56 protein-coding genes and 1 pseudogene (1 of these 57 running past the window's edge) are annotated in these 55370 nt (G+C 73.2%); 26 read left to right on the top strand and 31 right to left on the bottom strand.

Going from position 1 to position 55370, the window contains the following annotated elements; translation table 11 throughout:
- The 5 genes from Q0817_RS03845 to Q0817_RS03825 form a co-directional block, all read right to left on the bottom strand.
- Window positions 1-443 carry the start of a universal stress protein gene (locus tag Q0817_RS03845; protein ID WP_298584593.1) on the bottom strand. It extends 451 nt beyond the left edge of the window, so 443 of the gene's 894 nt are visible here — the first part of the coding sequence; it begins with the start codon at window positions 441-443; the stop codon falls past the left edge of the window.
- A 52-nt stretch (window positions 444-495) separates the two neighbouring features.
- A complete protein-coding gene (locus Q0817_RS03840) occupies window positions 496-1488 on the bottom strand; it encodes a universal stress protein (protein WP_298584591.1) in 993 nt (330 codons plus the stop codon).
- Window positions 1489-1539: 51 nt separating this feature from the next.
- A complete protein-coding gene (locus tag Q0817_RS03835) occupies window positions 1540-2892 on the bottom strand; it encodes an MATE family efflux transporter (RefSeq protein ID WP_298584589.1) in 1353 nt (450 codons plus the stop codon).
- Window positions 2893-2967: 75 nt separating this feature from the next.
- Window positions 2968-4425, bottom strand: coding sequence for a benzaldehyde dehydrogenase (locus tag Q0817_RS03830; RefSeq protein ID WP_298584587.1), 1458 nt, complete (start codon window positions 4423-4425; stop codon window positions 2968-2970).
- A gap of 130 nt (window positions 4426-4555) precedes the next feature.
- Window positions 4556-4930 carry an RNA-binding S4 domain-containing protein gene (locus tag Q0817_RS03825; RefSeq protein ID WP_298584585.1) on the bottom strand — a complete coding sequence of 125 codons (375 nt, stop codon included), beginning with the start codon at window positions 4928-4930 and terminating at the stop codon, window positions 4556-4558.
- A gap of 257 nt (window positions 4931-5187) precedes the next feature.
- On the opposite strand from Q0817_RS03825, the gene Q0817_RS03820 reads away from it, so the two are divergent.
- Window positions 5188-6027, top strand: a complete 840-nt coding sequence (locus Q0817_RS03820) for a transporter substrate-binding domain-containing protein (RefSeq protein WP_298584583.1) — start codon at window positions 5188-5190, stop codon at window positions 6025-6027.
- 152 nt (window positions 6028-6179) lie between these two features.
- Window positions 6180-8159 (top strand): M13 family metallopeptidase, encoded by a 1980-nt coding sequence (locus Q0817_RS03815; RefSeq protein ID WP_298584581.1) that lies wholly within the window; start codon window positions 6180-6182, stop codon window positions 8157-8159.
- A 103-nt stretch (window positions 8160-8262) separates the two neighbouring features.
- Here Q0817_RS03815 and Q0817_RS03810 read toward each other — a convergent pair whose 3' ends face one another.
- From Q0817_RS03810 to Q0817_RS03785, 6 genes are all read right to left on the bottom strand, one after another.
- Entirely contained in the window at window positions 8263-9969 is a 1707-nt protein-coding gene (locus Q0817_RS03810) for an amidase (RefSeq protein ID WP_298584937.1), read from the bottom strand.
- Window positions 9970-10055: 86 nt separating this feature from the next.
- Window positions 10056-11153, bottom strand: a complete 1098-nt coding sequence (locus Q0817_RS03805; RefSeq protein ID WP_298584579.1) for an agmatine/peptidylarginine deiminase — start codon at window positions 11151-11153, stop codon at window positions 10056-10058.
- Window positions 11154-11260: 107 nt separating this feature from the next.
- Window positions 11261-12787 (bottom strand): APC family permease, encoded by a 1527-nt coding sequence (locus Q0817_RS03800; protein ID WP_298584577.1) that lies wholly within the window; start codon window positions 12785-12787, stop codon window positions 11261-11263.
- Entirely contained in the window at window positions 12784-13680 is an 897-nt protein-coding gene (locus tag Q0817_RS03795) for a universal stress protein (RefSeq protein ID WP_298584575.1), read from the bottom strand. The genes Q0817_RS03800 and Q0817_RS03795 overlap by 4 nt, the downstream gene beginning before the upstream one ends.
- Window positions 13677-15128, bottom strand: coding sequence for an NAD(P)/FAD-dependent oxidoreductase (locus tag Q0817_RS03790; protein ID WP_298584573.1), 1452 nt, complete (start codon window positions 15126-15128; stop codon window positions 13677-13679). Before Q0817_RS03790 ends, Q0817_RS03795 begins: the two co-directional genes overlap by 4 nt.
- Window positions 15129-15229: 101 nt before the next feature.
- A complete protein-coding gene (locus Q0817_RS03785; protein WP_298584572.1) occupies window positions 15230-15955 on the bottom strand; it encodes a hypothetical protein in 726 nt (241 codons plus the stop codon).
- Window positions 15956-16098: 143 nt separating this feature from the next.
- On the opposite strand from Q0817_RS03785, the gene Q0817_RS03780 reads away from it, so the two are divergent.
- On the top strand, window positions 16099-16800 hold the full coding sequence (locus Q0817_RS03780) for a TetR/AcrR family transcriptional regulator (RefSeq protein WP_298584568.1): 702 nt from the start codon (window positions 16099-16101) through the stop codon (window positions 16798-16800).
- Between the two features lie 54 nt (window positions 16801-16854).
- Here the strand turns inward: Q0817_RS03780 and Q0817_RS03775 are convergent, their stop codons facing one another.
- The 3 genes from Q0817_RS03775 to Q0817_RS03765 form a co-directional block, all read right to left on the bottom strand.
- Window positions 16855-18288 carry an aminobutyraldehyde dehydrogenase gene (locus tag Q0817_RS03775; RefSeq protein ID WP_298584567.1) on the bottom strand — a complete coding sequence of 478 codons (1434 nt, stop codon included), beginning with the start codon at window positions 18286-18288 and terminating at the stop codon, window positions 16855-16857.
- 195 nt (window positions 18289-18483) lie between these two features.
- Window positions 18484-18711: a sulfurtransferase TusA family protein gene (locus Q0817_RS03770; protein ID WP_298584565.1), complete on the bottom strand. Its 228-nt coding sequence runs from the start codon at window positions 18709-18711 to the stop codon at window positions 18484-18486.
- A gap of 35 nt (window positions 18712-18746) precedes the next feature.
- Window positions 18747-19802, bottom strand: a complete 1056-nt coding sequence (locus Q0817_RS03765; protein ID WP_298584564.1) for a YeeE/YedE family protein — start codon at window positions 19800-19802, stop codon at window positions 18747-18749.
- 129 nt (window positions 19803-19931) lie between these two features.
- Here Q0817_RS03765 and Q0817_RS03760 point away from each other — a divergent pair, with 129 nt between their 5' ends.
- On the top strand, window positions 19932-20429 hold the full coding sequence (locus tag Q0817_RS03760; protein WP_298584563.1) for a DUF427 domain-containing protein: 498 nt from the start codon (window positions 19932-19934) through the stop codon (window positions 20427-20429).
- 7 nt (window positions 20430-20436) lie between these two features.
- The gene (locus Q0817_RS03755; protein WP_298584562.1) at window positions 20437-21390 is read left to right on the top strand and encodes a hypothetical protein; all 954 of its coding nucleotides are present in this window, start codon (window positions 20437-20439) and stop codon (window positions 21388-21390) included.
- A 179-nt stretch (window positions 21391-21569) separates the two neighbouring features.
- Here Q0817_RS03755 and Q0817_RS03750 read toward each other — a convergent pair whose 3' ends face one another.
- The 3 genes from Q0817_RS03750 to Q0817_RS03740 are packed head-to-tail and all read right to left on the bottom strand — an operon-like array spanning window position 21570 to window position 25068.
- The gene (locus Q0817_RS03750; protein ID WP_298584560.1) at window positions 21570-22895 is read right to left on the bottom strand and encodes an MFS transporter; all 1326 of its coding nucleotides are present in this window, start codon (window positions 22893-22895) and stop codon (window positions 21570-21572) included.
- Window positions 22896-22938: 43 nt separating this feature from the next.
- Complete coding sequence (locus tag Q0817_RS03745; protein ID WP_298584558.1) at window positions 22939-23943, bottom strand: PDR/VanB family oxidoreductase; 1005 nt, start codon at window positions 23941-23943, stop codon at window positions 22939-22941.
- Between the two features lie 9 nt (window positions 23944-23952).
- A complete protein-coding gene (locus tag Q0817_RS03740; RefSeq protein ID WP_298584556.1) occupies window positions 23953-25068 on the bottom strand; it encodes an aromatic ring-hydroxylating dioxygenase subunit alpha in 1116 nt (371 codons plus the stop codon).
- A gap of 176 nt (window positions 25069-25244) precedes the next feature.
- Here Q0817_RS03740 and Q0817_RS03735 point away from each other — a divergent pair, with 176 nt between their 5' ends.
- The 5 genes from Q0817_RS03735 to Q0817_RS03715 all read left to right on the top strand — a co-directional run bounded on the left by Q0817_RS03735 (window position 25245) and on the right by Q0817_RS03715 (window position 28984).
- Entirely contained in the window at window positions 25245-25850 is a 606-nt protein-coding gene (locus Q0817_RS03735; protein ID WP_298584554.1) for a PadR family transcriptional regulator, read from the top strand.
- A 177-nt stretch (window positions 25851-26027) separates the two neighbouring features.
- Window positions 26028-26984: a hypothetical protein gene (locus tag Q0817_RS03730; RefSeq protein ID WP_298584552.1), complete on the top strand. Its 957-nt coding sequence runs from the start codon at window positions 26028-26030 to the stop codon at window positions 26982-26984.
- Between the two features lie 83 nt (window positions 26985-27067).
- Complete coding sequence (locus Q0817_RS03725) at window positions 27068-28120, top strand: zinc-dependent alcohol dehydrogenase family protein (RefSeq protein ID WP_298584550.1); 1053 nt, start codon at window positions 27068-27070, stop codon at window positions 28118-28120.
- Between the two features lie 45 nt (window positions 28121-28165).
- Complete coding sequence (locus Q0817_RS03720) at window positions 28166-28669, top strand: hypothetical protein (RefSeq protein WP_298584548.1); 504 nt, start codon at window positions 28166-28168, stop codon at window positions 28667-28669.
- A gap of 126 nt (window positions 28670-28795) precedes the next feature.
- Complete coding sequence (locus Q0817_RS03715) at window positions 28796-28984, top strand: CsbD family protein (protein ID WP_298584545.1); 189 nt, start codon at window positions 28796-28798, stop codon at window positions 28982-28984.
- Between the two features lie 249 nt (window positions 28985-29233).
- Here the strand turns inward: Q0817_RS03715 and Q0817_RS03710 are convergent, their stop codons facing one another.
- From Q0817_RS03710 to Q0817_RS03695, 4 genes are all read right to left on the bottom strand, one after another.
- Complete coding sequence (locus tag Q0817_RS03710; RefSeq protein ID WP_298584542.1) at window positions 29234-29623, bottom strand: CBS domain-containing protein; 390 nt, start codon at window positions 29621-29623, stop codon at window positions 29234-29236.
- 46 nt (window positions 29624-29669) lie between these two features.
- Window positions 29670-30026 carry a P-II family nitrogen regulator gene (locus tag Q0817_RS03705; RefSeq protein WP_298584540.1) on the bottom strand — a complete coding sequence of 119 codons (357 nt, stop codon included), beginning with the start codon at window positions 30024-30026 and terminating at the stop codon, window positions 29670-29672.
- Window positions 30023-31504 carry a DUF1538 domain-containing protein gene (locus Q0817_RS03700; protein ID WP_298584538.1) on the bottom strand — a complete coding sequence of 494 codons (1482 nt, stop codon included), beginning with the start codon at window positions 31502-31504 and terminating at the stop codon, window positions 30023-30025. The genes Q0817_RS03705 and Q0817_RS03700 overlap by 4 nt, the downstream gene beginning before the upstream one ends.
- An 80-nt stretch (window positions 31505-31584) precedes the next feature.
- Window positions 31585-32616 (bottom strand): DUF368 domain-containing protein, encoded by a 1032-nt coding sequence (locus Q0817_RS03695; RefSeq protein ID WP_298584536.1) that lies wholly within the window; start codon window positions 32614-32616, stop codon window positions 31585-31587.
- A 181-nt stretch (window positions 32617-32797) separates the two neighbouring features.
- Between Q0817_RS03695 and Q0817_RS03690 the strand changes: the two genes are divergently transcribed.
- From Q0817_RS03690 to Q0817_RS03650, 9 genes are all read left to right on the top strand, one after another.
- The gene (locus Q0817_RS03690) at window positions 32798-34240 is read left to right on the top strand and encodes a sodium/glutamate symporter (protein WP_298584534.1); all 1443 of its coding nucleotides are present in this window, start codon (window positions 32798-32800) and stop codon (window positions 34238-34240) included.
- Between the two features lie 6 nt (window positions 34241-34246).
- Window positions 34247-35005 carry a dienelactone hydrolase family protein gene (locus Q0817_RS03685; RefSeq protein WP_298584532.1) on the top strand — a complete coding sequence of 253 codons (759 nt, stop codon included), beginning with the start codon at window positions 34247-34249 and terminating at the stop codon, window positions 35003-35005.
- A 271-nt stretch (window positions 35006-35276) separates the two neighbouring features.
- Window positions 35277-35498, top strand: a complete 222-nt coding sequence (locus Q0817_RS03680; protein WP_298584530.1) for a hypothetical protein — start codon at window positions 35277-35279, stop codon at window positions 35496-35498.
- Between the two features lie 130 nt (window positions 35499-35628).
- The gene (locus Q0817_RS03675; protein ID WP_298584528.1) at window positions 35629-36501 is read left to right on the top strand and encodes an N-acetylglucosamine kinase; all 873 of its coding nucleotides are present in this window, start codon (window positions 35629-35631) and stop codon (window positions 36499-36501) included.
- Between the two features lie 33 nt (window positions 36502-36534).
- Window positions 36535-37449 (top strand): DMT family transporter, encoded by a 915-nt coding sequence (locus Q0817_RS03670; protein ID WP_298584527.1) that lies wholly within the window; start codon window positions 36535-36537, stop codon window positions 37447-37449.
- A gap of 45 nt (window positions 37450-37494) precedes the next feature.
- Window positions 37495-37701, top strand: coding sequence for a hypothetical protein (locus Q0817_RS03665; RefSeq protein WP_298584525.1), 207 nt, complete (start codon window positions 37495-37497; stop codon window positions 37699-37701).
- A 54-nt stretch (window positions 37702-37755) separates the two neighbouring features.
- Window positions 37756-38895 carry an FAD-binding oxidoreductase gene (locus Q0817_RS03660; protein ID WP_298584523.1) on the top strand — a complete coding sequence of 380 codons (1140 nt, stop codon included), beginning with the start codon at window positions 37756-37758 and terminating at the stop codon, window positions 38893-38895.
- Between the two features lie 85 nt (window positions 38896-38980).
- On the top strand, window positions 38981-40009 hold the full coding sequence (locus Q0817_RS03655) for an ion channel (RefSeq protein WP_298584521.1): 1029 nt from the start codon (window positions 38981-38983) through the stop codon (window positions 40007-40009).
- A gap of 227 nt (window positions 40010-40236) precedes the next feature.
- Window positions 40237-41022, top strand: a complete 786-nt coding sequence (locus Q0817_RS03650; RefSeq protein ID WP_298584519.1) for a VOC family protein — start codon at window positions 40237-40239, stop codon at window positions 41020-41022.
- 18 nt (window positions 41023-41040) lie between these two features.
- Here Q0817_RS03650 and Q0817_RS03645 read toward each other — a convergent pair whose 3' ends face one another.
- Complete coding sequence (locus Q0817_RS03645; RefSeq protein ID WP_298584518.1) at window positions 41041-41853, bottom strand: hypothetical protein; 813 nt, start codon at window positions 41851-41853, stop codon at window positions 41041-41043.
- Window positions 41854-41981: 128 nt separating this feature from the next.
- On the opposite strand from Q0817_RS03645, the gene Q0817_RS20055 reads away from it, so the two are divergent.
- The 3 genes and pseudogenes from Q0817_RS20055 to Q0817_RS03630 form a co-directional block, all read left to right on the top strand.
- Window positions 41982-42113 carry a hypothetical protein gene (locus tag Q0817_RS20055; protein ID WP_366139856.1) on the top strand — a complete coding sequence of 44 codons (132 nt, stop codon included), beginning with the start codon at window positions 41982-41984 and terminating at the stop codon, window positions 42111-42113.
- Between the two features lie 701 nt (window positions 42114-42814).
- Window positions 42815-43771, top strand: coding sequence for an ABC transporter ATP-binding protein (locus tag Q0817_RS03635; protein ID WP_298584516.1), 957 nt, complete (start codon window positions 42815-42817; stop codon window positions 43769-43771).
- Window positions 43768-44388, top strand: a pseudogene (locus Q0817_RS03630) (ABC transporter permease subunit); the annotation flags it as partial. The gene Q0817_RS03635 and the pseudogene Q0817_RS03630, both read left to right, overlap by 4 nt.
- Here the strand turns inward: Q0817_RS03630 and Q0817_RS20050 are convergent.
- From Q0817_RS20050 to Q0817_RS03615, 3 genes are all read right to left on the bottom strand, one after another.
- Window positions 44382-44699 (bottom strand): maleylpyruvate isomerase N-terminal domain-containing protein, encoded by a 318-nt coding sequence (locus tag Q0817_RS20050; protein ID WP_366139858.1) that lies wholly within the window; start codon window positions 44697-44699, stop codon window positions 44382-44384. The pseudogene Q0817_RS03630 and the gene Q0817_RS20050 overlap by 7 nt on opposite strands.
- A gap of 189 nt (window positions 44700-44888) precedes the next feature.
- Window positions 44889-45071 (bottom strand): PspC domain-containing protein, encoded by a 183-nt coding sequence (locus Q0817_RS03620; RefSeq protein ID WP_298584511.1) that lies wholly within the window; start codon window positions 45069-45071, stop codon window positions 44889-44891.
- 108 nt (window positions 45072-45179) lie between these two features.
- Window positions 45180-45665: a pyridoxamine 5'-phosphate oxidase family protein gene (locus Q0817_RS03615; RefSeq protein ID WP_298584509.1), complete on the bottom strand. Its 486-nt coding sequence runs from the start codon at window positions 45663-45665 to the stop codon at window positions 45180-45182.
- A 167-nt stretch (window positions 45666-45832) separates the two neighbouring features.
- Between Q0817_RS03615 and Q0817_RS03610 the strand changes: the two genes are divergently transcribed.
- Window positions 45833-46441, top strand: coding sequence for a flavodoxin family protein (locus tag Q0817_RS03610; protein WP_298584507.1), 609 nt, complete (start codon window positions 45833-45835; stop codon window positions 46439-46441).
- Between the two features lie 24 nt (window positions 46442-46465).
- Here Q0817_RS03610 and Q0817_RS03605 read toward each other — a convergent pair whose 3' ends face one another.
- The 3 genes from Q0817_RS03605 to Q0817_RS03595 form a co-directional block, all read right to left on the bottom strand.
- Entirely contained in the window at window positions 46466-47053 is a 588-nt protein-coding gene (locus tag Q0817_RS03605; RefSeq protein ID WP_298584506.1) for a hypothetical protein, read from the bottom strand.
- Window positions 47050-48069 carry an arsenic resistance protein gene (locus tag Q0817_RS03600; protein WP_298584504.1) on the bottom strand — a complete coding sequence of 340 codons (1020 nt, stop codon included), beginning with the start codon at window positions 48067-48069 and terminating at the stop codon, window positions 47050-47052. Before Q0817_RS03600 ends, Q0817_RS03605 begins: the two co-directional genes overlap by 4 nt.
- A gap of 75 nt (window positions 48070-48144) precedes the next feature.
- Complete coding sequence (locus tag Q0817_RS03595; protein ID WP_298584502.1) at window positions 48145-48630, bottom strand: Lrp/AsnC family transcriptional regulator; 486 nt, start codon at window positions 48628-48630, stop codon at window positions 48145-48147.
- Window positions 48631-48800: 170 nt separating this feature from the next.
- Between Q0817_RS03595 and Q0817_RS03590 the strand changes: the two genes are divergently transcribed.
- The gene (locus tag Q0817_RS03590; protein WP_366139857.1) at window positions 48801-50054 is read left to right on the top strand and encodes an MFS transporter; all 1254 of its coding nucleotides are present in this window, start codon (window positions 48801-48803) and stop codon (window positions 50052-50054) included.
- A gap of 141 nt (window positions 50055-50195) precedes the next feature.
- Here the strand turns inward: Q0817_RS03590 and Q0817_RS03585 are convergent, their stop codons facing one another.
- On the bottom strand, window positions 50196-50765 hold the full coding sequence (locus Q0817_RS03585) for a DapH/DapD/GlmU-related protein (RefSeq protein WP_298584498.1): 570 nt from the start codon (window positions 50763-50765) through the stop codon (window positions 50196-50198).
- A gap of 119 nt (window positions 50766-50884) precedes the next feature.
- Window positions 50885-51760, bottom strand: a complete 876-nt coding sequence (locus Q0817_RS03580) for a helix-turn-helix domain-containing protein (RefSeq protein WP_298584497.1) — start codon at window positions 51758-51760, stop codon at window positions 50885-50887.
- Window positions 51761-51933: 173 nt separating this feature from the next.
- Between Q0817_RS03580 and Q0817_RS03575 the strand changes: the two genes are divergently transcribed.
- Complete coding sequence (locus tag Q0817_RS03575; RefSeq protein WP_298584495.1) at window positions 51934-52956, top strand: zinc-dependent alcohol dehydrogenase family protein; 1023 nt, start codon at window positions 51934-51936, stop codon at window positions 52954-52956.
- A 393-nt stretch (window positions 52957-53349) separates the two neighbouring features.
- Window positions 53350-54225 (top strand): serine hydrolase domain-containing protein, encoded by an 876-nt coding sequence (locus tag Q0817_RS03570; RefSeq protein WP_366139855.1) that lies wholly within the window; start codon window positions 53350-53352, stop codon window positions 54223-54225.
- Window positions 54226-54386: 161 nt separating this feature from the next.
- Here the strand turns inward: Q0817_RS03570 and Q0817_RS03565 are convergent, their stop codons facing one another.
- On the bottom strand, window positions 54387-54863 hold the full coding sequence (locus Q0817_RS03565; RefSeq protein WP_298584494.1) for a DUF4386 domain-containing protein: 477 nt from the start codon (window positions 54861-54863) through the stop codon (window positions 54387-54389).
- Between the last annotated feature and the right edge of the window lie 507 nt (window positions 54864-55370).

Genomic DNA, 55370 nt, shown 5'->3' with positions numbered 1-55370 from the left:
GCGCCACGGGCGGCCCTCTCCTGGGGGTCCCAGCGGTCCGGGAGCACGATCACGGGGCACTTCGCGTGCGCGGACACCGCGGCCGTGACGGATCCGAGGCGACCGCGCACCCCGCGGCGGCCGCGGCGCCCGAGCACCAGGGCCGCGGCGTGCTCCGACTCGTGCACGAGCACCCCGGCGGCGTCACCGCGCTCGACCACCGCGAACGCCGTGACGCCGGCGTCCCGGGCCCGGGCGACGGCGGTGCCGGCGATCTTGTCCGCCTCCTCCTCGATCGCCTCCAGGAACGGCCCGTAGAGACTGGGGTCCACGGCGACGGGCCGCCCCATGGAGACCACCACCTTGAGCTCGCCCTCGCGGGCGCCGGCCTCCCGGATCGCCCAGTCGAGGGCGCGCTCGCTGTTCTCGGAGCCGTCGTATCCGACGACGATCTGTTCCGCCATGTGCTGCTGCTCCCTGAGGTCGCCGTGGGGGTGGGGTGCCGGGAAGGCGTGCTCAGGAGCGGTGCGCGGGCACCACCATGACCGAGCCGGTGGCGTTCTCCAGCACCGCCTGGGACACCGAGCCGAGCAGCAGCCCCCGGAAGCCGCCGATGCCGCGGGAGCCCACCACGACCAGGTCCGCGGAGTGGGTGGCGTTCATCAGGATGCGGGCCGGGCGGCCCACGAAGATGTGGTGCTCCACCGTCAGCTCGGGGTGCTGCGCGGCGATCTCGTCCGAGATCTGGGTGAGCTTCTGGTCGGCCTCGTGGAAGTACCGGGCCTGATTGAACTCGTCCTGGAACCAGGACGGCGTGCCGGACAGGGCGCCGTTCACGGAGACCAGCGCCAGGGCCTTGCCGTGCTCCTGGGCGTACGCCACGGCCTTCCCCAGCGCCGGGCTGCGCGAGCCGAGGGCGTCCAGGCCCACGACCACCCGGCCGGTGAAGTCGATCTCGTCCGCCTTGACCGGCCCCTCGGCCTCCAGCGCGAAGTCGCCCGCGCTGCCGCCGCGCCGTTCGGTGTGCCGTTCGGTGTGCCGGCTCTCCGCGGCCTCGGGGACGATGATGACCGGGCATTTGGCGTGCGCCGCGACCGCCGCGGACACGGAGCCCAGCCGGCCGCGCAGCGCACCGCCGCGGCCGCGCTTGCCCATGACCACGAGGGCGGCCTCGCCCGACTGCTCCACGACGGCCTTGGCGGCGTCCCCGGCCGCCTCCACGACCTCGACGGGCAGCCCCGCCTGCTCCACGGTCTGCCGGGCCTCCGCCAGGTGGTCGGCGTTCTCCTTCATGACGGCCTCGGTGAACCGCATCTCGAGCCCGGGGTCCCCGACCCCGATGACCGGGTAGGCGCCCAGCAGGCGCACCGTCAGGTCCTGGGCCCGGGCCTCGTCGAGGGCTCGCTCGAGCGCGTGCCGGGCCTGGTCGGAGCCGTCGATGCCGACGAGCACCACGTTGTGCCCGGAGTCGGCGGTGGACTGGTTCTCTGCGCGGGAATCACTGTTCATGTCTGCATCGTAGGTGATCCGCCCCACATCCCTCGGGTGCGCTCCCGCTTGTTACCGAGCGTTCCGGAGCAGCCAGGAGTCGCCGCGGGCGCGCAGCCCCAGGGTCAGGGCGCGGGCCCCCAGGTAGCCGCCGGCGTAGGCGGCCCACAGCCACACGAACCCACCGGTCCCCGCCCCGGCGAGGAGCGCGACGAGCACCAGCAGCGGGGCGTAGACCGCGAGGTTGAGCACCCCCGCCACCGCGAGGTAGCGGGCGTCCCCGGCCCCGATGAGCACGCCGTCCAGGACGAACACGTAGGCCGCCAGCGGCTGGCCGACCGCCACCACCAGCAGGGCCGCCGCGAACAGGGCCTGCACCGCGGGATCGGGGCTGAGCAGGAAGCCCAGGCGCGTGCCGACCAAGGCCACGACGAGGCCCGTCACCACGCCGAAGCCGAGCCCCCACAGGACCAGCCGGTTCATCAGGGCCCGGATCGCCCGGCGCTGCGCGGGGTCCTCGACGTCCCGCGCCCCCATGTCCCGGCCCAGCAGCGCCTGCGCGGCGATCGCGAGGGCGTCGAGGGCGAACGCCAGGAAGTTGAACACCGTCATCACGAGCTGGTGCGCCGCGAGGTTCTGGGCGCCCTGCCCTGTGACCACCAGGACGGTCGCGAGGATGGCCACCCGCAGGGAGACGGTGCGGAGCATCAGCCAGGAGCCCACGGTGAGGTGCGAGCGCAGCCGCGGCCACGTGGTCGCGGGCCCCACGCCGTGCTCGCGGGCGAGCCGGCGGAGGATCCGCAGGTACGCCAGCGCCATGGCCCACTGCACGGCGCTCGTGCCGATCGCCGCGCCGGCCACCCCCAGGCCGGCGCCGTGGACGAGCAGGAGGTTGAGCCCCGCGTTGGCCGCGGCCCCGATCCCCGCGATGAGCAGGGGGGTCCTGGTGTCCTGGAGCCCGCGCAGCACCCCGGTGGCCGCGAGCACCAGGAGCATGGCGGTCAGCCCGGGCAGGGACCAGTGCAGGTAGACGACGCCGTGCTCCAGCACCTCGCCGCGCGCGCCCATCAGCGCCAGCAACGGTCGGCCCGCCGCCCAGCCCGCGGCGGACAGGAGCAGGCCGAGCCCCGCGGCCACCCACAGTCCGTCCCGCCCCACCGCCACGGCCTCCTGCAGCCGGCCGGCGCCGAGGTGCCGGGCGACCGCCGGGGTGGTGCTGTAGGCGAGGAAGACCATGAGCCCCACGACCGTCTGCAGGACGGCCGCGGCCACGCCCACGCCGGCGAGCTGAGGAGTGCCGAGGTGGCCGACGATCGCGGAGTCCGCCAGCAGGAACAGCGGCTCGGCCACGAGCGCCCCGAAGGCGGGCACGGCCAGGGCCAGAATCTGCCGGTTGAGGCCGCGGGGGCGGGAGGTCGTGGTCACCGGTCCAGGCTACCGACGACCTCCCGCCCCCGCGGCGCACCACCGGACGGGGTGGTGCCCGTCAGGGGGCGGTGCTCAGAACGGGTAGTGCGGGACGTCCGGGCTGATCGTGATCCACTGCGTCTCGGTGAACGCGTCGATGTTGGCGGTCGGCCCGCCGAAGCGGGAGCCGGTGCCCGAGGCGCCCGTGCCGCCGAAGGGGGCGTTGGCCTCGTCGGCGACCGTCATCTCGTTGATGTGGATCTTGCCGGAGCGGATCCGGTCGGCGATCTTCATGGCCTCGCCGACCTCCCCGATGATGGACACCGAGAGGCCGTACTCGGAGGCGTTGGCGAACTCCACGGCCTCCTCGGCGCTGCTGACCTTCATCACGGGTGCCACCGGCCCGAAGATCTCGTCCTTCCACGCCGTCATCTCGTGGGTGAGGTCGGCGAGCACGGTGGGCCGGTAGAACAGCCCGTCGTGGGAGCCGCCGGCGACCACCCGGGCGCCGGCGATGGCGGTCTCCTGCACGATCGCGTCGATGGACTTGAGCTGGCGCTCGTCGATGATCGGGCCCAGGTGCACGGGTCCCGCGGAGGGGTCCCCGACCACCAGCGCCTCCGCCTTCGCCGCGAGCTTGTCCACGTACTCGTCGTGCAGGTCCTCGTGCACCAGGTGGCGCCCGGTGGTCATGCAGATCTGGCCCTGGTGGAAGAAGGAGCCCATCGCCCCGACCCCGGCGGCCAGGTCCACGTCGGCACCCGGCAGGACGATGACCACGTTGTTGCCGCCGAGCTCCAGGTGGGCGCGCTTGAGGTGCTGCGCCGCGGCCGCGCCCACGTGCCGTCCCGCCGCCGTGGACCCGGTGAAGGACACGATGTCCACCTGCGGGGCCTCGACCGTGGCGGCGCCGACGTCACCGCCGCCGGGCAGCAGCTGCAGGACGCCGGGCGGCAGCCCGGCCTCCTCGAACACGCGCATGATGAGCGCGCCACCGGTGACCGAGGTGCGGGGGTCCGGCTTGAGCAGCACCGCGTTGCCCAGGGCCAGGGCGGGTGCCACCGAGCGGATCGAGAGGATCAGCGGGAAGTTGAACGGCGAGATCACCGAGACCACCCCGGCCGGCACCCGGCGGGACAGCGACCAGTGCGGGGCGTCGGAGGGCAGGTACTCCCCGTGCGGGTGGGTCGGCAGCGCGGAGGACTCGTAGCACTCCGCGGCCGCGACCGAGGCCTCCAGCCCGGCCTTGGGCTGGATCGCCCCGGTCTCCCGGACCACCCAGTCCATGACCTCCTCGGCGTGCTCCTCGAACAGGAGGCCGGCGCGGCGCAGCACCGCGGCGCGCTCGGAGGGCTTCAGCGCCGCCCACTCCTTCTGGGCCGCCGCGGCCTTCTCCGCCGCCTCGTACACGTCCTCGGGGGACGCGAAGCCGATCTGCCCCAGCGTCTCGTCCGTCGACGGGTTTTTGACGTCCTCGGTGCCGCCGCGGCCTTCGCGCCACCCGTTGACGTAGATCTTTCCGGTCCACTCCGATGTGTCCAGCAGTGCCATGGGTCGAACTCCTCGGGTTCCGGCCGCGGGTCGGACCACCGGACGGCGGGGTGACCCACGGCACACGTGCAGTGGGGATTATTCTGCGCCTTCCTGGGAGCGCGCCCGGAGCGGGGCGCGCCGGGCGTCCTCAGAGGCCCCGGAGGCGGTCCATCTCCCGGCGGTCCTTCTTGGTGGGCCGGCCCGTGCCCCGGTCCCGCCGCGGGACGGCCGCGTGCAGCGCGGGGGGCGGGGGCGGGCTGTGGTCGACGTAGGCCTTCGCTGCCACGGGCGCCCCGACCCGCTTGGTCAGCAGCTGCACCACCTCGAGGACCTGCTCGTGGCCGGGGCGCCGCACGGCGACCCGCTGGCCGGGCCGCACCGGCTGGGCGGCCTTGACCGAGGTGCCGTCGATCTTCACGTGGCCGGCACGGCACGCGGCCGTGGCGGCGGATCGGGTCTTGAACACGCGGACCGCCCACAGCCACACGTCCACGCGCACGCTCGCCGGCGCCGCCGCCGTCATCGCCGCCCCTCCGGGGCCGGGAAGTCGTCCGTCCGAGTCATGGGCCCATTGTGCCGAAGATTGCGGAGGCGGGAGGACGCGGCCCCGGAGCCGCGTGGGCGGCAGTGGGGACAGCCGATGTGCTACCGACCAGTGGTGCGCAACACAACGGCAACCCCGGACGCCCTACACTGAGGCTCATTCAGCAGTGGGTCCCGCCCGGCACTGCGCCGCGCCGGGCGCGAGGACCGACCACCTCCCGACAGAAGGACAGATCCATGAAGAGCAGGTTCCACGGGGCAGCGACCCTGTCCGTGCTGGCCGTCTCCGCGCTGACCCTGAGCGCGTGCACGAGCACCGGAGGGGGCGAGGAGGCCGCCGGCGAGGGCGAGCTGAACCTGATCAGCCCGGGGACCCTCACGGTCTGCTCGGACATCCCCTACGCCCCCTTCGAGTACGTCGAGGACGGCGAGACCGTGGGCTTCGACATCGACCTGGTCAACCGGATCGCCGAGGACCTCGGCGTGGAGTCGAACGTCATCACCACGCCCTTCGAGGCCATCGAGACCGGCTCCGCGCTGGACACCGACCAGTGCGACCTCGCCGCGTCCGGCATGACCATCAACGAGGAGCGCGAGTCGGTGATGGACTTCTCCGACCCCTACCTCGAGGACAACCTCGCCCTGCTGGTCGCGCCCGACTCCGGCATCGGATCCGTGGCGGACATCGAGGGCCAGCGCGTGGGCGCGCAGCAGGCCACGACCGGCGAGGACTACGCCCGGGAGAACGGCGCGGACGTCGTCCAGTACGAGACCTCGTCGCTGATGATCCAGGGGCTCAACACCGATGACGTCAAGGCCGTGCTCGGCAACATCTCCGTGACCGGCCCCGCCATCGCGGACAACCCCGAGCTGGAGCTGGTCGAGGAGATCGAGACCGGCGAGCAGCTCGGCCTGGCCGTGAAGACGGGCAACACGGCCCTGCTGGAGCGGGTGAACGAGTCGCTGGCCACCATGGAGGAGGACGGCACCCTCGACCAGCTCAAGGCCGAGTGGCTGGGCACCGCGGACTCCGAGGGCGCGGACTCCTCGGCGAGCCCGGAGCCGGCCGCGAGCTGACCCACCGAGCACCCGCCGGGCGGGTGTGACGAGCACCACGGACGCCGTGGCCCGCGCGAGGCGGGCCACGGCGCCGTCGTCCGTAGGCTGGAGCCGGGCGGACCCCGCCGCCCCGCGCCTTCCGCCCCGCCACGACGACAGGGGAAGCTCCCGTGACCACCGCCTCCGGCCTCGAGCTTCAGCACGTCCACCCCGGCGTCCGCCCGCAGGACGACCTGTACCGCCACGTCAACGGCGGCTGGATCGAGGCGCACGAGCTGCCGGAGGACCGCGCGTTCGACGGCGCCTCCGCGATCCTCACCGACCTGAACACGCAGCGGGTCCACGAGATCGTGCAGGGGGCCCCGGCCGGGTCGCGGATGGGCACGCTGTACCGCTCGTTCCTCGACGAGGAGGAGATCGAGCGCCGCGGGAGGGCCGCCCTGGCCCCGGATCTCGCGGTGCTCGACGCCGCCCGGGGGAAGGAGGGGCTCGCCCGCGCCTCGGCGGCCCTGCACCGCACCGGTGTGGACGGGCCGCTGTCCTTCTTCGTGGAGAACGACTCCCGGGACTCGTCCCGCTACTCGTTCTTCCTGCGCCAGGACGGGCTGTCCCTGCCCACGGACAGCTACTACACGGACCCGCTGCACGAGCGGCTGCGCACGGCGTTCACGGCCCACGTCGCGGCGATGCTCGAGCTGGCGGGCCTGCCCGGGCGCTGGGGCGTGCCGGCCGGGGACGCCGCGGCGGCCGTGCTCGCCATGGAGACGCAGCTCGCCGCCGCCCACTGGGACACCGTCTCCGCGCGCGACGTCGAGGAGATGTACAACCCCGTGGACCTGCCCGGTCTGGAGGCCATGGCGCCCGGATTCCCGTGGGCGGCGTGGTTCGAGGGCACCGCCCCGGAGCACGGTGCGGGGATCGTCGACCGGGTCATCGTGCGCCAGCCGTCCTTCGTGGCGCAGCTGGGCCGGCTGTGGCAGGAGTGGCCGGAGGAGCAGATCCGGATCTGGCAGTCGTGGCGGATCGTCTCCAAGCGCGCCCCGTTCCTGCCCCGGCCGTTCGTCGAGGAGAACTTCCGGTTCTACAGCACCGCCCTGTCCGGGATCACCCGCCCCCGCGAGCGGTGGAAGCGGGCCGAGTTCCTCGTCACCCGGGTCCTGGGCGACGACGTGGCGCGCGAGTACGTGGCCCGCTGGTTCCCGCCGGCGCACAAGGCCCGGGTGGAGCAGCTCGTGGAGCACCTCCTGGCCGCGTACCGGGAGCGGATCTCCCGGCTGGAGTGGATGTCGAGGGCCACCCGGGCCCGCGCCCTGGAGAAGCTGTCCACGTTCTCGGTCAAGGTCGGCTACCCCGAGACCTGGCGGGACTACTCCTCGCTGCGGCTGGATCCCGCGGACCTGCTCGGCAACGTCCGGGCGGGGCTGGCGCTGGAGCACGACCGCAGCGTCGGGAAGATGGGCACGCCCGTGGACCGCGGCGAGTGGTTCCTCTACCCTCACTGGGTCAACGCCTACTTCCACCCCGTGCTCAACGAGGTGGTCTTCCCCGCGGGGATCCTGCAGCCGCCCTTCTTCGACATCGACGCCGACGACGCCGTGTGCTACGGCGCGATCGGCTCCGTGATCGGCCACGAGATCGGCCACGGCTTCGACGACCAGGGCGCGAAGTACGACGCCCGGGGCCACCTGGAGAACTGGTGGACCGACGAGGACCGCGCGGAGTTCGCCCGGCGCACCGCCGCGCTCGTGGCGCAGTACGACGGCTGCACGCCGCGCGGGCTGGACCCGGACCGCCACCACGTCAGCGGGGCCTTCACGGTGGGCGAGAACCTCGGGGACCTCGGCGGGCTGGAGATCGCCCTGGTGGCCTACCGGATGTCCCTGGCCGAGCGGGGCCTGGACCAGGACGGCGCGCCGGAGCTCGACGGGCTGACCGGCGCGGAACGCTTCTTCTACGCCTACGCGGCGCTGTGGCGCTCGACCGCCCGGGAGCAGGAGCTGGTCAACCGGCTGGCCACCGACCCGCACGCCCCGGACGAGTTCCGCTGCAACAGGGTGGTGCAGAACATGTTCGCGTTCCACGACACCTTCGGCACCCGCCCCGGGGACGGCCTGTGGCTGCCCCCGGAGGACCGCGTGAACATCTGGTGACCCGCAGGTCCCCTTCCCGCGGGACGGCACGTGCCGGCGACCGAGCACGCCCCGGTCGCCGACACGCGTGACCTCGCCGACCGGTCCGGGGACGGGTGCCGGGTCAGCCGGTCAGCGGCGGCGTGCGCGGCGGCACGGTGCGGCGCTCACCGGTGGCCTCGAAGGCCGCGGCGAGCCGCAGGAGCGCGGTGTCGTCGTAGGCCCGCCCGGCGAGCGTCAGCCCGACGGGCATGCCGGTGTCGGCCATCGTGCCCATCGGCACGGTGACGGTGGGGATGCCGAGGTGCCGGGGCACGAGATTGCCGTTGGCGACCCACACGCCGTTGCGCCAGGCCGGCTCCGCGGAGGCCGGGTTCACGTCGGCGTCGGCGGGCCCGACGTCGGCGACGGCCGGGAACACGACCGCGTCGAGGCCGAGCCCGTCCATCCACTGCTCCAGGTCGAGGCGGCGGGTCTCCTCCAGCCCGCGCAGCCCCTCCGCCAGGTGCGGGATCCCGGTCAGGGCCGGGACGCCGTGCTCCCGCACGAATCCGGGGTAGTCGGCGATGTCGTCGTCGAACCCGTCGTACCGGTCGGGCAGGGCGCCGGCCGGGTGCGGGAAGATCGTGGCCCCGTCCACGTCGGCGAGCCGGTGCAGGGCGGGATCGCCGTTGGCCTCGAGGAAGTCGTGCCACGCCCAGGCCGAGAGGTCCAGGATCTCCCGGTGCAGGTACTCCGGGCTCACCAGGCCCCGGGTCGCGATCGTGGGCGCGCCCGGCCGGTCGCCCTCGTAGTTGCTCACCACCGGGAGGTCGACCTCGACCACCTCGGCGCCGGCGGCCTCGAGGTCGCGGCGCGCGGCCTCCCAGAGGGCGATCACGGAGGGACGGGTCTCGATCCGCCGGCCGGTGGGGCCGCCGATCCCCGGGGCGTCGGCGGTGCCGGCCTCGGGATCGGCGTTGACGTACATCCGCGGCACCCCGAGCCGGACCCCGGCCAGGACGTCCGCGGCTCGCTCGGGATCCGGGACGGCCAGCGCAGGGTAGGAGGCGGGCCGCACCGAGGACGCCGCGGGGATCTCGATCCAGGGCTGCACCCGCCAGAAGTCGCCGCGGGGCTCGGGGTCGTCGGCGACCACCACGTCGAGCACCTCGAACAGGTCGGCCATCGTGCGGGTGTGCGGGACGACGACGTCCATCGTGGGCACGAGCGGCCAGTTGCCGCGCACCGAGATCACCCCGCGCGAGGGCGTGTAGGCGCACAGCGCGTTGTTGGAGGCCGGGGCGCGGCCCGAGGACCAGGTCTCCTCCGCGAGGCCGAACGCGGCGAAGCTCGCCGCCGTGGCCGTCCCGGAGCCGTTGGAGGAGCCCGAGCCGAAGGCCGCGGTGAGGTACTCGCCGTTGTACGGGCTCTCGGCCCGGCCGTGGACGCCGCGCTGCATGCCCCCGTTGGCCATCGGGGGCATGGTGGTCAGCCCGATCAGCACCGCGCCCCCCGCGCGCAGCCGTTCGATCGTGAAGGCGTCGTGCTGGGCCACCAGGTGCTCGAACGCGGGCGAGCCGGCCGCCACGGTGAGCCCGCGGACCCGGTAGGAGTCCTTGGCGGTGTACGGGATCCCGTCCAGCGGCCCGAGGGTCGCCCCCCGGGCCCGGCGGGCGTCGGAGGCGCGGGCCTCCTCCAGCGCCGCGGGGTTGTCCACGGCGACGGCGTTGAGCTCCGGCCCGCCGCGGTCGTAGGCCTCGATGCGCCGGAGGTAGGCGGTGACCAGCTCCTCGCTGGTCGTCCGACCGGACTCCAGGGCGGCGCGCAGCTGCCCGATGCCCGCCTCCACGACGTCGACCCCGTGACCGCTGCCCGGATCGACGACGGCGCCGGGCCTGCTGCCGGGCGTGCCGTCCGGTCCGCTGCCGAACGCGTTCACCGCCGGCCCTCCTGCTCCGTCGCGGCGCGGCGGGCGGCCGGCTGCTGCTGGGTGATGCAGTGGATGCCGCCGCCGAAGGCGAAGATGTCCCGGGCGTCGACCAGTTCGACCGTCCGGCCGGGATAGGCCTCCGCGAGGATCCCGGCGGCGACGGCGTCGTGGGGGTCGCCGAAGGCGCACAGCACGACCACGCCGTTGGCGACGTAGTGGTTGATGTAGGACCAGTCCACGAACCCGTCGCCGTCGTCGAGCACGGTGGGGGCGGGGACGTCGATCACGCGCAGCCGGCGCCCGCGGGCGTCGGTGGCGGCCTCGAGCACCGCACGGATCTGCCGGGACACCTCGAAGTCGGGGTGGCGGGGGTCGTCCTGCCGGTGCACCAGGACGGTCCCCGGTCCGGCGAAGGCGGCGACGATGTCCACGTGGCCGCGGGTGCCGAACTCGTCGTAGTCCCGGGTGAGACCGCGGGGCAGCCAGACGGCCCGGGTGGTGCCGAGGCGGGCGTGGATCTCGGCCTCGACCTGCTCCTTGGTGGCCCCAGGGTTGCGGCCGGGGTCCAGCTGGACGGTCTCGGTCAGCAGGACGGCGCCCTCCCCGTCCACGTGGAAGCCGCCTCCTTCGTTGACCAGGGTGCTGTGCCGCAGGTCCGCGCCCGCCTGCTCGGCCACGAAGCGGCCGAGGTGTTCGTCGTGGCCCCACGCGGCCCACTCCTGGGCGCCCCAGCCGTTGAACACCCAGTCCACGGCGACCAGGTCCCCGGCGGGGCCGTGGGCGAAGGTGGGCCCGGAGTCGCGCAGCCAGGCGTCGTCGAGCGGGGCCTCCACCACGTCGACGCCCTCCCCCAGCGCGGTGCGGGCGGCCTCCGCGTCGGCGGGGGCCGCCACCACGGTGACGGGCTCGTAGCGGGCGATCGTGCGGGCCACGGCCGCCCAGGCGCGCCGCGCGCGGGCGAGGGTCTCGCTGCCGGCGGGACCGAAGGTCGCGTTGGGGGTCGGGAAGGCCATCCAGGTGCGGTCGTGGGGATCCCACTCCGCGGGCATCACGGTGGTCGTGCCGGCGGTCGTGCCGGTCGTGGTCTCAGGAGCAGGGTGCATGGTCGGTGGTCCTCGGGATGCTGGGGAGGTGCTGTGGGGCTGCTGCGCGGGGCCGTGGCCCGGGGATGCGCCCCGGGCCACGGGTCCGTTCTCGTGGTCCGGCCCCCTCAGTCGAGGACCGGCAGCTCGGTGGTCTCGAAGCGCTCCCGGAAGAAGGCGGGGTTGCGCCGGTACTGGACGAGCATCACGGCGACCCCGAGCAGGAGCATGCCGACGCCGAGGACGAACACGAGCCCCACTCCGCCGATCGCGGACCCGGAGCCGTACTCCGGGTCCATGGAGTCGTAGGACGTCTGGACGAAGAAGACCAGCAGCAGGATCCCGCCGAGCAGCGGGGCCAGGAACTTCGTCAGGAAGCTCCTCGTGGTGCGGAAGGCCTCGCGGCGGAAGTACCAGACGCAGGCCAGGGCGGTGACGCCGTAGTAGAAGCAGACCATCATCCCCAGGGTGGTGATCGTGTCCCACAGGACGTTCTCGGAGACCACTCGCATCACGGCGTAGAAGACCGAGGCGATGACGGCCGCCGCGATCGTGGCGTAGCCCGGGGACTGGAAGCGCGAGGTGATCCGGGCGTACTTCGCCGGCAGCGCCCCGTAGTGGCCCATGGCGAGCATGGTGCGCGCCGGGGAGATCATCGTGGACTGCAGCGACGCCGCGGAGGAGGACAGCACGGCGAGGGACATGAGGATCGCGAACGGGCCCATCACCGGTCCGGCCAGTGCCGCGAAGACGTTCTCCTGGATCTCCTCGTTGCCCAGGCCGAGCTCGGCGCCGCCCGTGCCGGAGTAGGACAGCACGGCGAGCGAGACGGCCATGTAGAGGGCCACGATGACGAGGATGGTCGCGATGGCCGAGCGGCCGGGACCGGTGGCGGAGTCCTTGCTCTCCTCGTTGAGGGTGAGCACCACGTCCCAGCCCCAGTAGATGAACACGGACAGGGACACGCCCGCGGCGAACGCGGAGAAGGACTCCACGCCGAAGGGGTTGAACCACTCGGCGCGCACGGCGAGGCCCTCGAAGGCGGTGCCGCCGCCCACGTGGCCGAAGGCCGCGGCGGCGAACCACAGCAGGACGAGCAGCTGGAAGACCACGAGGACGTACTGCACCACCTTGGTGGCCTCCATGCCGCGGTAGGAGATCCACGCCGCGAGCGCCACGAACGCCAGGCAGGTGGCCACGTTGAGGGGGACGTTGCGGGTGAGCTCCGCGATGGCGTCGTTGCCGGTGATCTGGGCGAGGGCCAGGTAGAAGAAATCCACGGCGATGCCGGCCAGGTTGGAGAGCACCAGGATGGTGGCGGCGAGCAGACCCCAGCTGCCCATCCACCCGATCCACGGGCCGAAGGCCTTCGACACCCATGTGAAGGTGGTGCCGGAGTCGGGCATGGCCCGGTTGAGCTGCCGGTACCCCATGGCCACGAGCAGCATGGGGACGAAGCCGACGAGCAGGATCGCCGGGAGGTGGGTCCCCACCGCGGCGGCGGTGGGCCCGAGCGCCCCGGAGAGGGTGTAGGCGGGCGCGATCGTGGACACGCCGATGACCACGGAGCCGAGGAGGCCCACCGAGCCCTTGCTGAGCCCTTTCTCGTGGCGCGTGCCCTGCTGGTCGACGAGCGGTGCGGTGCCGGTGCTCATGACGCGGTCTCCTTCTCGGTCTGGGCCTGATCGGCGTCCGGGGCGGGCCGGGGCACGACGACCATCGGCACGGGGATGTGCTTGAGCAGCCGTGCTGCGGTGCTGCCCAGGAAGATCTGCCGCCCCTGGGCCAGGCGGGACGAGCCGATGAGCAGGAGTCCGCCGGGGGCCCAGTCGACGCCCTGCGCGGCCTTCTTGAGGGTCCTCCCGGCGGCGACCCGCACGCTCACGGGCCGGGTGCGGCGGGCCTCGTCCGCCGCGGCCTCGAGGTGCTCCTCGACGCGCCGGCGGACCTGCTCGGCCGTGCCCGGGTCCGCGGCCTCTCCCTCGAGGAAGGAGATGAGCTCGAGCTCGAGACCGGAGTGCTCGACCGCCCGGACGGCCTCCCGGATGACCTGGTGCGCGCCGGGGCGGGTGCCCACGGCGACGGACAGCCGGGTGAGCGGGACGTCCCCGGCGTACCGGCGCGGGGCGAGGGCCACGGGGACGGGGGAGCTGTGCAGCAGGGCGTCGACCACGGGCCCGGCCGAGAAGCGTCCTGCCCCGCTGCCGGCGCCCACCACGATCAGCTGCGCGCCGAGCTCCTCGGCGGCCCGGGCGAGGCCCGCGGCCGCGGAGCCGTCCTCCCGCAGGTGCGTGCGGGCGACGACGTCCTCCGGCACCAGCTGCTGCGCCTCCCCCAGCCAGGTGCGGGCCTGGTGCCGCACGACCGGGGCGATGTCCCCGACCGGCGGATAGACCTGCTGGTAGGGGCTGTCCGCGCGCAGCACGAGCACGATCTCCAGCTCGGCCCCGAAGGCCCGGGCCATCGCCGCCGCGAGCCGGACGGCGTCCTTGCTGGGCCGGTCCCCGTTGTAGCCGACGACGTAGCGTCCCGGCCGGTCGCCGTTCACCGTCCGGCTCCCTGCATCGCCGCGACGGGAGAGGTGCCGGCGCCGAGGATCTCGGCGGCGGCGAGCCGGCCCTGGCGCAGGGCGCCGTCGACGTGCTGGTAGCCCTCGGCGGCGAGGTCGGAGCAGGCCCAGCGGATCGGGCCCACGGGGGTGCGCTGGTGGGCGCCGTAGCGGTGCAGCCCGCCGAGGTCGTAGCTGGCGGCGTAGGCGCCGCGGGTCCACTCCTCGGAGCCGAAGTCCGACTCGTAGTAGACCACGGGGTGCAGGGCCTCCTCCCCCAGGTAGCGGGAGAGGGACTCGAGGACCAGCCGGCGACGCTCCTCGGCGGGCAGGCCGAAGAGCTCGTCGGCCTTCTCGTCCGAGACGAAGCCGACCAGGGTGCCGCGGGGGTCCCCGTGGTTGGTGTTGTCGTAGACCTCCTGGGACAGCTCGTGGGCCCCGAAGCCGGTGCCGGAGAGACCCTTGGCGCGCCAGAAGGGCGTCTCGTAGACGGCGTGCACCTTGATCACGAGGCCCAGCGACTGGTGCTGGTGCATCTGGTGCTGCAGCCGCGGCAGGGGCGGCTCGAAGGAGATCCGGGAGTAGAGGTTGGGCGGGACGGCCACGACCACGTCCTTCGCCCGCACGGTGAGCCGGTCGGACCAGACGGTCACGGGGGTGCCGGGGACGTGCTCGGCGTAGGTCTCGCCGTCGCCGGCCCAGCGGATCGTGCGCACCGGGGTGTCCAGGAAGACGACGTCCTCCCCGAGCTGGGCCGCCACGGCCTCCGAGACGGACTGCATGCCGCCGACCACGCGCCGGTCGAGGATGAAGTCCTCGTCCACGAGGTTCGAGAAGGACCCCGCGGAGGCGGCCATGAGCACGGCCTGCAGCGCGGAGAACGCGTGTGCGGGCTTGGTGAGCATCCCGCCGGCCACGAAGATCCCGATGTTGTTGCAGGCGGCCTCGTCGTCGGAGTGCTGCCGCAGCCACGCGGAGAAGGAGATGGTGTCCAGCTCCCGGGCCGCCGGGTGCGCCCACGGCTCGGTGGCGCCGATCTCCGCCACGAGCCCGTCCAGGAGCGCGACGAGCTTCTCCATCTCGGCGATCGTGGACTCCCCCGCCGGGAACATGGAGCCGGTGTAGGTGTGGCGGGTGCCGTCCGGGGCCAGGTAGACGGACTCGCCCTCGCGGTAGCGCCGGAAGGTCTCCAGGCCGAGCTCGTCGACGAGGGCGAGCAGCTCGGTCTGGTCCGGGGAGATCCACTGCCCGCCGATCTCCAGGAACGCGCCGTCCACGGTCCTCGACCAGGTCCGCCCGCCCACGCGGTCGCGGGCCTCGAGGACGGCGACGGACCTCCCGGCGGCGGCGAGCGTGCGGGCCGCCATGAGTCCGGCGGGGCCGGCCCCGACGACGACGACGTCGCGCTCGAGCGCCGTCCGGCTGCCCAGGGTGCGTTGATCGGTCACTGTGCTCTCCTTCACGCTAAAATGAACTTGATTCATTAAGCGCGCGGGCACAGCGGTCCGTCAAGACCCGCGACAAAGAATTCACACGGCGGCGGGACCGCCTACTTCTTGGTCCGGCGGCTCCCGGCGTGCCAGTCCTCCTCGACCCCGGGCCCATCCGGGGCGACGCCGAGGCCCCGCAGCCGCGGCTGCTCCCGGAGGCTGCGCTTGAGCTCGGCGAAGCCGGGGAAGCGGGCGAGGGCCACCACGTGGTCCCACAGCTCCACCGCGTCCTCCTCGGCGGGCAGGCGGCTGATGACGGGACCGAAGAAGGCCACGCCCTCCGGCGGCTCGAAGTGGATGATGGGGGTCCCGACGTCCCGGCCGGTGAGCGCCAGGGCCTCCTCCGTCTCCGCCCGGACCACCGCGTCCCACGAGCGGTCCTCGAGGGCGTCGGCGAGCTCGGCCGGGAGCCCCGTGGCGGTGAGCACCGGCTCGAGGAAGGCACGGGTCCCGCGGTGGCCCGGCCCCTCGGCGACGGGCACGGGATCGGCGTCGAAGATCCGGGCCCCGAGGCCCTCGTACAGCCGCCCGACCGCGTCGCGCCCGTGCTCCGCCCGGGTCCGCGCGGCCACGCGCAGCAGGCGCAGGCCCGCCGTGTGGGACTCCTCGTACTCCTGCGGGAACCACGTGTCGTAGTCCACGTGCTCGTTGAGCAGGCGCAGGGAGATGAACCGCCAGTCCACCCGGTACTCCCGGCGGGCCGTCACCGTGCGGACCCACGAGCTGGTCAGCCACGCGAAGGGGCACGTCGGATCGAAGTAGAAGTGGATGTCGGCGCTCTTCACCGGGCACACGCTAGGAGCCGGCGGGGCGGCGGTCAAGGACCCGGTCGCCGGGCCGCCGCCCTAGACTCGGAGGTGACCGCCCGACCCCGCGGCCCGGATCGCCCGGCCCGGACCCGCAGTACCGATCACAGGAGGATCTGCTCATGGCTCCCGCCGGCACCACTCCGCGCAGACGCGGGCGCCCGAGCAAGCCCGTGCTCTCCGAGGATCGGATCACCAAGGCCGCGATCAAGATCGTGGCCACCCGGGGCTACCAGCACCTGACGATGACGGAGCTGGCGCGGGAGCTGAAGGTCTCCACCTCGGCCCTGTACAACCACACGCCGTCGAAGCGCGATGTGCTCATCCGGGTCCAGGACGCGATCAACCAGGGGATCGACCGCTCCGCCTTCGGCGACCTCCCGTGGGACCAGGCCCTCGAGCGCTGGGCTCGGTCCTACCGGGACTGCTACGCCCAGCACACGGCCATGATCCCGATCATGGCGGTGCTGCCTGTCGCCGACTCCCCGCACACCCTGCAGATGTACGAGACCGTGGCCTCCGGCCTCGCGGACGCGGGGTGGGAGCGGGCCGGCATCGCGGACGTCATCGTCTCGATCGAGTCCCTGGTCTTCGGCGCCGCCTTCGACGCCACGGCGCCCGCCGACATCTTCGACCCCGGGGAGCGCTCGGACCTCGCCCCGGTGTTCGCCGACGCCGTGCGGGCACGGCCGGCGGACGCCGCCGCAGCGGCGGACGAGTCCTTCGAGGTGGCCCTCACCGCCATGCTGGACGGCTTCCGGCTGCGCCTGGCGACCGCACAGGAGCGGGCCGCCGCACAGGACCGGGCCGCCGGACGGGACTGAGCCGCCGGAGGCGGCCGAGCGACCCGAGGGGCGGGCCGGCTGGCCGTGGCCGGCTCAGGCGTCCAGGGCGTGCATGACGTGCTTGACCTGGGTGTACTCCTCGACCGAGTAGAGCGAGAGGTCCTTGCCGTAGCCGGAGTTCTTGAACCCGCCGTGCGGCATCTCGGAGATCAGCATGACGTGGGTGTTGACCCACACGCACCCGAACTCGAGCTCGCGGGAGACCCGCATGGCCGTGCCGTGGTCGGTGGTCCACACGCTCGAGGCCAGGGCGTAGTCGACGTCGTTGGCGAGCTCGAGCGCCTCCTCCTCCGTGGCGAAGGGCTGCACGGTGAGCACGGGACCGAAGGTCTCCTCCTGGACGAGGGCGTCGTCCTGGCGCACGCCGGTCACCACGGTGGGCTCGAAGAAGTAGCCGGGGGCGCCCTCCACCGGCTTCCCGCCGGTGACCACGCTGGCGTGCTCGGGGAGGTCGGCGAGTTTGCGGCAGACGTCCTCGAAGTGGCGGGCGTTGTTGAGCGGGCCGTAGAAGTTCTTGGACTCGTCCGCATCGCCCGTCACGATGTCCCGGGCGGCCGCGGCGAGCAGGCGCACGAACTCGTCGTGGGCGCTGTCCTGGACGAGGACGCGCGTCACCGCGGTGCAGTCCTGGCCGGCGTTGAAGGTGCCGAACTCCACGAGCGCCTTCGCGGCGGCGGGCAGGTCGGCGTCCGCGAAGACGACGGCGGGCGCCTTCCCGCCGAGCTCGAGGTGGCCTCGGGTGAGGTTCTGCGCGGCGGCGAGGGCCACGGCGCGGCCGGCGCGCACGGATCCGGTGATGGAGACCATGGCCGGGGTCCGGTGCCCGGTCATCAGGGCACCCGTGGAGCCGTCCCCCAGCAGGACGTTGACCACGCCGGCGGGGAAGATCCCGTCGACGAGCCGGGCCAGGACCAGGGTGGACTCCGGGGTGGTGTCCGAGGGCTTGAGGACCACGGTGTTGCCGGCGGCCAGGGCCGGGCCCAGCTTCCAGATCGCCATGAGCAGCGGGTAGTTCCAGGGCGTCACCTGCGCCACGACGCCGACCGGCTCGCGCCGCACGTAGGAGGTGTGCCCGCCCAGGTACTCCGCGGCGGCCTTGCCCTCGAGGGTCCGGGCGGCGCCGGCGAAGAAGCGGAGGTTGTCGGCGCCGGTGGCGACCTCCTCGTCGGCGATCATCTGCCGCGGCTGGCCGGTGTTGCGGTGCTGGGCGTCGACGAGCTCGGAGCTGTGCGCCTCGAGCGCGTCCGCGAGCCGGAGCAGCAGGAGCTGGCGCTCGCCCGGGGTGGTGCGCTTCCAGGCCGTGAACGCCTTCCGGGCGGCGGCGAAGGCCCGGTCCACATCCGTGGCGTCCGAGACCGGGGAGACGGCGACCGTCGTGCCGGTGGTGGGGTCGACGACGTCGATCCGGCCGGTGCCGTGGGCCTCGACGAAGGCGCCGTCGACGTAGTTCTGCAGGACGTCGCTCATGGTGGTTCCTCTCTGGGGACGAGAACGCGGTGCCTGCCACTCTAAATGATCGGTGTTCATTTTAGTAGGGTCCGGTGTGACCCGCGGCACGGCCCCGGCGGACGGCGCCGGACCGGGGCCGTCGACGACGACGGACCCCCGTGGCCGAGGGTGCTCGGCCGCGGGGGTCCGCCGCTGCGTGGGGCCTGCGGGAGGTCAGGCCTTCTGCACGGTGATCGACCACTCGGCCGCACCGCGCTTGCTGAACTCCGTCACCGGGTAGCCGTTCTCGGCCGCCCAGCGCGGAATGGCCTCGGTGCCCTGCGTGCAGTCGAAGTTGATGACGAGCTCGTCGCCGGCGGGCATCTCGGCCATCGCGGCCTTCGCCTCGACCACGGGGAACGGGCAGACGAGACCGTCGGTCTCGAGGACGTGCTGTGCCATGAGCGGTGCCTCCTGGGGCTGGGGGTCGGTGCGGATCAGACGCCGGCCGGGACGCGGCCCGGGGCGGCGGACTTCTTGCGGGGGGCGATGAAGATCTTGGCGGCCGCCCCCGTGCCGAGGATCATGACGGCGAAGCTGACCCAGCCCTGCCACTCGAACGCGGCGGTGGCGACCAGGGCGTTGCCGATGGTGCAGCCCCCGGCCCACGCCGCGCCGATGCCCATGAGGGCGCCGCCGCCGATGGAGCGCACGATCGTCTGCGCGTCGGGGACGCGGAGCTTGAACTCGCCCGAGCCCTTGGCGGCGATGAACGAGCCGATCAGGATGCCGAGGACCAGGAACACGCCCCAGTCGACGAGCTCGACGTCGCCCGTGGTCAGGTAGCTCGCGATGTTGGCGGACGGGGTGGTGATGCCGAGACCGGACTCGCGGCCGGTGGCCCAGCTGGCGGGCCAGGCGATGATCGCGATGACGCCGATGACCAGCGCGGTCGCGAACGGGTTCCACGCCTTCTCGAACAGCAGGTGGTTCAGGCCGGTCTTCTCCGGCGGGAGGGTCGCGAACCTCGCCCGCGGCTTGGTGAGGTGGTGGCGGGCCCACACGCCGGCGATGCCGACGAGGACCAGCACGAGCACCCACGGGGAGACACCGAGGGTCTCGTGGATCGACCCCTGGGTCCCGACCGTGACGCCCCGCACGGCCTCGGTGGTCCCGGCCAGCGGGCCGTACTTGGAGACGGCCGCGAACAGGGCGTAGAAGATGAGCGCGAACCAGGAGCCGACGAGCCCCTCGGACGTGCGGTAGTAGGTTCCGGTGGCGCAGCCGCCGGCGAGCACGATGCCGAAGCCGAAGACGAAGCCGCCGACGATCGTGGCCAGCCACGGGAAGGCCGAGGCCTCGAGGGTGATGACACCGAGGGCGTTCAGCACCCAGATGCCGACCGCCTGGACGGCGATGGCCACGAAGAAGGCGGACAGCCACCACGTGTTCTTCGCGATCCAGACGTCGCGGAACGCGCCGGTGACGCAGAAGCGGCCGCGCTGGAGGACGAATCCGAGGGCGGCACCGATGAGAAGTCCTGTAGTGAGCACCGCAGAACGCTATCCGCCCCGCGGCGGGCGCTCCAGCGCACTGTCACCCGCCGTAGCATTGTGGTGCAGGACACACCTCCGTCCGGGCTCCCGCACCGGACCCCGGACCGGCCTTCGGAGGGCGAGCAGATGAGACGACCCCGGCCCGACGCTCCCGGCCCCGGCCAGGAGTCCGTGTGGGACTACCCGAGACCGCCCCGGACGGAGCCCAGCCAGGAGCACGTGGAGGTGTGGCTGGGCGGCGAGCGCATCGCCTCGACCACGGCTGCGCTGCGGGTGCTCGAGACCAGCCACCCGCCCACCTACTACCTTCCCCGCGAGGCCTTCGCCGACGGCAGCCTCGTCCCGTGCGAGGGGAGCTCGTGGTGCGAGTGGAAGGGCGCGGCGGCGTACTTCGACGTGCGGGGCGGGGAGCGCACCGTCCCCCGGGCGGCCTGGACCTACCCCTCCCCCGCGCCGGGCTTCGAGTCCCTGCGCGGGCACGTGGCCCTGATGCCCGCGCTGATGGACCGCTGCCTCGTCGCCGGGGAGCGGGTGCGCCCGCAGGAGGGCGGGTCCTACGGGGGCTGGATCACCTCGCGGGTGGCCGGCCCGTTCAAAGGCGCCCCCGGCAGCCGGGGCTGGTGAGCCCGCGATGCCCCGCGCCCCGTGGTCCGCGCTCGTGCTGACCGCCCTGCTCCTGACCACCGCGTGCGCGCAGCGGGATCCCGCCGGGGCGGCCCCCACGACCCCGGAGGCACCGACGAGCCCGGGGGCACCGACGGCCCCGAGCACGCCGACGGCCCCGGCGGTGCCGGCGGAGGGGCTGGTGATCGAGGTGGCCCACACCGGGGGCTTCACCACTCCGGAGCTGCTGGCGTCCCGGCTGCCCGTGGTCAGCGTCCACGCCGACGGCCGGGTCATCACCCAGGGCCCGCAGATCGCGGTCTTCCCGCCCCCGGCCCTGCCCGCTCTGCAGGTGCAGCAGGTCGACGAGGACGCCGTTGCCGTGCTGATCGAGCGCGCGCTCCGCGCGGGGGTCGGCGAGTCCACGGACCTCGGCAGCCCGCCGGTGGCCGATCTGCCCTCGACGCGCTTCACCGTGCGCACCCAGGACGAGACCTATGTGCGGGAGGTGTACGCCCTGGGCGCCGAAACGCCTCCCGGTCCGCCGGGCGGGGACCGGCCCGGGGACGTGGACGACACCCTGACGCCGGGGCAGCGGGCCGCACGGGCCGAGCTGCAGGCCCTCGTCCAAGAGCTGAGCGACCCGGCCTCGGTGCTGCCGGAGGACGCCGTCGGGGAGTACGAGGCCTACGTCCCGGAGCGGGTCGCCGGTGTGGTCACCGAGTGGCGGGATCCGCGGAACGGCCCGGAGCCCCGTCCCGTGCCGTGGCCGGGACCGCCGCTGCCCGGGGAACCGCTCGAGCCGCGCCTGGGGCTCAGCTGCGTGCTGGCCACGGGCGAACAGGCCCGCGCCGTCCTGGACGCTGCGGGGGCGGCCGACACGCTGACGCCCTGGGTGGCCGAGGACGGCGAGCGCTGGTCGGTCCTCCTCCGCCCGCTGCTGCCCCACGAGGAGGACTGCACGGACCTCGCAGGGTGGTGAGCGCGCCCGGCCGCGCGCCGTCCGGCTCCCGACCGCGGGCGTCCCCGCCCGGGATCGGCCCGGCGTGAACAACCGGGAACGCCCGGCGGGGACGCTGCGGCCGGGCGCCGTCGCCAGGGTGCCGCCGCCGGAGCGGCGGCGCCCGACCGCGGCCCGGCGACGTTTGGCGCCGTTCCGCGTCAGCCGGTCGAGGAGGACGGGGTGCGCGGCCGCCCCGGTCGCTCGGCGGCCGGTTCGGCCGCCTCCGCGTAGGGGCGCAGCCGGATGAGGGCCAGGGCCGCGAGAGCGACGACCACCGCCACCCCCACGTAGAGCTGCGTGGGGGTCCAGCCGGTGTCCAGCAGCGCGCCGACCGCGATGGGAGCCAGGATCGCCCCGGCCCGCCCCACCCCGATGCCCCAGCCCACGCCGGTGGTCCGGATCCCGGGCTCGTAGGTCATGGGCGCCACTGTGTAGAGGCCGGCGATGCAGCCGTTGATGAGCATGCCGACCACCACGCCGGATGAGAACGCCAGCAGCGGCACCGACGTGGTGGTGATGAACAGGACGAGGGTCACCGCGGAGAGCACGGTGAAGGACATCAGGGTCAGCCGCTCGTCCCACCGGGTGGTCAGCACCCCGTAGAGCAGGGAGCCGAAGGTGCCGCCCATCGTGAGCATGAGACCGCCGATGATGCCCTGCTGCTCGGTCATCCCGGTCTCCACGAGGAGCCGGGGCGTCCAGGAGTTGGCGAAGTAGAAGCCGAACATGATGACGAAGAAGGCGGTCCACAGCAGGAGGGTCGCGGTGCGGTAGCGGCCGCTGAGCAGCATGCCGACGCTGCTCCGCCGACCGTCCGCGCCGGCCGGGGCGGGGCCGAGCTCCACCTCGCCGTCGAGGCGGATGCGCCGGGCGATGCGGTTCAGCTTCTGCACGGCGCCCGCCGGCCGCCGGGTGCGGAGGTAGTCGACGGACTCGGGCAGCACGGCCACCACGAGGGCGATCGCCACGAGGGTGAGCAAGCCTCCGGTGAGGAACACGGAGCGCCAGCCGAAGGCCGGGATCAGCTGGGTCGCGCCCATGCCGCCGAGGGTGGCGCCCACGCCGTAGCCCGCGGTGAAGATGCTCACGGCCATGCCGCGGCGGCGGGCGCTGGCGTACTCGCTGGTGATCACCGTGGCGGAGGCGAGGATGCCGCCCACGCCCAGGCCGGTGACGACCCGCCACAGCCCGAGCTCGAGCACGCTCCCGGCCGTGGTGGACAGGAACAGCCCGAGGGCGTTGACGGCGAGGGCCACGACGAGGATCTTCCGCCGGCCGTACCGGTCCGCGAAGGGCCCCAGCACGAGGGAGCCCGCGGCCATGCCGATGAGCCCGGCGCTGAGCAGCCAGCCCAGCTGGGAGCCGGAGAGCCCGAACTCCTCGGTAACGGACGTGGCCGTGAACGCCATGGCGAGGACGTCGTAGCCGTCGAGGGCGTTGAGGAACGTGGTCACCGCGATGATGAGCCACTGGTACGACGACATCCTGGATGCGTCGATCTGGTGTCGGATGTCCATGGGAGGCCTCTCAGGGGACGTCGATGGTCAGGACGGCGGCCGGGCGCTCGCCGGGGACGGTCTCCGGCGCGGCGGAGACCGCCCGCGAGACGCAGCAGCACATGGACGTGCCGGTCTCCTTCTGCCGGTCCGAGTAGAACACGTCGCGGTGGTCGATCCGCCCGGCCAGACCGAGGACCTTGACCTGGCAGAGCCCGCACTCGCCCTTGCGGCAGTCGGACATCATGTCGAGGCCCTCCCGCTCGAGGGCCTCGAGCAGGGACTCGTCGGAGCCGACGACGGTCTCGGCGCCCAGCCGCGGCACGCGGACCACGAACGGCTCGGCGTCGAACCAGCCGCTGTTGCCGAAGGTCTCGTAGCGCAGGCTGGTGCGGTCGAGCCCCCGCTCGGCCCAGGCGCGGCGCACCGCGTCCATGAGCCGGATCGGGCCGCACATGTAGAGCTCGGCGCTCTCCGGCACACCGGCCACGAGGGCCGGGACGTCGAGCGAGCCGCCCTCGTCGTCGACGTGCGCCTCGAGCCGGTCCCCGTGCAGGGCCGCCAGGTCGTCGAGGTAGGCCATCGCGGCGCGGGAGCGCGCGACGTAGACGAGGCGGTAGTCCGCTCCGAGCCGGCGCAGCAGGGCGGCCATCCCGGCGACGGCCGTGATGCCGATGCCGCCGGCCAGCAGGACGTAGGACGGGGCCCCGACGCGCAGCGGGAAGTTCTGCAGCGGCTGGGTGATCTCGAGGACCTGCCCGGGCTCGAGTCCGTGCATGAACACGGACCCGCCGCGGGAGGTGGGGGTGCGGAAGACGCTGAGGGCGAGCTGCGTGCCGTCGTCGGCGGCGTCGACCACCGAGTAGGAGCGCACCTGCGGCTCGCCGTGGACGAGGACGCGGACGTCCACGTGCTCGCCGGGCCGCACGGGCCGGGGCTGCTCGGGACGCAGGACGACGCGCCGGATGCCGGCGGCGACGTCCTCGGCGGCGACGACGGCGGCGTTCTGCCAGATCTCGTGCTGGGAATCGGCCACGGTCGCCCCTCAGGCCCCGGCGGGAGCGGTCGGGGAGGCGGCGGGGCGGCCCTCCGCCTCGAGCGCCCGCTCGAGGAGCCGGCGCACCCACATCCCGCCCATGTCGATGTTGAGGTTGTAGAACTCGTGCTCGGGGTTGGCGTCGATGGCCGCCTGCTGGGCCTGCAGCATGGCCTCGTCCTCGCCGAAGACCCCGTGCACGCCGTTGCGCAGTTGGGTGGTGATGAGCTGGCTCTCCAGGCGGTAGTTGCGCATGAAGGCCCAGAAGTAGTGGCAGGAGCGGTCCGTCTCCGGGGTGATCGTGTTCATCACGTAGCCGTTGACCCCGCGGGAGCGGTCCCCCTCCGGTGCCCCGGTGCCGGCCTCGGCGACGCCGACGTCGATGCAGATGGTGGAGGGGAAGATGTAGTGGATGATCTGCCAGCGGTCCACCTTGCCCTCGAAGCCGGGGAACCGGTCCCGCATGTTCTTGAGCCAGAAGGGCGGGGCGTCGATGTTGCGCATCCAGCGGGTCACGGTCACGGAGTTCTCGTCGTGGGTGGTCTCGAACTCCGACTCGGACAGCTCCTCCTGGCCGATGCTGGAGGAGTGCACGAACTCCTCGTGGGTGAGGTCCATGAGGTTGTCCAGGACGAGCTGGTAGTTGCAGGGGGCGTGGATGGTCTCGCCGTCGCCGGCCCACTCGGGGCTGTCCATCTGGTGCATGTCGGGCAGCAGGGCGGGGTCCGCCCGCGTGGGGTCGCCGAGCCAGACCCACACGTAGCGGTGGCGCTCGAGCACCGGGTAGGAGGGCACCGTGGCGGAGGGGTTCAGCGTCTCCTGGGCGGGCATCGAGGTGCACCGCCCCGCGGCGTTGTAGCGCAGCCCGTGGTACGGGCACTGGATTTCGTCGCGGCCCACCAGCTTCCCCTGGGACAGCGGGGCGAGCCGGTGCCAGCAGGCGTCCGCCAGCGCCACGGGGCGCCCGTCCTCGGTGCGGTACAGGGCCAGCGGGCGGCCCGCCACGGTGCGGGACAGGATGCCCTTGGCGGTGATCTCGTGGTCCCACCCGGCCACGTACCAGGCGTCGAGCGGGTGGGACAGGAGCTTGGCGGTGGAGGTGGTCTTCGTGGCGGCGACGGTCATGGCGCGGTCCTCTGCTGGGCGGTCCGGGGCGAGCACGGCCACTCACTATCTTGATAGTTAGTTGGTGGCGCAGCACACACAATACCTATGTCCATAGTGAGTGACAAGGGTCACGGGGCGCTCCTCCCGGCTAGGCTCAGCAGGACGACGCCCTGCTTCGACGGAAGGAACCGCCCGTGAGCCTCCGCTCGGCCCTGCTGGCACTGCTCTCTTCGGGGCCGCTGACGGGCTACGACGTGGTCAAGCAGTTCAGCACCTCCGTGGGCCACGTCTGGCACGCCCCGGACTCGCAGATCTACCCGGAGCTGCGCAAGATGCACGCGGAGGGGCTGCTCGCGAGCCGGCCCGTCCCGTGGGGCTCGCGCGGGGCCACCAAGACGGAGTACTCGATCACGCCCGAGGGCGAGCGCGCCCTGCGGCAGTGGCAGGACCAGCCGTTCGGCTACGTCCGGGAGCGGGACCCCGCCCACCTCCGGGCCGCCTATTTCGAGTGGGCGTCCCCCGGGGCCGCGGCCGCGCAGCTGCGGGCCCACATCGAGCACTACCGGGACCAGCGCGCGCAGGCCCTCCAGCAGATCAGGGCGCTCCAGGACCGCACGAGCCCCACGCTGGCACGCCGGCTGGCGGCCAACCCTGAGGACCAGTGGGAGCGGATCACCCGGTTCAAGGTCTTCGCCTACGAGGGTCAGGTGGCCCGCGCCGAGCAGGAGATCGCCTGGGCGGAGCGCGGCCTGCGGCTGCTAGAGGAACTGGGCGAGCTCGGCGAGCCCGGCACCCCCTGACGCCCGGCGGACGACCCCGGCGCACCCGGGACGTGCCCGGGGTGCGCCCGGGTGTGCCGGGGGCGTCCGGGTCGCTCCGTGACGCGCCCCGCGCCGCGTCCGGCGCCGCTCCCGCCCGGCGCACCGGCCGGTGCGTAGGCTGGCCGGACCCCCCTGCCTCCGGCCCCAGGACAGACCATGACCCGCTCGTCGCTGCCCCTCCCTCTCGTCCCGGCCCTGTGCGCCGCGCTCCTCCTGACCGGCTGCGCCCAGGGCGCCGACCCGGGCGCGGCGGCGACACCGGCGGCGAGCGCATCGTCGTCGGCCGCCCCGTCACCGACCCCCACGCCCGAGGAGCCCGCGGAGCTGATCGGCGGGGGCACCGAGGTGTTCCCCGACCGGCGGATGGTGGCCCTCTACGGCCGCCCCGGGACGCCGGCCCTGGGCGTGCTCGGCGAGCAGGGCCCCGAGGAGTCGGCCGTCCGGGCGAAGGAGCTCGCCACCCAGTACGAGCCCTTCAGCGAGGTGCCGGTGGTGCCCGCGTTCGAGATCATCGCGACCACGGCGTCCGCGGGGCCCGGCGAGGACGGGGACTACTCCGAGGAGCTCCCGGTCGAGGAGCTGCGTCCCTACGTGGAGGCCGCGGCGGAGCAGGACGTCTACGTGGTGCTGGACCTCCAGCCCGGCCGGCAGGACTTCCTGAGCCAGGCGCAGCAGTACCAGGAGCTGCTCGAACTGCCCAACGTGGGCCTGGCCCTGGACCCGGAGTGGCGCCTGGCCCCGGGCCAGGTGCACATGGTGCAGATCGGTTCGGTGGACGCGGCCGAGATCAACGCGACCACGGCGTGGCTCGCCGAGCTGACCCGGGAGAACGACCTGCCGCAGAAGGTGGTGGTCCTGCACCAGTTCGCGGAGTCGATGATCACGAACCGCCACCTCGTGGACGCCTCCCGCCCGGAGCTCGCGCTCGTCCTGCACGCCGACGGCCACGGCACCCCCGAGCTGAAGAGGGGGACGTGGGAGCGGCTGCAGCAGGGCCTGCCGGAGGGGATCCGGATGGCGTGGAAGAACTTCTACGACGAGGACACCCCGACCTTCACGCCCGAGGAGACGTCCGCAATCGAGCCGCAGCCCTGGTTCGTCTCTTACCAGTAACCCCTCGGCCGGCGGTGCCTCCCTGCCTACGATGAGCAGGAGCGGCTCGGCAGCCCGCCGGACCGCCGACCGAGGAGGACCCCATGAAGGCACTCGTCTACCACGGACCGGGCAGCAAGGCGTGGGAGGACGCCCCGGACCCGACCCTCCAGGACCCCACCGACGTCATCGCGAAGGTCGACACGACCACCATCTGCGGCACCGACCTGCACATCCTCAAGGGGGACGTCCCGGCCGTCACGGACGGCCGGATCCTCGGCCACGAGGCGGTGGGCACGATCACCGAGGTCGGGGACGCCGTGACCGGGCTCCAGCCCGGCGACCGGATCATCATCCCGGCCGTCACCAACTGCGGGAAGTGCTCCTACTGCAGGAACAACCAGCCCTCCCACTGCCAGACCCTGGGCGGGGTCGGCTGGGTGTTCGGGCACCTCATCGACGGGACGCAGGCCGAGTACGTGCGCGTGCCGTTCGCGGAGACCTCCGTGCACAAGGTCCCCGAGGGACTCGACGACGAGGACGTGCTGTTCCTGACCGACGCCCTGCCCACGGGATTCGAGATCGGGATCCTCAACGGCAACACGAAGCCCGGCGACACGGTCGCGATCGTGGGCGCGGGGCCGGTGGGCCTGGGCGCGGTCATGACGGCCAACCTCTGCGGCGCCGGACGGGTCATCACCGTTGACCTCGACGAGAACCGGATGGACAAGGCGCTCGAGCTCGGGGCCACGGACAAGGTCAACGCCGGGGACCCGGACGCCGTCGAGCGGATCAAGGCCCTGTCCCCGGACGGCCTCGGCGTGGACGTGGCCATCGAGGCCGTGGGCGTGCCCGAGACCTTCCGGACCTGCCTGGACGTGGTCCGGCCCTACGGCACCGTGGCCAACGCCGGCGTGCACGGCAAGCCGGTGGAGCTGCCCCTGGACCGGATGTGGATCTCCAACGTCCGCATCAACATGGGACTCGTGGACTGCCGCACCGTGGGCAACCTGCTGAACATGGTCCGCTCCGGCCGGCTGGACGCGAAGGCGATGGCCACCCACCGCTTCACCATGTCCCAGATGGAGGAGGCCTACGAGCTGTTCGGCAACGCCGCGCAGCACCAGGCGGTGAAGGTGGTCATCACGGCCGACTGAGCAGCCGCGGCCCGGCCGCGGCCAGACGCTTGCTAGCGTGTGGCCGTGCGGACCGACAGACTCCAGAACCCCCGGCAGCGGAAGACCATCGACCGGCTCGCCCGGTGGCTCGTCCGCGCCCACGGGGCCGAGCCGGGCTGGGACGCGCTCGTGCTGGACGTCCTGAGCGTGGGCCGGGACCTGCGCCTGCAGGTGCGGGAGGTCCGCGGCGACCACACGGTCCGCCGCCCCGTGGACGCCGGGGGCCTGCGCAACGCCCCGCGGCGGCTGGCCCGGGCGCTCCAGGACGACTACGTCGATCTCGTCGACGGGTCGTGGCTGTCCGCCACGCTGATCGTCACCGTGGCCGAGCGGCGCTGGCAGCGCCCCGGCGTGGAGCTGGTGCTCAACTACGACGACGACCCCGCCCTCCCGGCGCACGCCCCGCACCCGGTCGCCGCGGAGGACTGGCGGCGGCACCTCGGTCACTACCGGCGGATGGACCGCCGGATCCCGGACTGGCTGCGGGAACGCCTGGTCCGGGCCGGGCTCGACGTCCCGGAGCGCTGAGCGCGCGCTGTTCGCCGCGCTGTTCGCCCTGGGGGGAACCACCACCCCCCAGCGCCCCTGCTATTCCCTCAGCATGCTGACAGGTCTAGTCTGGTAGCACCTGTTCACCGACCGGAGGGAGAGCCCATGGGACTCGGAGACAAGATCAGCAACGCCGCGGAGAAGGCGGGCGGCACCGCTAAGGAAAAGGTCGGCGACGCCACCGACAACCGCGACCTCCAGGCCGAGGGCCAGGCGGACAAGATGTCCGGCAGCGCCAAGCAGGCCGGCGAGAACGTCAAGGACGCGGGCAAGAACTTCAAGGACGGAATGTAGCAGCACGGTTCAGCCGTCGAACCACACGGAGGGCCCCGGTGTCGCAGTCGACGCCGGGGCCCTTCGCCGTGCCCCGCCTCTCGTCCACGAGGAGTCCCGTTCCGCCTCCTGCCACCGCGAGGAGTCCCGTTCCGTCGGATTGCACTGCTCGGACCGACAGAACCAGACCCGTCAGCGCACGGGACGGCCGCCCGCCGCCTTCGAGGCCCTCGAGGCCCTCGAGGCCGGAGATGCCGCGGGCGGGGCGGGTCAGGTGAGGTCGCTGATGAGCCGCGCCAGGATGTCGTTCATCGCCAGCAGTCCGATGAGCTCGTTGCCCTGCACCACCACCAGGCGGTTGAGGTGGAAGCGGGTCATCAGCGCCGCGGCCTGGTTCACGGAGAGGTCCTCCCCGACGGTGACCACCGGCTTGACGGCGGCGTCGTAGACGTTGAGGAGGTCCACGTCCCCCTCCTCCGCCACGATGGCGTGCAGCAGCTCGCTGTAGCTGAGCAGCCCGTAGCCGTCGTGGGGGTGCTGCGGCTCCACCACCAGGCTCTTGACCTGGCGGGTGCGCATGGTCGACAGCGCCTCCCGCAGGGTGCTGTAGGGGGAGATGGTGATGACGTCGCGCACCATGACGTCCTTGACGGTCAGCACGGGGGTCCTCCTGGAGATCTCGAACGGGACTCGAACGGGGGTCGGCTCAGGCGCCCTCACGGCGCATGTGCTCCTCGAACCGGGCGACCTGCTGCATGTCGATGCCGGTGAGGTGGTCGATGGGCACGGAGAAGGCGATGCCGCGGGAGCCGCCGTCGTCGTCGTCGATCAGGATGTCGTGCAGCACCTTGAGGATCGGGGTGGCCAGGTGCGTGCCCACGACCATCAGGAGCACGGTCTGGGACCCTTCGAACGTCAGGCCGAAGAACGTGCGCTTGGCCTCGCCCCCGATGCCCTTGCCCGGGAGGATGGTCACGCCCGTGGCCCCGGCGCGCTGGGCCTGCTCGATGACGGTGTCCTCGAGGTCGTCGGGGGCGATGACCACCACGGCGGTGAACTTCATGTCGGCTCCTTCTGCAGGCGGGGGATCCTCTCCAGGATCATGGCGTACCCGAGCACGGAGATGATCGGGAAGATGGAGGCGAAGGCGATCAGGCCGAAGCCGTCGATCAGCACGTCCCGGCCCTCGATCGCGCCCGCGAGCCCGATGCCCAGGGCGGTCACGAGGGGCACGGTGACCTCCGAGGTGGTGACGCCCCCGAGGTCGAAGGCGAGGGCCACGATGTACTTCGGCGCCAGCAGGACCAGGACGAGGACCACGGCGTAGGCCGCCATGATCACGTAGTGCAACGGTGCTCCCACGAGGATGCGGTACACGCCCAGGGTGATGCCGACCGCCACGCCGACGGCCACGACGAGCCGGATGGTGGAGCCGCTGATCCTGCCCGGCGAGGCCGCCTCCGCCTGCTCGCCGATGGCCACGAGGGCCGGCTCGGCCATGGTCGTGGCGAAGCCGATGAGCAGGGCGAAGAGCAGGATGAGGGCGGGCGCGCCACGCGCGATCAGCTGCTCCGCCATCATCGTCCCGAGCGGGAAGAGCCCGATCTTGAGCCCGACGACGAACGCGTAGAGCCCCACGAGGACCATCACGAAGCCCACGGCGACGCGCAGCGGGTGGGACAGGCGGCGGCGCAGCACGACGTACTGGAAGAACAGGACCACGAGCACCATGGGCAGGACGTCCCGGATCATCTGCGCGAGTCCCAGGACGTGCTCCAGGACCGGGTGCACCGGGGCGTCCCCGGACGCGTCGGCGCCGACGGGCGCGGCGTCGCCGACGGTGTAGACCCAGATGCCGTAGAGCTGCACGCCGATCATGGGCACCATGACGCACAGGGCCACGAGGCCGAACCCGTCCGTGAGCGCGCTGCGGCCCCGGATCGAGTTGGCCAGGCCGATCCCGATCGCGGCGATGAGGGGGACGGTGACGATGTTCGTGGTGACGCCGCCGGAGTCGTAGGCGAGCCCGACGATCTCCGGGGGTGAGACGTACGTGACGACGAGCACGAGCGCGTAGCCGGGGATCAGCAGCTTCTGCACGGCCCAGCCCCGGAGGATGCGCAGGATCCCGAGGACGAGCACCGCGCCCACGGACACGGCGACGACGAGGCGCAGCGTGAGGGCGTCGACGCGCCCCTCGCTCACGAGCTCGGCCTGCGCGGCCACGGCGATCAGCGCGGGCTCGGCGATCGAGGCGGCGAAGCCGATGGCGAAGCCGAACGGCAGCAGCAGGCCCAGGGCGCCGCGGCGGGCGAACTGGTTGGCCAGGTTCTTGCCCACGGGGAAGACGCTCAGGTCCAGCCCGTGCAGGAACAGGGCGATGCCGGCGCCCACGATCAGCAGTCCGGCGACGAGCTGCAGGGGCCGGTCCGGGGCCTCCCGGAACACGGCCAGCTGGAACACCACGACCACCACCACGATGGGCAGCAGACTCCGCAGGGCCTTCAGGAACTCCCGGGAGAAGTGGGTGAGGTGCTCCATGGGCGCTGCCGGACCTCCTCCGAGGGGATCCGCGGACGGGCGTCTCTCCGACCAGTCTCCCGCGTGGCGCCCGCGGCCGTCTACCGGGTGCTGTCGGTGGCCTCGTCGGCAACCTCGTCGCCGGACTCGACGCCGGCGAGCTCCTCCTGGGACCCGTGCCCGGTCCGCGCCCGGGTGCGGGCGTCGACGGCCAGCAGGGCGAGGACGACGACGCAGCCGGCCGCGGCCGCGAGCAGCTGGACCCACCAGTCCCCCTCGGGGGAGAGCAGCGTGCGGTCCTCGAGCTGCCAGGGCCACAGGGTGCGCAGGGCGCCGAGCATGAGGCCGGTGAGCGCCAGCATGGTGACCCGGTGGTGGTGGTCGAGGAGCCACTGCAGACCCTTGACGATGACCACCATGCCCAGGCCGGCGCCCAGGAAGAACAGGGACAGGTAGCCGAGGTCGAGCTCGTCGACGGCCCGCAGCGTCGGCTGGTAGAGCCCGATCGTCAGCAGCAGGAAGGAGCCGGAGAGCCCGGGCAGCAGCAGCGCGGACACCGCGACCATGGCCGCGAGCACGACGAGCAGCGGCGCGGGCGCGACCGTGGTGGGCGGGATGGACACGAGCACGAACGCGAGCGCCGCCGCGAGCGCCACCACGACCGCGTCCCGGGCGCGCAGGGCCCCGCCCGCCAGGCGCAGGGGCACCCCGATGGAGGCCAGGACCATGCCGAAGAACAGCGCCCGCATGGTGACCGGGTACTCCTCGACGAGGTGGCTCATGGGACCGGCCACGGTGAGCAGGGCCGCGACCATGCCGATCACCACGGGCACCACGATCCGCCAGTGCACCCGGGCCAGGTGGTGCCGCACCCCGGCGGCGCGGTCCGGTCCGAGGAGGGCCCGCTTGCCGGCGGACACCACGTGACCGGCGGAGTTGATGAGCTCGTCGTAGATGCCGACCACGAGGGCAACGGTGCCGCCGCTGACCCCGGGGACGGTCTCGACCACGCCGATGAGCGCTCCGCGCACCACGTTGCCCGGGATGCTGCGGCGGACCTCCCCGCCGGCGGCGGCGGTCGTGGTGGTGACCGTCGGTGTCGACGGACGGTCCGGGGGCGACGAGGGTGTCACGGGTGCTCCTGGGCGGTGGAAGAGGGCGGACGGGAGAGGGCGTGTGGAAGGGCGCGGGGAAGAATGGGGACCCCTGCCAGGGTACCGGGGCGCACGCCCGGCGCAGCGGCTCCTGGTGTGCCGTCGACCACTCGTGCATAGACTGGCCCGACCGCACGCGCCTTCGACCCAGGAGTCCGCCATGAGTCCCGACCACGTCGGTTTCGCCCTGATCCTGTTGGCAGCACTGTTCCTCGTGGGGAAGTGGTTGCGGGTCAGGGTGCGGTGGATCCAGAAGATCTTCCTGCCCAGCTCCATCATCGCGGGCTTCCTCGCCCTGCTGGCCGGCCCCCAGGTCCTGGGCCGTCTCGGCGAGGCCGCCGGCGTCGGCTGGCTCGCGGACGGGGGCGTCTTCACCCCGGAGATCCTCGAGGTGTGGTCCACGCTCCCCAGCCTGCTCATCAGCGTGGTCTTCGCGACGCTCTTCCTCGGGGCGTCCATCCCCGGTCCCCGCCGCGTCGCCCGGCTGGCCGGGCCGCAGCTGTCGGTGGGTCTCGCCTTCGGCTCCGGCCAGTACGTCGTCGGCCTGCTCCTGGTGATCGCGGTCCTCGGTCCCCTGTTCGGGATCTCCCCCATGGCCGGCGCCCTCATCGAGATCGGCTTCGAGGGCGGCCACGGCACGGCGGCCGGGATGCGCCCCGTGATGGAGGAGCTGGGCTTCGAGGACGGCGCGGACCTGGCCCTGGGCATGGCCACGATCGGCCTGGTGGGCGGCATCGTCATCGGGATCGCCGTCATCAACTGGGGCGTGCGCACCGGGCGCACCAAGGTGCTCAAGGGCAACGTGGAGCAGTCCGTCGAGGAGCAGAAGGGGCTCTACCGCCGGGACGAGAACATCCCCGCGGCCATGATGACCTCCCGGCCGGCCTCGATCGAGCCGCTCACCCTGCACGTGGCCGTCGTGGGGATCGCCATCCTCATCGGCTACCTCATGCTCTCGGCCCTGCAGTGGGTCGAGCAGGCGCTGTGGGCGGACACCGTGGAGCTGCTCGCGTTCGTGCCCCTCTTCCCGCTCGCCATGCTGGGCGGGGTGGTGGTGCAGCTGGTCATGGACTGGCGGGGCATCGGCCACCTGCTGGACCACCAGATGATGCTGCGCATCCAGGGCCTCGCCCTCGACTTCCTGATCCTCGCCGCGATCGCGACGCTGTCCCTCACCGCGATCGCCGCGAACTGGGAGGTCTTCCTGGTCCTGTCCGTCGCCGGCGTCGTCTTCTGCACCGGCTTCCTGCTCCTGTTCGTGCCCAAGGTCATCCCCGACTACTGGCTCGAGCGCGGCATCGCGGACTTCGGCCAGTCCATGGGCGTGACCGCCACCGGCCTCATCCTCATGCGCATCGCCGACCCGCACGACGAGAGCCCCGCGATGGAGGCCTTCGGCTACAAGCAGCTGTTCTTCGAGCCGTTCTTCGGCGGCGGGCTGATCACCGCCGCGTCGGTGCCGCTGATCTACCAGTTCGGCCCGTGGCCCCTGTTCATCGCCATGTCGGTGCTGTTCGTGGTCGCCCTGGTCGGCGGCATGTCCTACCGCCGCCGGCTCGTGGCGGCCGGATCCGCCGACGCCGTCCACGCCCGGCAGGCCTGAGCGGTCATGAGCGACGTCGTCGTCGCCACCGAGCACGGGGAGATGCCCGTCCACGTGGCGGTGCCCGACGGTCCGGGGCCCTGGCCGGGCGTGGTGCTCGTGCACGACTTCACCGGCATGAGCCAGGACCTGCGCCACCAGGCGGACTGGCTGGCCGGCGAGGGGTTCCTCGCGGCCGCACCGGACCTCTTCCACTGGGGCGGCCGGCTGCGCTGCCTGCGCACGATCATGAAGGACATCGGCGCCCGCCGGGGACGCACGTTCGACGACGTCGAGGCGGCCCGGTCCTGGCTCGCGGCGCGTCCCGACTGCACCGGCCGGATCGGGGTGATCGGCTTCTGCATGGGCGGCGGCTACGCGCTCGCGCTGGCCGCGGAGCACGGGTTCTCGGCTGCGAGCACGAACTACGGCGGGTGCCCCGAGGGCGCCGAGCAGTGGCTCCCGAGCGCCTGCCCGATCGTCGGCAGCTACGGCGGGGCGGACACCACGCCCCTGGGCGGGGACGCCGGCCGCCGCCTGGAGGGCATCCTCACGGAGATCGGGGTGGAGCACGACATCAAGATCTACCCCGGCGTGGGCCACGGGTTCATGAACGACCACGACCCCGAGGACCTCTCCCCGATGCTGCGGGTCCTCGGCCGGTTCAGCCGCACCGCCTACGACGATCCCGCCACCCAGGACGCCCGCCGGCGGATCGCCGCGTTCTTCGACCGGCACCTGCGGGAGCCGGCCGGCCCGGACGCCCCGCAGGACTCCGCCGGCTGAGCGTCCGGAGCGCCGGGGGCGCGCGACACGGATGACGACGTGCGACGACGAATTCGTGACGTGGCGATGTTCACGCCCCGGGCAGGGACGGCCGTCACAGATCGACGCCCGCCGCGGCCGAGGACAACCGGTCCAGGTTGCGGAGCGGATGGGGGTGTGACGAAGGTCAAGACGGCCGGGCCGTTTGTCAAATCGGAGCGGCCGCGCAGGTCGCCCCGGACAGTGCACCATGGAGGAGTACACAGACAAAAACCTGATGGGAGGTGGCGACATGACCGCTGCTGAGAAGTGGATGACCGACCTGAGCCGGATCCAGCCCGGTGACCGGCTCGAGATCTGGGACGAGTTCTACGAGAGCTGCATCGGCACCGTGGGGCAGGTCTCGCACCCCCTGGGGGTCCTGTGGATCCTCGAGGCCGGCACCGGGGTCCGCCGGCTGTTCTCCTTCGAGGGGTGCCGCCTGCGCCCCGCACCCCTGGCCCTCGCGGCCTGACCGGACACGGTCCACGACGCCCGATCGGGCCGGTTCGCACCGGCACCCGGTCGGGCGTCGTCGTGCCCCAGGGCCGCCCAGACGTCGTCGTACCCGGGGTCCGTCCGGCCGCGCACGGCAGGATGGACCCATGAGCATCCTCATCGGCCTGGACATCGGCGGCACCACGACCCACGGCCTGCGGGCCGAGGACGGCCACCCGGCGCGGGAGGCGGTCGGCGGCAGCGCGAACGTGCAGAACGTCAGCGCCGAGGACGCCTCCCGGGCCCTGGCGCGCGTCCTCGGCGAGCTCGAGGCCTCCGACGCGGACGTGGTCGTGGCGGGGGCCGGGGGCGTCGACACGCCCGCGGACGCCGAGGCGCTGCGCGCGCTCATCGCCCCGCACACGGGCGCGGCGCGGATCGTCGTCGTGCACGACACCCGGCTGGTCCTGGCCGCCGGCGGGTGCCGCACCGGCATCGCGGTCATCGCCGGCACCGGATCCGCCGCCTGGGGCACCACCCCGGACGGCCGGGAGGCCCGGGCCGGCGGCTGGGGGCACCTGCTGGGCGACGAGGGCAGCGGCTACTGGCTGGGCCGCGAGCTCGTGCGCCGCGCCCTCGCCCGGCTCGACGACGGCCTGCGGCCCGACGCCCTGGACCGGGCGGTGCTGGAGCACTGCGGGGTTCCCGAGCCCGGTCAGCTCATCGAGCGGTTCCACGCCGCCGCGGACCGCGGGTTCTGGGCCGGGCTCTCCCGGGTCGCCTTCGAGGCCGCGGCGCACGACGACGACGCCCTGCAGCTGGTGGACCGCGCGGCCGGAGCGCTGGCCGACCTCGCCGCCACCGTGTCCCGGCGGCTGGAGCTGACCGGCCCGGTGGTGGTGGGCGGCGGCCTGGCACGGCACCAGCCGCTGCTGCGGCACCGGCTGCGGGAGGCCGCCGCGGCCCGCGGACTCGGGGAGCTGCGGGTGCTCGAGCGCGATCCCGTGCACGGCGCCCCCGCCCTCGCCGACCGGCGGTGAGCGAGGGACGCGGCGGAGCCCTACCCTGAACGGGTGACCACCCTCGCTCCCGCCCGCAGCCCCCGGCTGCGGCCGACCGTCTACGTGCTGGCCGCCGTCGTCTCCGTGCAGTTCGGCGGAGCCCTCGCCGCCGTGCTGGTGCCCCTGATCGGGGCCTCCGCCACGGTGACCATGCGGCTGCTCATCAGCGCGGCGATCATGCTGGCCGTCATCCGGCCGCGGCTGCGGGGCCGGTCCCGGGAGGCGTGGCGGTCCGGCCTGTTCTTCGGGGCGGCCCTGGCGGGCATGAACTTCGCGTTCTACCAGTCCCTGGCCACCCTGCCGCTGGGCGTGGCCGTGACCATCGAGTTCCTCGGCCCGCTCACCCTCTCGGCGGTCCTCTCCCGCCGCCCCCGGGACGTCCTCGCCGTGGCGGCGGCCCTGGCCGGGATCGTGCTCATCTCCCAGGCCCTCACCGTGCCCTGGGCCGAGCTCGACCTCGCCGGCATCGCGTGGGCGGGCCTGGCCGGGGCGGGCTGGGCCGCCTACATCCTGGGCAGCCGGTCCGCGGGCCGGCACTTCGACCAGCTGGACGGTCTCGCCGTGGCGCTGGTCGTGGCCGCGGTCCTGGTCACCCCGGTGGGCGTCCTCACGGCGCACGCCCCCGCCCTGACGTGGGGCGTGCTGGGCGCCGGGGTGGGGATCGCGATGCTCTCCTCCGTGGTCCCCTACTCCCTCGAGCTGCTGGCGCTGCGGGCCATCCCGCCCAAGGTCTTCGGCATCCTGCTGAGCCTGGAGCCCGCCGTGGCGGCACTCGCGGGGCTGCTGGTGCTCGGCCAGGGACTCACGGGACTGCAGCTCGTGGGCATGGGCCTGGTGGTGGCCGCGAGCGCCGTGGTCATGGTGGGCGGGGGCACGCCCGAGCTCGGGGCGGACGCCGCCACGGGCGCCGACGCCCGGCAGAAGTGATCAGCCCACTTTTCAATTCCGGAGGTCCGTGATGGGATGGGGCCCATGGACGCCAACGAGATCATGGACCGCATCCGCTCCGCCCGCGACCACGCCCTGGAGCAGGAGCGCGAGGAGCGCAGCAACATCGCCGACGCCGACACCGCCGACAAGCAGGGCGCCGCGAGCGTGCGCCTGGCCACCCGGCAGGCCGTGCGCGAGGCCTTCGACGACATCCTCGGCGAGAGCTCCGACCCCGAGCAGGACGGCTGAGATCCGACCGGCCGACTCCTCGCACACCATGACGAGCACCCCAGGAGCACCCCGATGACCCGCACGGCCGTGGTCGGCGCCGGCATCGTGGGCCTCGCCGCCGCCCACGCCCTGCGGGCGCGCGGCGCCGATGTCACCCTCTACGAGTCCGGTCCGCCCGGCGGCGGACAGTCCGCCGGGCAGGGCCGGATCTTCCGGCACGCCCACGAGGACCCCCGGCTGGTGGCGCTGGTCGCCCGCAGCCGGGCCCTGTGGCGGGAGTGGGAGGAGGAGTTCGGCGTCGAGCTGATCTCCTCCGACGGCGCCGTGGCGATCGGGGACGGGGTCGAGGACAAGCTCCGCACCCTGGAGCCGTTCGCGGAGGTCCCCGTGCGGCGCCTCCCGCCCGAGGAGCTGCACGACCGGCTGCCCCTCCTGGCCGACTGGACGGGCCCGGCCATGCTCGACGTCGACGGCGGCGCCATCCGCACCCTCGACGCCGTCGCGGCGCTGACGCACCGGCTCGAGGGCTCGATGCTGCGCGAGCACGTGCTCTCGGTGCGGCGCACCGGGGCGCGAGAGGTGGAGGTGCGCACCGGGACCACCTGCGAGACCTACGACCACGTGGTGCTGTGCGCCGGCCGGGGCACCGCCCCGCTGGCCCGCGGCGCCGGGCTGGACCTGCCCGTGGAGGTCGGCGCGCACCTCCGCCTCACCTTCACGGTGAGCTCCGGCGGATCGGCCTCCAGTGGACCGGCCTCCGGCGGACCGGGCCCCGGCACCGGTCGTGGCCTCCCGACCTTCCAGGACGGCAGCGGGGCCTTCGGGGAGACCGGCGTGTACGCCGCACCGTACCCGGACGGCCGCCACTACTCCGTGGGGCTCAGCGCCGACACCCCCGCCCACCCGGACGGGGGCCTCGCCGACCCCGCGGCGCTGGCCGCCCTGGCCGACCGGACCGTGGCCTACGTGGAACGCGCCCTGCCCGGGCTGGACCCGCGCCCGGTCGACCACGTGCACTGCTGGGTCACCCGCCTGCCGTGGGGCGACGACGGCGTGGGCGTCTGGTCCGAGGACGGGCTCACCGCCCTGGCCGGGCACAACCTCTTCAAGCAGGCCCCGGCGCTCGGCGAGGCGCTGGCGGAGACCGTGCTGACCGGCACGGTCCCGGGGCACCTCCACCACGAGGAGCGGCTGGGCCGCTCGGCCGGCTGACGCCGCCGGGCCACGCGGTGGTGGCCGCGGGCGCGGACCGGCGTAGGGTCGTCGGGGGCGCCCCACGAACCGACAGGAGACCACCGTGCCGTTCATCCTGTTCCGCCTGGTCCGCCGGCTCGGCCGCCTGCGGGCCTGGGGACTGCCGCTGCTGATCATCGCCGCGGTGTTCCTCACCAGCTGGCCGCTGATGGCCTGGGCGGAGCCGTCCGAGAACCCGATCACCGCCGCGCAGAACTACTGGTGGTGGTTCCTGGTCACCGCCTCCACCGTGGGCTACGGCGACTTCTTCCCCACCACGCTCGGCGGCCACCTGGTCGGCGTGTACGTCATCATCGGCGGCATCGCCACGCTGACCATCATCTTCACCCGGATCGCCACCGCGATCGAGAACACGAAGGGACAGCGCATGAGGGGCCGGATCGACCTCGAGATGTCGGACCACCTGGTGATCCTCGGCCACACGCCGGGTCGCACCGAACGCCTCGTCCAGGAGCTCACCGGGGACGGCACCGGGTCGATGGTGCTGTGCGCGTGGGAGGACGTGCCGCAGCACCCGATGCCCGAGCACCCCGACGTCGGCTTCGTCCGCGGCGACCTCGCCGACGAGGCCGTGCTGCGCCGCGCGGGCCTGCACCGCGCGGCGCGCGTCCTCGTCGACGCGCGCGACGACAACGAGGCGCTCACGCTGACCGTGGCGGTCACGCACGTGAACCCGGACGCCCACGTCGTCGTGACGCTGCGCGACATGGGCCGGGCCCGGAACTTCTCCTACGTCGACGACGACGTGCGGTGCGTGCAGTGGCACTCCCCGCGGCTGGCGACCGAAGAGCTCCAGGACCCGGGCATCGCGGCGGTCTACGCCGAGCTGATGACCCACGGCGGGCGGAACACCTACAGCGCCCGGCTGCCCGCGGGGCTGGCCGGCCAGGGCTTCGGGCGGGTCCAGGAGGCCATGGGGCGCGGTTTCGGGGCCACCGTGCTCGCCGTCCAGCACGAGGGCGCGCTGCTCGACCCGGGCTGGGAGACCCCGCTGCCGGAGGGCTGCGTGCTGTTCTACGTGGGCGAGTGCCGTCTCTCCGCGGAGGAGATCGCCGGCTGCTGCTCGGCCTGAGGCCGGCGCCCGAGGCCCCGTCCGCACCGGCCGGGCACCACGTTGCCGAGCAGGCCCCCGAGCCCGGCGGCGCACCGGGGAGCGTGGCGGGCGGTCCGGTTACCGCGTCCGAGCGGACCCCTAGCCTGGAACGTGTCGGAGGTCACCGTGCGTGGTGCCCGAGCCCCGGGCCCCGCCCCGGATCCCCGGCGGCATCGTTGCACCCGCTCCCCGGAAGGACCCTCGTCATGACCACGCACACCGAACCCTGGCCGGCCGGCACGCCCTGCTGGGTGGACCTGATGGCCACCGACCTCGGCCGCGCCCAGGCCTTCTACCGCGACGTGCTCGGCTGGACCTACTCGGAGTCCCAGCCCGAGTACGGCGGCTACTGCAACGCCCTGCTCGACGGGCGGACCGTCGCCGGGCTCTCCCCCACCATGGAGGGCATGGAGAACGCCCCGCACGTGTGGTCGGTCTACCTCGCCACCGAGGACATCGCCGCCCACGCCGCCCGGGCGGTCGAGGCCGGGGCCACCCCGGTGTTCGAGCCCATGGAGGTCGGGCCCTTCGGCTCCATGGGGATGTGGGTCGACCCCACCGGGGCGGCCTTCGGGATGTGGCAGGCCCACGAGCACACCGGCTTCGACGCGTACGCGGAGCCCGGCGCGGTCGCCTGGTGCGACCTCATGACCGGCGATCCCGCGGCCGCCCAGGGCTTCTACGCCGCGGTCTTCGGCTACACGTACCAGGACATCGGCGACGACGAGATGCCCTACGCCCTGTTCACCGTCCCCGGCGGGCAGATGCCCGCCGGGGGCATCGGCGGACTCGACCCCCGGGCCGGTGACGCCCGGCCCGTCTGGTCGGTGGCCTTCCAGGTCGAGGACGTCGACGCCGCGGCGCGGCGCGTGCGCGAGGCCGGCGGCTCGGTCGGCCAGGAGCCCTTCGACTTCGAGTACGGGCGGATGGCGGTGGTCGCCGGCCCCGACCGGGAGGTCTTCATGGTGATGACCCCGCAGGAGGACATGTAGGCCCCGCGCCGGGGCGCCTCAGGTCCTCTCGAGGCGCCCCAGCGCCGCGGCGACCGGTCGGGCGCCGGCCAGACCGGGCAGCGCGGCGAGCTCCTGGTCGACCCCCAGCAGGTCGGCACGGGCGGCCGGATCGGCGAACAGCCGGCGGACCCACGCCCGGTGCGGCCCGGGGGCGCCGTAGCGGGTGCCGGGCCAGCGCCACCGGGCCGCGCCGGAGCGCGCGAGCCGGCGCGCGTTCACGCTTGCGGCCAACCGCGCCCCGGCCTCCTCGGCGAAGAACGCCAAATGCCGTTCCTTGAGGCGCACGATCTCCCGGGCCGTCCCGGCCAGCCGGGGTTCGGCGGCGCCCAGCCGGCGGTAGACCGCGGCGAGCACGGCGGCGTCGAGCCCTCCGGCGGCCATCTGCCCCCCGGTGACGTCGGCGCCCAGGAGATTGCTCGCCACCGCCCCGAGCGCGGGCCGTGCCCGCTCGTCCCAGGCCCGCCGGATCCGTCCTCCGGTCGTGTCGGCGGGCTCCCGGGCCGTGCGCCCGTTGGCGGCCAGGACCGCGCCGAGGGACTCGGCGAGCCAGTGCTGCTCGTAGCTCCACGTGGTGAGGAAGGCGGTCACCCTGGACTCGGCGTGGGTGGGGGTGACCAGGACGTCCCGCAACCGGTCCAGGAGGCCGCGCTCGACGCACCACAGGTGCAGCAGCACGTCGAGCGTCTCCGGCGCGAGCCCGCGCAGACCCTCCAGGTCGAGGTCCGCGGGGCGCAGCTCGTGCGGGTCGCGCGCATAGGCGCGCACGTCGAACCGGGAGGCGTGCACGCCGGACCCGGCGGTCGGGCTCACGCCGGCACGCCCGGGCGTCCAGGGCGTCGGCCACGACGGTCAGACCCGCCATCCCGGGGAGCTTCGCGATCTGGCGGTCGATGGCCTCGATCTCCTTGCGGCCGTCGGTGCCGGAGAAGAGGTGGCCCATGACGTGGGTGACCTCCTCCTCGGTCGAGACCCCGGAGCCGACCGGCTGCCAGGCCGTGCGCAGGGCCAGACGGGCCAGCTTCTGCGCCTTCGGGTTGTCCCGCAGCCGGGCGCGGGCCTGGGTCGTGTAGAACGCGATGTGCTTGGTCTCCTGCGCGGCGATGCGCCGCAGCAGCGGGGCGAGCACCGGGTGGTCCTCGAGCGCGGCCAGACGCCGGTACGCGGCGGCGGCGGACCGTTCGTTCACCGCACCCCAGAGCATGTGCACGGCGACGAAGTCGTGTCCCACGATGTTGGACAGCAGCGACTGCTTGACCGGGCCGACGCGGTCGCGCCAGCCGAGCTTCACCCGCTTGGCCTTGACCTCGTCGAAGGCCACGGTGATGCCGTGCAGGGACAGCACGTGCGCCAGCGCCTCCCCGTGCCAGAACTCCTCCCGGTTCCACATGGTCATGAAGGTGCCGACCTCCGGGTCCTTGCGGGAGGGGCTCACGAGCATGTCCCGCAGGTAGCAGACGGTGTGGAACTCGACGTCGCACATGTACCGCAGCGTGCGCAGCGTCTCCGGGGGCAGCGGGTCGTCGCGCAGGGCCTCGAGCCCCAGGTCCTCCCAGTGCAGGCTGGTGGACTCCTCGGCGAACCGGTCGATGTCGAAGGCCATGACGCGTCCTCTCCTCGTCGATGTGGTGGCGATGTGGTGGTCTCGCGAGGGTGTTCGGCGCCGACGGCGGAGCGGATGGGTCCGCGGGGTCCTGACCCGTTCGTGACCCCCTGTTCTACGATGAGGTCATGCGGTCAGCACGGAGCGTGCGCGAGGTCGAGGAGCACTGACATGACACCGGCCATCCGCGTGCACGGGCTCGTGAAGGACTACGGGCGCACCCGGGCCCTGCACGGGGTGGACCTCGAGGTGCGGGCCGGGGAGGTGTTCGGCTTCCTCGGGCCCAACGGCTCCGGCAAGTCCACCACCATCCGGGTGCTCATGGACCTGCTGCGCCCCACGGCAGGCAGCGTGGAGGTCTTCGGCACCGCGCCCGCCGCCGGTGGGCCCGGGCTGCGCGCACGGATCGGCTACCTGCCCGGCGAGCTCTCCTTCCCCGCCCGGATGAGCGCCGGGGAGTACCTCGCCTACCTCGCGGCCCTGCGCGGCGGCCGGGGCAGGCGGCGCACCGGCGAGCTCGCCGAGCGGCTCTCCCTGGACCTGTCCCGTCCCCTGCGCGCGCTGTCCAAGGGCAACAAGCAGAAGGTCGGGCTGGTCCAGGCCTTCATGCACGATCCCGAGCTGCTCGTCCTGGACGAGCCGACCAGCGGCCTGGACCCCCTGCTCCAGCGGGAGTTCCTGCTCCTCGCCCGCGAGGCCGGCGCCGGCGGCGCCACGGTCTTCCTCTCCAGCCACATGCTCCAGGAGGTCGAGGAGGTCGCCGGGCGGGTCGCGATCATCCGCGAGGGCCGGGTGGTCGACCTCGACGACGTCCGGGCCCTGCGGGCCCGCGCCGGTCAGCAGGTGCTCCTGCGCTTCGCCGATCCGGTGCCCCTGGCGGAGTTCGTGGGCCTGCCCGGCGTGGAGAACGCCGTCCTCGACCCCTCCGACGGGGTGACCCTGACCTGCCTGCTCCGCGGCGACCCCATGCCGCTGCTGACCGCGGCCGCCCGGCACCGCGTGGTCCGCTGGCAGGCCGAGGACCGTGAGCTCGAGGACCTCTTCCTGGACTTCTACCGGCAGCCGGCCGAGCCCACCGGCCCGGCCCGTCCGGCGCCGGGCGCCGGGGCCACGGAGGTCGGGCGATGACCGTCCGCGGCGGGACCGTCCTGGCCGGAGTGCTGCGGACCACCCGGCGGTCGCTGCTGCTGTGGGCGCTCGCCGTCGCGGCCGTCACGGCTCTGTACACGGCGTTCTACCCCAGCGTGGGCGGCGGCCAGATGGACGCGATGCTCGAGTCCATGCCGTCGGAGTTCATCACGGCGATGGGCTTCGACAGCATGACCACGGCGGCCGGCTACGTCACCTCGACGGTGTACGCGCTGCTCGGCGCCGTCCTCACGCTGGTGTGCGCGATCGGGCTGGGCGCACGCCTGGTCGCCGGGCAGGAGGAGGACGGCACGCTCGAGCTCGAGCTCAGCGCCCCCGTCTCGCGGCGGAGGATCTACGCCGAGCGGCTGACGGCTCTGTGGCTGACGGTCCTCGTGCTGGTCCTCGCCCTCAGCGCCTCCCTCGGCGTCCTCTCCGCCGCGCTGGAGCTCGGCCTGTCGGCCACGAACGTGGCCGCGGCGAGCACCGGGCTGCTCCTCTTCGGGGGCGCCCTGGGCACCGTGGCGTTCGCGGTGGGGGCCGCGACCGGTCGGCGCGGGATCGCGCTGGGGGCGGCCGCGGCGGCCGCGGTGGCCGCGTACCTGCTCAGCTACCTCTCCCCCATCGCGGAGGCGCCCTGGATGGAGAGGATCTCCCCCTTCCACTGGTACATCGGCGCCGAACCGCTCGCCACCGGCTTCGACTGGCCGGGCCTGGCGCTGCTGGCCGGCCTGGCGGTGCTGGCGGCGCTCGGCGGAGCCGCCGCCTTCGCCCGGCGCGACCTCATGGTCTGATCCGCCCCGCCCCGCACCGTCCACCCCTGGCACAGCGACGGGTGGTCCCACTGCGCCTCGGAGAGCCCGGCGAGCAGGTCGGCCGTGCGCCGGCGCTGCAGGTCGATCGCGGCCCAGACGTCGTCGTCGCTCATGCCGGCCGTCCGGCTGCCGCTCGTGCTGCTGTTCATGGTCCCGCCTCCTCGCCCCGGGACGCGGCCACGACCGGGCGCGCACTCCCTCGGGGTGCCAGGATGACAGATCGTGCACCGGGCCGGTACGAAGGGGCGGCGCTGCGGGAGATCACCGACCCGGAGGCGGCGCCGGAGGCGTCAGGGCGGAGCCTAGGACTCCTTGGGGATGATGATCCACAGCGCGATGTAGACCAGCTCCCCCACGCCCACCAGGCCGAAGATGATGAAGCCCAGGCGCAGGAGGAACTTCGGCAGTCCGAAGCGGGCCGCGAGGGCCGCGCAGACGCCGGCGATGAGCTTGCCGTTGCGGGGGCGGACCAGTGAAGTGTTCATGGCCGGATTCTACCAACGGGCTCCGGGACACGCCCGGGGGCGGGGCCGCCCGCTCCGCCCGTACGGGGCGGAGCGGGCGGCCCCGGGGAGGCGAGGCTCCCCCGGAGGTCAGAGGTCGACGACGCCCTTGTCGCCCTTGACCGTGTCGCCGGTGACCTTGGCCTTCACGAGGTTGGCCACCTGGGTGACCTTGCCCCCGCCGGGGGTGTCCCAGTACTCGGCGGAGCGGCCGGTGACCTCGATGAGGACGTTGTCCGGGTTCTCGGGTCCGCCCTCGAGCCAGGAGCCGGTGAAGCTGTCCCACAGCTCCTTGAGCTTCGCCTCGTCGTTGAGCACCAGCGCCGTCCCGGTCAGCGAGACCCAGGCGCCGTCCCCGGAGTAGGCGACGTTCACGGCGGGCCGCTGCTGCAGGTCCTGGACCTGGTCCGAGGTGCGCACGGCGATGAAGTAGACGGTGCCGTCGAAGTCCACGTCCTGCGTGGCCATCGGCTTGGAGATCAGGTTCCCGTGCTCGTCCGCGTGGGTGAGCATGGCGATCCGGGTGTTCTTGATGAGCTCGCGCACCTTGGCGGCGCCGTCGTCCTGGTCGGTCATGGGGAGGTCCCTTCTCTGGTCGACATCCGAACTGCGGATCCGCGGCACGGAGGGCCAGTCTATGAACGCGGGGCGCCTCGCACGAGGGGGATGCCCGGCGGATCGGTCCCGGATAGGTTGGAGCGGACACCGACCCGACGCCAGTTCCGCCCCGGAAGGACGTTCCCGTGCACCAGCTCTCCGCCGTCGCCCTCGTCTGCACACTGACCCCCTCGCCGAAGCCCTCGAGCAGCGAGCTGATGGCCCGCCACGTGCTGGAGCAGCTCGAGCAGCACGGGGTGCGCACCTCCTCGGTCCGGGTGGTCGACCACGACGTGAAGCCGGGCGTGCAGGTGGACATGGGCGAGGGGGACGAGTGGCCGGCGCTGCGGCAGCAGGTCCTCGACGCCGACATCCTGGTGCTCGCGACCCCCATCTGGATGGGCCACCCCTGCAGCATCGCCCAGCGGGTGCTCGAGCGCCTCGACGCGGACCTCGCCGAGACCGACGAGCAGGGCCGGCCCATCATGTACGACAGGACCGCGATCGTGGCCGTGGTGGGCAACGAGGACGGCGCCCACAAGACGATCGCCGACCTGACGCAGGGCCTGAGCGACATCGGCTTCACCGTCCCGGCGCAGGCCGGGACGTACTGGGTGGGCGAGGCCATGCAGTCCGTGGACTACCAGGACCTCGACCAGGTGCCGGAGAAGATCGCGGCCACCACGGCCGGAGCCGCCCGCAACGCCGCGCACCTGGCGCGGCTGCTGCGCACCGAGCCCTACCCGGCGGCCTGAGACCGGCGCCGTTCCCGCCCGGACCTACCGCTCATCCGGGGCCTCGGACGCGGACGGGACCACCGCGTTCTTCGCGGTGCTGACCGGCAGGTTCACGGGGCACGTCATCTGCCCGGCGAGGCGGTGGACCACGGCGAACGCGCTCAGGGCCAGCGCCAGCGCCCCCAGCCACGGCTGGACGGGCGCGAACCAGGTCAGAGCCCCCGTGGACCCCAGGGCCAGCAGCGCGAGCTTGTTGCAGACCGGGCAGCCCACGGCGAACCAGGCCGCGAACGCGCCGACCGCGCCCACCCGGGCGCTGCGGCGCTCGCCGGACTCGACGGCACGGGCCACGGTGGCCGCGGCGACGTCGTCGTCGGGGAGCGGGGTGCCGCCGGCGACGGGCGAGACGTAGGAGGCCACGAGGACACCGGTGAGCGCCGAGGTGGCGATCCAGACGGGATAGTTCCACCACACCGGCGGGATCTCGCGGCTGAAGATGCTGTTGGGGATGAGCACGGTGGCCAGGCCCAGGACCAGGGCGGTGGCGAGGCCCGCGAGCACGGCGATGCCCCACTGGCGCGGGCCCCACAGTCGGAGGGCCTGGGCGGCGGGACGGAGGCGCTGCGTCATGGGCGGGGAGCCTTTCGATCGGACGGGATGCTCCCCCCACTGTGTCGTGGATCGCGGTCCCGCACCAGCGCGGGGACCAGCCGCACCAGCACCACCATCCCCACCAGCTCGACCAGGGTCTGGGTGACGACGACGAACGGCGTGAGCGCGAGCCGCTCCGGCAGCGCCAGGGCCAGCGGGAGCACCACGAGGGAGTTGCGGGTGACCCCGCCGAGGACCAGGGCCCGGGAGACCGGGACGTCCAGGCGGGCGAGGCGGGCGGCGAGGATCCCGAGGGGGACCATGAGGACCAGGAAGCCGACGTAGAGGGGCACGACCGCCGCGAGGTCGGCCAGCTGCTCCCCCACGCCGCGCACCTGCGAGGCGATCACGGTGAACAGGGTGAGCGCCATCAGCGGCACCATCGCCGCGGCCGTGACGGACTCCAGCCGCCGGGCCGCGGCGGAGCGGGACGCCGCCCGCTGCACGACCGCCGCCGCGGCCAGGGGCAGCAGGATCAGGAGCACGAACGCCTCGACGAAGGGGCCGAGCTCCACCAGGGCGACCGCCTCCGGGCCGGCGAGCAGCAGCAGATAGAGCGGCAGGAGCAGCATCTGCGCGAGCATCAGCAGCGGGGCGGCCGCCAGCAGCCGGTCGGCGGCTCCCCCGGCGAGACCGGTGAAGACGATGACGTAGTCCACGCACGGGGCCAGCAGCACCAGCAGCACGCCCAGCAGCAGCGCCTCGTGCCCCGCGACCGCCCGGGACAGTCCCAGGACCACGACCGGGACGACCACGAAGTTGAGCACCAGCAGCGCCGCCAGGAAGCGCAGGTCCGCGAAGGCCCGGCCGAGTGACGCGAACGGGACGGCCAGGAACGTGGCGAACAGCAGCAGCCCCAGGACCGGGGTGATGGCCGGGGCGAGCGCCGGGGCGCCCGGGACGGTCCAGCCCACCAGGACCGCGGCGGCGATGGCGGCCAGGTACACGGCCACCTGGTGGCGCTCCGCCCACGCGGCGGCTGTCGGTGCGTTCACCCGCCCCAGCCTAGGTGCGGGATCCGGTGGCCCCCTGCGGACGGGGAGCCGCGGACACGGACCCCGCGGCGGCCCTCACGTCGACGTGGGGTCGCGCTGAGCCAGCGTCCGCAGGAGGGGCTGGACGCGGTAAGGGATCTGTTCGCTGAGGGCCAGGGACGTCTCGGCGCGGAGGACGCCCCGGATCCGCAGGATCGATCGCAGCACCGAGTGCAGATCGCGGGTGTCCCGTGCTGCGACCCGGCACCAGACGTCCCCGCGCCCGGAGATCTCGTGCACCTCCAGGACGTTGTCGATGCCGCGCAGAGCGGAGACGACGGCGTCGAGCTCCCGGTGGGAGACCTCGAGGGTGAGGAACGCCAGGACGTCGAAGCCCACCGAGGCCAGATCGACGTCCCGGCCGCCGGAGCGCAGCACCTCTCGGCGCTCCAGCCGGCGCATCCGCGAGACCACGGTGTTGCGGGCGACCCCGAGCGAGGCCGCCACCTCCCCGATCTGCGCCCGGGGGTGTCTCAGGAGGTGCAGCAGCAGCTCGATGTCGACGGCGTCCAGTGTGGTCATCGTGGTGCCCTCCTGTGCTCGCCGCTTCCCGGTTTTGATCAGCATGATCAATTGTGCCTCCATTCCGCTATTGCGGGACTCAGCGTCCGTCAGAATTCGTGCACATGCTGTGCCGGCCACCCCGGACACAGACCGCATTCGCCGATCCCACCGGAGGGCCCGCGTTGACCGTGTTCCACGAGCTGACCATGCGTCCTGACGCCGGCAGCGCCGACAGGGGGTGGAACGCGGGCCGGCGTTCCCGCCTGGTGCTGACCATGTCCACGACGGCGCTGCTGCTGGTGGGGGCCAACCTGGCCACCCCGCTGTACCCCGTGCTGCAGGAGCGCCTGGGACTCGGCCCCTTCGCGGTGACGGTGGCGTTCTCCTCCTACGTGCTGGCGCTGATGGCCGGGCTCGTCCTCTACGGGCACTGGTCGGACCACATCGGGCGACGCACGGCCCTGGTGCTGTCGGTCCTCGTGGGGCTGGCCGGTGGGATCGTCTTCGCGACCGCCGGGGGCCTCACCGGTCTGGTGGTCGGCCGCGTCCTGCAGGGCGCAGCCGTCGCCATGGTGACCGGAGCCAGCAGCGCGGCGCTGCGGGAGCTCCTGCCCCACCGCCCGGAGTGGGCCGGCCGCTTCACCCTCCTGGCGTCGGCGGGCGGAGTGGCGGCAGGCCCGCTGCTGGGCGGGGTCCTGGGCCAGCTGCCCCGGCCGACGACGACTCCCTTCGTCATCCACTGCGCCCTGCTGGTCGCGATCCTGGTGCCCCTGTGGAGGCTGCACGCCCGGCCGGCCATCGCCCCGGCTCCGGGGCCGGCGGCCTTCACGGCGCTGCGGCCGCGCCGGCTCGCCCTGCCTCCGGGAGTCCGCCCGCGGTTCCAGCAGGCGGCCGCGGTCGGCTTCCTCAGCTTCGCGCTCTTCGGGTTCAGTCTCTCGCTGGCTCCGGGCTACTTCGCCCGCACGCTCGGGGTGAGCTCTCCGGCCGGGATCGGGGCGCTGGCGGCCCTCGTGCTCATCGGGTCCGCGGCGGTGCAGCTGGTGGGACACGCACGCGCCCGGGCCCTTCCCGGGGCGCTGGTGGCGATGGCCCTGGGGACGGCGCTGATCGGGGTGGCGGGCGCTGTCTCCAGCCTGCCGCTGCTGTGCTTCGCCGCCCTGTTCGCCGGAGCGTCCCAGGGCATCGCGTTCCGCACCGCGTTCAACGAGCTGTCCGTGTCCGTGGCGCCTGCCGACAACGCCCGGGTGGTCAGCGCGGTCTACCTCGTGACGTATCTGGGCAGTGCCGTGCCCGTCCTGGGCCTCGGGGTCCTGGCCGGCGCGGTGGGCGTCCCCTCGTCCGTCCACTGGTTCGCGGGCACCCTGGCCGCTGCCTGCCTGGCGCTGGCAGGCGCCGTCCGGTTCCGGGCCCGCCGCGGCCTGCCGCGCGGACATCAGGGGTGACCGGTCAGGGCAGGAGGGCAGCTCGGCGTCAGGGACACCCGGGTCAGCCCCTCCGGGGTGTCGTGGCGGAATCAGTGGAGGAATCAGTGGGTGGTGACCAGCGGTGAGTCGATCCGCCGGAGGAACCGACGCCGGTGCGGTTCAGTCGGTCACGGAGCGCACGACCCGCGCCGGGGAACCCACCACCACGGACCTCTCCGGGACGTCCCTCGTCACCACGGAGGCCGCGGCCACGACGGCGTCGTCACCGATCGTGACCCCGGGCAGGACCGTGGCGTTGGACCCGATCCACACGTTGCGCCCGATCACGATGGGCGCCGGGTGCATGTCCGCCCGGCGGCTCGGGTCGAGGTCGTGGTTGAGGGTGGCCAGCACCGTGTTGTGCCCGATCAGGCAGTCGTCGCCGATGACCACCCCACCCTGGTCCTGGAACCTGCACCCGGAGTTGATGAAGACCCGCTTGCCGAGGGTGATGTTCTTCCCGAAGTCGGCGTAGAAGGGCGGGAACACCGTCACCGACTCGTCCACCGGTCTGCCGGTGAGCTGGGCCAGCAGCTCCCGCACCCGGGCCGGTTCCCGGTATCCGCAGTTGAGCTCCCCGGTGATGCGCAGAGCGTCCTGGCTGACCCGGTGCATGACCTCGTGCAGGGGCGAGTCCCCCGTGATCGTGCGTCCGGCGTCGAGCGCCTCCAGGAGATCGGTCAGTTCCATGGTGTCCTTTCCGTGGTGTCCGGGCGACGGGATCCGCAGGTTCAGCGCCTGGGCCCGCGGCCCGGCCCGCGCCCTGCGGGTGGACGCGTCCGTGGGTGCCCCGCGACCCGGAGCTCGGGTCAGTGGTTGGTGACGGCGGCGGGGTCTTCGGCGGCCCAGGAGGCCAGCAGCCGCAGCCGCTCGGCCGAGGCCGAGCCGGGTTCGGCGGTGTAGATCATCAGCACCTGCCCGGGCTCGGCGGTGACGGCCAGCTCCTCGTAGGCCAGGGTCAGCTCCCCCACCACCGGGTGGTGGAACCGCTTGGTGCCGGTCCCGTGGGTGCGTACGTCGTGAGACCCCCACAGGGTGCGGAAGACCTCGCTGCGGGTGGACAGCTCCCCGACCAGGTCCTGCAGGCCCCGGTCGTACGGGTCACGCCCGGCCTCGGCGCGCATGATGGCCACGCACATCCCGGCGAAAGCCTCCCAGTCGGGGTAGAAGTCCCGGGAGGCCGGATCCAGGAACTGGAACCGGGCCAGGTTCGGGGTGCGCCCGCCCGCCCCGATCAGCGGGGCGTAGAAGGCCCGGCCCAGGGCGTTGGTGGCCAGGAGGTCCTGGTGGGCGTCGCGCACGAAGGCCACCCCATCGGTGATCGCCTCCAGCGCCCACTGCAGGGACGGCCGCGCCTGCCCCGGTCCGGTGCCGCGGCGCCGCGGACGACCCGAGGCCGGGACGCCGTCGGCGGCACGGGCCAGGTCCAGCAGGTGGGCCCGTTCGGTCTCGTCCAGGCGCAGGGCGGCGGCGATCGCCTCCAGCACCGAGGACGAGGCCCCGGCGATGGCCCCGCGCTCGAGCTTGGCGTAGTACTCCACGCTCACCCCGGCCAGGGCCGCGACCTCGGTCCGGCGCAGCCCCGGCACCCGGCGGTTGCCCCCGGCCGGCAGACCGGCCTGGGCGGGGGTGAGCTTGGCCCGGCGTGTCATGAGGAACTCGCGGACCTCGGTGCGGTTGTCCATGCCGAAAGCGTAGGTGGCCGTCGGCGCGTGAGGGAGACCCTGCCGGTACACCCCTCCACAGGGACTCCCGCACCGCCGCACACCGCGATTGACTGGAACCGACCTTCCCACCTGCGCCGTGGCACACCACCCGGCGCAGCACCGAAACATCGCCCCAGAAGGAGAACAGCACCATGCGCGGAGTCATCATGCACGCCCCCGGCGACGTCCGGGTCGAGGACCGCCCCGACCCGGGAATCGTCGAACCCACGGACGCGATCGTCCGGCTGAGCGCGACCTGCATCTGCGGCTCCGACCTGTGGCCCTACCGCGGCGTCGAGGACGTCGACCACACCCTGATGGGCCATGAGTACGTCGGGGTGGTCGAGGAGATCGGCTCCGCGGTGCGGACCCTTCAGGTCGGCGACTTCGTCGTGGGGTCCTTCGTCATCTCGGACAACACCTGCGAGATCTGCCGCGCCGGGTTCCAGTCCAAGTGCGTGCACGCCGAGTTCGTCGCCGGCACCATCGGCACCCAGGCGCAGAAGGCCCGCATTCCCCACGCCGACGGCACCCTCGTGGCCACCCCGGGACAGCCGGACCCCGAGCTGATCCCCTCCCTGCTGGCCGCCTCCGACGTGCTCGGCACCGGCTGGTTCGCCGCCGTGGCCGCCGAGGCCGGGCCCGGCAAGACCGTCGCCGTCGTCGGCGACGGCGCCGTCGGGCTCATGGCGGTCCTCGCCGCGAAGGAGCTCGGGGCCGAGCGGATCATCGCGATGTCCCGCCACCCGAAGCGCCAGGAGCTCGCCCGCTTCTACGGCGCCACCGACATCGTCGAGGAGCGCGGCGAGGAGGGCGTGGCGAGGATCAAGGAGCTCACCGGCGGGCTCGGGGCGCACTCGGTGATCGAGGCCGTGGGCACCCAGGAGTCCTTCATGCAGGCCGTGGGCGCCACCCGCGGCGGCGGGCACCTGGGCTACGTGGGCGTCAACTACGACGTGCAGATCCCGGGCATCCAGCTGTTCTTCGCCGGCATCCACACCCTCGGCGGACCCGCACCGGTGCGCCGGTTCCTGCCCGAGCTGATCCAGCTGATCTGGGACCGGAAGATCGACCCCGGCAAGGTCTTCGACCTCACCCTGCCCCTCGAGGAAGCCGCCGAGGGCTACCGGGCCATGGACGAGCGCCGCGCCACCAAGGTCCTGCTCACCCTCTGACCTGTTCCCGCAGAACTGCGCCTCCGCCGAACCCGCATCGCGACACCGCTGGGACAGCCGCCGTGACGGGCCGGTGGATGATCCGCCAGGTGTGACGCTGACGGAGACCGCTGCCCGTGGGGTGGCCGCTGTCCGGCCACCTGCGGAGCGGACGGGGCCGTGGATCGGCCCGTCATCTCATCGATTCCACGGCCTGTGCGTGCTGCGGGGACGAGGATCCGCGGTGGAGCGCGGCGCAGGAGCCGACATCGTCGGCCATGACGACTGAGCCCGAAGCACCGTTCTCCGGGTGCAGGCCTTCCCCGGACGTGGTCTGCGCCGATCGGGAGAAACACGAAGCTGTCATCACCTGCACGACCCACGCGTCACACGTTCGCCGCCGCCACGGCGGCGGTGCTCCTCGTCGGGGCCGGCGGGGCAGCCGCCGCCCGGGCCTCGTTCGCCCAGACCTCCACCCCCGGCGCGGTGCGCGGTGGTGGGGGTCTCCTCACCGGAGGGCACCTGGACGGCCGCTTACGGGGCGGCCGACCCGGCCACCGGGGAGCCCATGGAGGTGGTCGTGCACACCCGTGTCGGATCGGTCGCCACGCCCTCACCGCCACCTTGATGCTGCGGCTGGCCGAGGAGGGACAGCTCTCCCTGGAGGACCCCATCGCCGACTACATCGAGGGCATCCCCAACGGAGAGCAGTTCACCCTGCGCCAGCTGGCGGACATGACCAGCGATGTGGCCGGCTACACCCGCAGCACCCAGTTCACGGACCGCTTCTTCGCGGTTCCGCAACAGGTCTTCACCCCGGAGGAGCTGGTCGCCGTCGGCGTCTCGGAATCCGCCCTGTTCGCCCCCGGTGCGCGGTTCGACTACTCCGACACCAACTACATCCTGCTGGGCCTGGTCGTCGAGCAGGTCACCGGCCAGCCGGTCGGGGAGGTCCTGGAGGAGCAGATCTTCGACCCGCTGGGGCTCGACGAGACCGTCTGGCCCGGGGTGTCCACCGAGATGCCGGAACCCTACGCGCAGGGCTTCTCGCTCCAGGGCGACACCGCAACGCCGGAGGCACCGGCCAACGCCACCCACTGGAACCCCAGCTGGGGAGCCACCGCCGGAGCCCTGATCTCGGACGTGGCCGACCTGCTGGCCTACGGCCGGGCCATGGGCACCGGACACACGGATCTTCGCCGAGGTCTCCACCGCCGTGGGCCACACCTTCACCTTCAACCCAGAACGCTGACCACCGCGCACCACGACCTCCTGGGTTGCGGATCCTGAACCCGAAGCGACGATCAGCACGGGCCACCACGGTTGCTGCACCGGTCGCGGGGTCATCCGCTGGTTCTGTCCGACGGGGCGCTCACCCGGTGCCGGGACCGCCCCTCGGCGCCCCGAACGGGCGGAGCGTCACAGGAGGAGCGATGTTTCGGGGTGGGTGCTCAGGCTGCGACGGGGAGCGGGCCGGCCGGTTCGGGAGTCCTCACGCCCCGGATCAGCAGGTAGAAGACCATCCAGATCTCCCCGACGACCGCCGGCAGCACGACGATCCCGGAGATGGCCTCTCCGATCGTGGGTACGAGGAACAGGGCGAGGAGGTCGATGAGGTAGCCGGCGCAGGCGATCATCAGCACCACCCCCAGCGCCCGGGGGAACATGCCCGAGACGTAGGCGAGGTAGCCCATGGGCAGCAGCCACAGACCGAAGAAGACCTGGGCGATGAGGAACCCGTGAGCGTAGATCTCCACGAGCAGCCCCACCAGCGCACCGGCCCCCGCCGGCCCCAGGGCGGCGGCGTAGGAGGCGTCGGTGGCGACCAGGTAGGCGGCGAAGTAGAACACCAGGTTCAGGCACTGCAGGGCCGCCCCGATGGCCGCGAAGACCAGCAGCGCCCGGGCCAGGCGCTGGGGTGCTTCCATGGTCTTTCCTTCAGCGGAATGCGGAATGCGGAAAGCAGGAAGGTCGAGGCGGCGCCTGCCCGGGTGCGCTTCCCCCGGCGCCAAGGCCTTCGCGTATGCCCTGCCTGCGGTCGGCGACAGGGCTGGAACGGACAGTGCCCCGTTTTCCCAGGCTCCCGCCCACCCCGCCCTGGCCCGTCTCCTGGAGCGACAGTAGGTACCTGACTGCAACGTGTGACGCGCGCAAGTCAGCCGCCGCCCTCAGGCATCGCCCCCGCAGGCCGCCCCTGGGCGGAGGCGCACCGCGGGCACCACCTCACCGGCGGGCAGGACGCGGTCCGCAGGCGGGCACGTCTTCGGCGCCCGGAGGACTCGTAGTGACCGGGGTACCAGGCTTAATAAAGGGGCCTTCCCGGTGCGGGGCCGGCCATCGGGCGGATCATGAAGAGTCAGTAGGTGTTGGGAAAGCGTGATGTGCTTCGGCGTGACTGCCGGGACGGAGGAGCGGATCGTGGTGGCATGGCGTCT

This window comes from uncultured Kocuria sp. (assembly GCF_947500125.1).
GTDB lineage: Bacteria > Actinomycetota > Actinomycetes > Actinomycetales > Micrococcaceae > Kocuria.
The sequence above is the reverse complement of the archived record's forward strand: the minus strand, read 5'-3'. Positions and strand labels throughout refer to the sequence as shown.

What these genes read in the sequence shown, in the direction of transcription:
- Q0817_RS03840 (WP_298584591.1), bottom strand. Translation starts at nt 1,488, where the DNA reads ATGAACAGTGATTCCCGCGCAGAGAACCAGTCCACCGCCGACTCCGGG.
- Q0817_RS03830 (WP_298584587.1), bottom strand. Translation starts at nt 4,425, where the DNA reads ATGGCACTGCTGGACACATCGGAGTGGACCGGAAAGATCTACGTCAAC.
- Q0817_RS03825 (WP_298584585.1), bottom strand. Translation starts at nt 4,930, where the DNA reads ATGACGGCGGCGGCGCCGGCGAGCGTGCGCGTGGACGTGTGGCTGTGG.
- Q0817_RS03820 (WP_298584583.1), top strand. Translation starts at nt 5,188, where the DNA reads ATGAAGAGCAGGTTCCACGGGGCAGCGACCCTGTCCGTGCTGGCCGTC.
- Q0817_RS03805 (WP_298584579.1), bottom strand. Translation starts at nt 11,153, where the DNA reads ATGCACCCTGCTCCTGAGACCACGACCGGCACGACCGCCGGCACGACC.
- Q0817_RS03800 (WP_298584577.1), bottom strand. Translation starts at nt 12,787, where the DNA reads ATGAGCACCGGCACCGCACCGCTCGTCGACCAGCAGGGCACGCGCCAC.
- Q0817_RS03780 (WP_298584568.1), top strand. Translation starts at nt 16,099, where the DNA reads ATGGCTCCCGCCGGCACCACTCCGCGCAGACGCGGGCGCCCGAGCAAG.
- Q0817_RS03775 (WP_298584567.1), bottom strand. Translation starts at nt 18,288, where the DNA reads ATGAGCGACGTCCTGCAGAACTACGTCGACGGCGCCTTCGTCGAGGCC.
- Q0817_RS03770 (WP_298584565.1), bottom strand. Translation starts at nt 18,711, where the DNA reads ATGGCACAGCACGTCCTCGAGACCGACGGTCTCGTCTGCCCGTTCCCC.
- Q0817_RS03760 (WP_298584563.1), top strand. Translation starts at nt 19,932, where the DNA reads ATGAGACGACCCCGGCCCGACGCTCCCGGCCCCGGCCAGGAGTCCGTG.
- Q0817_RS03755 (WP_298584562.1), top strand. Translation starts at nt 20,437, where the DNA reads ATGCCCCGCGCCCCGTGGTCCGCGCTCGTGCTGACCGCCCTGCTCCTG.
- Q0817_RS03750 (WP_298584560.1), bottom strand. Translation starts at nt 22,895, where the DNA reads ATGTCGTCGTACCAGTGGCTCATCATCGCGGTGACCACGTTCCTCAAC.
- Q0817_RS03740 (WP_298584556.1), bottom strand. Translation starts at nt 25,068, where the DNA reads ATGACCGTCGCCGCCACGAAGACCACCTCCACCGCCAAGCTCCTGTCC.
- Q0817_RS03730 (WP_298584552.1), top strand. Translation starts at nt 26,028, where the DNA reads ATGACCCGCTCGTCGCTGCCCCTCCCTCTCGTCCCGGCCCTGTGCGCC.
- Q0817_RS03725 (WP_298584550.1), top strand. Translation starts at nt 27,068, where the DNA reads ATGAAGGCACTCGTCTACCACGGACCGGGCAGCAAGGCGTGGGAGGAC.
- Q0817_RS03715 (WP_298584545.1), top strand. Translation starts at nt 28,796, where the DNA reads ATGGGACTCGGAGACAAGATCAGCAACGCCGCGGAGAAGGCGGGCGGC.
- Q0817_RS03705 (WP_298584540.1), bottom strand. Translation starts at nt 30,026, where the DNA reads ATGAAGTTCACCGCCGTGGTGGTCATCGCCCCCGACGACCTCGAGGAC.
- Q0817_RS03700 (WP_298584538.1), bottom strand. Translation starts at nt 31,504, where the DNA reads ATGGAGCACCTCACCCACTTCTCCCGGGAGTTCCTGAAGGCCCTGCGG.
- Q0817_RS03690 (WP_298584534.1), top strand. Translation starts at nt 32,798, where the DNA reads ATGAGTCCCGACCACGTCGGTTTCGCCCTGATCCTGTTGGCAGCACTG.
- Q0817_RS03685 (WP_298584532.1), top strand. Translation starts at nt 34,247, where the DNA reads ATGAGCGACGTCGTCGTCGCCACCGAGCACGGGGAGATGCCCGTCCAC.
- Q0817_RS03680 (WP_298584530.1), top strand. Translation starts at nt 35,277, where the DNA reads ATGACCGCTGCTGAGAAGTGGATGACCGACCTGAGCCGGATCCAGCCC.
- Q0817_RS03675 (WP_298584528.1), top strand. Translation starts at nt 35,629, where the DNA reads ATGAGCATCCTCATCGGCCTGGACATCGGCGGCACCACGACCCACGGC.
- Q0817_RS03665 (WP_298584525.1), top strand. Translation starts at nt 37,495, where the DNA reads ATGGACGCCAACGAGATCATGGACCGCATCCGCTCCGCCCGCGACCAC.
- Q0817_RS03660 (WP_298584523.1), top strand. Translation starts at nt 37,756, where the DNA reads ATGACCCGCACGGCCGTGGTCGGCGCCGGCATCGTGGGCCTCGCCGCC.
- Q0817_RS03650 (WP_298584519.1), top strand. Translation starts at nt 40,237, where the DNA reads ATGACCACGCACACCGAACCCTGGCCGGCCGGCACGCCCTGCTGGGTG.
- Q0817_RS20055 (WP_366139856.1), top strand. Translation starts at nt 41,982, where the DNA reads ATGACGTGGGTGACCTCCTCCTCGGTCGAGACCCCGGAGCCGACCGGC.
- Q0817_RS03635 (WP_298584516.1), top strand. Translation starts at nt 42,815, where the DNA reads ATGACACCGGCCATCCGCGTGCACGGGCTCGTGAAGGACTACGGGCGC.
- Q0817_RS20050 (WP_366139858.1), bottom strand. Translation starts at nt 44,699, where the DNA reads ATGAGCGACGACGACGTCTGGGCCGCGATCGACCTGCAGCGCCGGCGC.
- Q0817_RS03620 (WP_298584511.1), bottom strand. Translation starts at nt 45,071, where the DNA reads ATGAACACTTCACTGGTCCGCCCCCGCAACGGCAAGCTCATCGCCGGC.
- Q0817_RS03615 (WP_298584509.1), bottom strand. Translation starts at nt 45,665, where the DNA reads ATGACCGACCAGGACGACGGCGCCGCCAAGGTGCGCGAGCTCATCAAG.
- Q0817_RS03605 (WP_298584506.1), bottom strand. Translation starts at nt 47,053, where the DNA reads ATGACGCAGCGCCTCCGTCCCGCCGCCCAGGCCCTCCGACTGTGGGGC.
- Q0817_RS03595 (WP_298584502.1), bottom strand. Translation starts at nt 48,630, where the DNA reads ATGACCACACTGGACGCCGTCGACATCGAGCTGCTGCTGCACCTCCTG.
- Q0817_RS03585 (WP_298584498.1), bottom strand. Translation starts at nt 50,765, where the DNA reads ATGGAACTGACCGATCTCCTGGAGGCGCTCGACGCCGGACGCACGATC.
- Q0817_RS03580 (WP_298584497.1), bottom strand. Translation starts at nt 51,760, where the DNA reads ATGGACAACCGCACCGAGGTCCGCGAGTTCCTCATGACACGCCGGGCC.
- Q0817_RS03575 (WP_298584495.1), top strand. Translation starts at nt 51,934, where the DNA reads ATGCGCGGAGTCATCATGCACGCCCCCGGCGACGTCCGGGTCGAGGAC.
- Q0817_RS03565 (WP_298584494.1), bottom strand. Translation starts at nt 54,863, where the DNA reads ATGGAAGCACCCCAGCGCCTGGCCCGGGCGCTGCTGGTCTTCGCGGCC.